Source organism: Campylobacter sp. CNRCH_2007_0968H, assembly GCF_025773245.1.
GTDB lineage: Bacteria > Campylobacterota > Campylobacteria > Campylobacterales > Campylobacteraceae > Campylobacter_D > Campylobacter_D lari_D.
In genome coordinates this window covers 57,672-113,805 of the sequence record NZ_JAKMTQ010000005.1, presented here as the reverse complement: position 1 = coordinate 113,805, position 56,134 = coordinate 57,672, and the positions used below count along the sequence as shown (strand labels likewise).

The following is a 56,134-nucleotide window of genomic DNA, read 5'->3' as shown; positions in this document are numbered from 1 at the left end:
ACTTGCATCATTATTGCCAATAGTCCAATTTGATAATACTAAATCATAGTGTCTAATACCTATAAAATACTCAGCGTCTTTAAAATTTTCTGAAGTATCACTTTGATAGCCAAACTCATTTAAGGTATTTGATAGAGTTTTATTAAGTGATGCTTCATCTTCTACAACTAAAATACGCATTTTATTCCTTTGAAGATAGTTTTAGTGCAAAAGTATAACACAAATTAAGCAAATGTTCAAAATTCTTTAAAAAAATTTTAATATTTTTTACTCAGACTAGCTCCAACGCATGCATTTTTGATAATATCAGGTTTGTAACAAGTGATATTTATAAATTTAAGCTTTTTATTATGTTTTTTAATATCCTTGCATATGTATTTTAAAGATTTTTCTATAGTTTTAAATTTTTTCTTTTTATAAATTTTTTCTATTCTAATACAAAGTTTTGCATAATCTAAAAATTTTTTACTTTTAGCTTCTAGTTCTATAATAACTTTTTGTTCTTGAATTCTTTCAAAATCCAAAAGCCCTATAATACATTTAAATTCTAAACTGACTTTTATATGACTTTGCATTCTTGTTTTCCAATAAGCCTTAAAATATTTGGTATATGTTTATAAATTACTATAAATGCAATAACAAAAATTGGTGCATGGGTGTTGATCATAGGCATGTTATAATGAAAAATAAATGAAGTAGCTATTAAAACAATTAAAGCTCCTAATGAAGCTAAGCTTGAAATTTTAAATACCTTTCCTATGATAAACCAAGCTAAAACCGCAGATATTATTTCAAAAGGTAAAAATACTGCTAAAACCCCAGCCCCTGTAGCCACTCCTTTACCACCTTCAAATTTTAAATAAGGAGAAAAGCAGTGCCCAAATACTGCTAAAACAGCCATAGTCCATAAGATATTTTCATCATAGCCCATAAATTTTGCCACTAATATAGGTATGATTCCTTTTAATGCGTCTAAAATAGCGGTTGCAATAGCAAGTATTTTAGCTAGTTTAGGATCGCTTTCTTTTACTACCCTTAAAACATTTGTAGCGCCTATACTTTTACTACCCATATTTTTAATGTTTGTTTTAGCAAAAATTTGAGCTAGTAAAAGCCCAAATGGTATAGCGCCTATAAGATAAGCTAAAAGATAGATTATTAAATTTTCCATTTACTTTTCCCTAAGATTTTTGTAAAACTCTGTAATAATAGCAAAAAACCCTGAAATAAATATTTAAGAGATATTTTATCCTATAATAATTTTTATTGTTAAATATAAATTTTTTATATTATTTAAAGAAAATTATAGATATATTTTCAATAAGTTTATTTTAAATAGGCTTTATTTTATCTTATTTAGGAGTAGATAATGAAAAAAATTTCATTATTAGTTGCATCATCATTATTAGTTGCATCAACTGCTTTTGCTAACGATAAAGCTTTGCTTGATGAAGCAAAAGCTGCAGGTTTGGCACCTTTACCAAAAGATCAGACAGGTGTTGAAAAACTATTAAAAGAAATGGGTATTAAAGCTAGTAAATTCTCTAAAGAGAAAGCTAACCTTGGTAAAAAGCTGTATTTTGAGCCAAGACTTTCTAAAAGTGGTTTGATTTCTTGTAATACCTGTCATAATTTAGGTATGGGTGGTACTGATGGTATAGCGGCTGCTGTAGGACACAAATGGACAGCTAATCCTCATCATTTAAATTCGCCAACAGTTTATAACTCAGTTTTAAATTCAACTCAATTTTGGGATGGTAGAGCAGGAACTTTAGCAGATCAAGCAAAAGGACCAATTGAAGCAGAACCTGAAATGGCAACCCCAGCAAAACTAGCTGTTGAAAAAATTTCTTCTATGCCAGAATATGTAAAAGAATTTAAAAAAGTTTATGGTAGCAGTGGAGTAACTTTTGATAATATTGCAGATGCTATTGCTACATTTGAAAGAACACTTTTAACTCCATCTAAATTTGATAAATTCTTAGAAGGTGATACAAAAGCATTAAGTAAAAAAGAAAAAGAAGGTTTGAAAACTTTCATCGATAAAGGCTGTACAGCTTGTCATACAGGAGTAAATTTAGGTGGTAGTATGCAGGCTTTCCAAGTAGCAGCTAAATATAAATTTGCAAATGTAGGAGATTTTAAAGGTGATGCAAATGGCTTAGTTAAAACTCCAACCTTAAGAAATATTGCTGAAACTGCTCCGTATTTTCACAATGGTGCTATTTGGTCTTTACAAGAAGCAATCAAAGAAATGGGCAGTGTGCAACTTGGTATAGAAATTTCTGATAAAGAAGCAGCTTCTATAGAAACTTTCTTACATGCCTTAACAGGTAAAAAACCAAGCATTACTTACCCTCAACTTCCAAAAGCAACTGAAAAAACTCCAAAACCAGAGCTTTAATTTAAATCTTAAGACGCTTTTTGCGTCTTAAGCTTACTTTATATAAAATCAAGATATAATTACTGCTTTTAGCCATTAAAGCTTTCTAAAATTATGTTTATGCATAATGCTTTATGGTGCTACCAAAATATTTTAAGAAAGGATAGCTGTATGTATGCTATTATAAAACACAGTGGAAAACAATACAGAGTAAGCCAAGGTGATGAGCTTAAACTAGATCGTTTTGAAGCTGAAGCAAAATCAAGCGTAGAAGTAAGTGAAGTTCTTGCTGTATGCGATAAAGAATTAAAGGTAGGTGCGCCGTTTGTTGCGGGTGCAAAAGTTGTTTTAGAAGTGATTGCTCATGGAAAAGACAAAAAAGTTGTGATTTATAAAAAAAGACGTAGAAAAGACTCAAAATTAAAACGCGGTTTTAGAAGACAATTTACTCGCGTTAGAGTAGTAGATATTAAAGCTTAAGGAGTAAAGAATGGCACACAAGAAAGGTCAAGGTTCAACTCAGAATAATCGTGATTCTATAGGTCGTCGTCTAGGTGTTAAAAAATTTGGTGGAGAATTTGTTCGCGCTGGTAACATCATCATTCGCCAAAGAGGAACAGCAACTCATGCAGGTAATAACGTAGGCATGGGAAAAGATCATACAATTTTTGCTTTAATTGATGGTTTTGTAAAATTTGAAAGAAAAGATAAAAATAGAAAAAAAGTTTCTGTTTATCCTGCATAATTTCAAGGCTACTTTGTAGCCTTTTTCTTCTTTTCAATCTTAATATATTAAAAAAAATATAATATCATTTTAAAAATTTATACTTTGGTGATTGTATGTTTATAGATAATGTAAAATTAGTTTTAAGTTCGGGTAATGGTGGTAAAGGTGCTGTGAGTTTTCGCCGTGAAAAACATGTTCCACTTGGGGGGCCTGATGGTGGTGATGGTGGAAATGGTGGCGATGTGTATTTTATATGTGATAATAACACCCATACCCTAGCGCACTTTAAAGGCAAAAAAGAACTTAAAGCACAAAATGGCCAACCGGGTTTGGGTCGTAATAAAAATGGCAAAAGAGGGGAGAGTTTAGAATTAATCGTTCCTCAAGGCACTCAAGTAATTGACGCACAAAGTGGGGAAGTTTTGCTTGATATGCTAGTAGAAGGTCAAAAAGAACTCTTTTTAAAAGGTGGTAAAGGCGGTCTTGGTAATACTCACTTTAAAAACTCTACTAATCAGCGCCCAGATTATGCTCAACCAGGTGTGACAGGAAAAACCTTATGTGTGCGCTTAGAGTTAAAACTCATAGCGGATGTTGGGCTTGTAGGCTTTCCAAATGTAGGAAAATCTACTCTTATAAGCGTAGTGTCTAATGCAAGACCTGAAATAGCTAATTATGAATTTACTACTTTAACTCCAAAACTTGGTATGGTTGAAGTAGATGATTATAATTCTTTTGTAATGGCAGATATCCCAGGTATTATAGAAGGTGCAAGCGATGGTAGGGGTTTGGGACTTGAGTTTTTAAGACATATAGAAAGAACTTCTTTTTTGCTTTTTGTGCTTGATCCATTAAGAGATATGAGTTTAAAAGAGCAATTTTGTATTTTAAGAAAAGAATTAGAAAAATTTTCAAGCAAACTTTATGCAAGAAATTTTGGCTTAATGCTTTCAAAAAGTGATAGTGTAAATTTAGGTGAGGAATTTGCACAAAAAATGGAAGATGATTATAATGAGTTAAAAGCTTATTTGCAAAGTCAAAATAATCCACAAAGCTTTTTTGTTAAAGTATCAAGTCTTGAAAAAACAGGTTTAAAAGAGCTTAAATTTATGCTTTTAGAAGAAGTTAAAAAAATTAGAAGTCAAAATAATCTTTGATGAGTGAAAATTTAACTATAGATTTTATCCAAGAATATATCAAGTCTAATTGTAAAGACTTGGTGTATAAATTTACCTATAAAGAGCATAGCTTTTTTTATAATCCCGATAGGGTTTTAAAAAACGGAGTTTATTTTTGCACTATTAAAGAAAATGATGGTATAAATGATAAAGCTTCGAATTTAAATAGAGAAGGTGTATTTCGTCTAAGTTGCTCTCTTTGTGATCAAGATTACCAAAATCTTTTTGGTAAAAAACCTAAAAAAGCTTTAAAGGGTGAGGTTGTTAATTTAAATTATGATTTTTCTATGCTTGATCTTATCATGTCTCATCCAATTTATGCTTATATGGGATATATTTGTATTAACAATCCTTCAAGAAAAAATTTTGAAATTTTTAAAGATTATCTTGAGCTTTCATATCAAAAAGCTATAAAAACTTATCAAAAAAGGATAGTGGCATTATGAAAAATATCATTTTTATGGGAACTCCCTCTTATGCAACATGTATTTTAAAAGAGCTTATTGATAAAGGGTTTAATGTCCAAGCTTTATTTACCCAGCCTGATAAACCTGTGGGAAGAAAACAAATTTTAACTTCAAGTGATACTAAAAAATTTGTTTTAGAAAATAATTTAAATATAGAAATTTTCACTCCAAAAAGCTTAAAAGATGAAAATATAATCAATGAAATAAAAAGCCTAAAACCTGATTTTATAGTTGTTGCTGCTTATGGGAAGATTTTACCAAAAGAAATTTTAGATATTGCTCCTTGTGTCAATTTGCACGCTTCCTTGCTTCCTAAATATCGTGGTGCTTCACCTATACAAAGCGCTATTTTAAATGGGGATAAAATAAGCGGGGTTTGTACCATGCTTATGGAAGAAGGGCTTGATAGCGGTGCTATTTTAGAAAACATAGAATGTGATATCGCAGGTAAAAATTCAGCTGAAGTTTTTATCATGCTTTCAAATTTAGCAGCCAAACTTACTATTTCTACACTTTTGAATTTTGAAAAAATTATCCCAAAAAAACAAGATGAAAATTTATCTACACATTGTAAAAAAATCAAAAAAGAAGATGGCTTGATTAATTTGGATAATGCAAGTGAAATTTATCAAAAATTTCTAGCTTTTACACCTTGGCCTGGAATTTTTTTAGAAAATGGTATGAAATTTTTAGACATAGAATTAATCGATAATGAAAAAACTCAAAAATCAGGTGTGATTTTACAAGTAGAAAAGGAAAGCTTTTTGCTTTCATGTAAAAAAGGCGTTTTAAGAATTAAAACTTTACAAGAAAGTGGAAAAAAAGCTTTAGATGCTAAGACTTATTTAAATGGAAAAAGGTTAAAACTTGGAGATAGTTTATTTTGATGAACTTGAATCAACTCAAGTTTATTTAAGTGATAAAATTCGCAGTGGAGAAATTATAGAAAATACAGCCATTTGTGCTTTTATCCAAAGTGCTGGTATAGGTAGTAGAGATAATACTTGGCAAAGCAAGCAAGGAAATTTACATGTATCTTTTTGCATAAAAACCCAAGAATTAGCGCAAGATCTTCCTTTGGCTTCTGCTAGTATATACTTTGCATTTTTAATGAAAGAAGTATTGCAAAGACAAAATTCAAAAGTATGGATTAAATGGCCTAATGATTTTTATATAGAAGATAAAAAAATAGGCGGATTGATGAGTTCTAAAATCAATGATTTTTTGGTTGTAGGAATAGGGATTAATCTTAAATATGCTCCATTTAATGCTGAAATTTTAGACATAGAAGTAGATATAGCAAAACTTTTAAATGAGTATTTTTCTTATGTAGATGAGAAAATTTTATGGAAGAATATTTTTAGCAAGTATATGCTAGAATTTGAAAAATCAAGAAATTTTTTTATACATAATGAAGGTAAGATTTTATCTTTAAAAGATGCTTTGTTGTATAAAGATGGTTCTATATTGTTAGATAATAAAAGGATATATAGTTTAAGATGAGTGAGATAATAACTATTGCAAATCAAAAAGGCGGAGTGGGTAAAACTACTACCGCTATTAATCTAGCGGCTTCTTTGGCGGTAGCTGAAAAAAAGGTTCTTTTGATAGATATTGATCCACAAGCTAATGCTACAACAGGACTTGGTTTTAATAGAAGTAATTATGAATATAATATTTATCATGTTTTTATAGGCAGGAAAAAACTTTCTGAAATCATTTTAAAAACTGAACTTCCACAATTATACTTAGCTCCATCAAATATTTCTTTGGTTGGAATTGAGCAAGAAGTAGTAAAAGAAAGCGGAGAATATAGAACGATTTTAAGAGAAAAAATCAAAGAAATTGCTAAAGATTATGATTTTATTATCATAGACTCACCTCCTGCACTTGGAAGCATTACGGTAAATGCTTTTGCAGCAAGCGATAGTGTTATTATCCCTATACAATGTGAATTTTATGCGCTTGAGGGTGTTGCGATGGTTTTAAACACCATAAAATTTGTGAAAAAAACTATCAACCCAAAGTTAAAAATAAAAGGTTTTTTACCAACTATGTATAGCTCACAAAATAATCTTTCAAAAGATACCGTGGAAGATTTAAAACAAAATTTCAAGCAAAAGCTATTTAGAACAGGTGATAATGAAGATGATTTTATCATCATACCAAGAAATGTAAAACTTGCTGAAAGTCCAAGTTATGGAAAACCTATTATACTTTATGATATAAAATCCCCAGGTTCAGTAGCATATCAAAATTTAGCACATTCTATATTAGGATAAAAAATGGCAAAAAAAAGTGCATTAGGAAGAGGTTTAAGTAGTATTTTGGCTGATATTGATGAGGTTTATGAAAAAGAATTAGGATCAAAAGAAGGCAAAATAGAAGAAATTGATATAGATTTAATTAGTCCAAATCCTTATCAGCCAAGAAAAAATTTTGATACACAAGCTTTAGAAGAGCTTGCGGGATCTATTAAAGAATATGGTTTAATTCAGCCTATTGTAGTTTTTAAAAAAGATGAATTTGATTATATTATAATAGCTGGCGAGAGAAGATTTAGAGCATGTAAGCTTTTAGAAAAAGAACAGATTAAAGCCGTAGTTTTAAATGTGGATGATATAAAATTACGCGAGCTTGCTTTGATTGAAAATATCCAAAGGGAAAATTTAAATCCTATAGAATTGGCACATTCTTATAAAGAATTATTGGAAATTCATGACATAACTCAAGAAAAATTAGCAGATCTTATTCACAAGTCAAGACCACAAATTGCTAATACCTTAAGACTCTTAAATTTAAATGAGCAAACGCAAAATTTCATTATAGAAGGTAAAATTTCACAAGGTCATGCAAAAGTTTTAGTAGGACTTGAAAAAGAAGAAGAAAAAATGATAGTTGATACTATCATAGGTCAAAAACTTAATGTAAGAGATACAGAAAAACTGATTAAAAATTTTAAAAATTCAAATAATTTAGAAAAAAATACAAATTTAAATAAGCAAAATCAATCTATATTAAATTTAAAAGAAAAAATAGAATCTTTTGGATTTAAGACAGTAGTGAAAGATTTAAAAATTATTGTTAATTTTTCTGACGAAAATGAGATTTTAAAATTTTTAAAAATACTAGATTAAATATGCTTTTAGGTATATTTTGGTATAATTGCGCGTTTTATTTAGATTTATTTAGGAGTATTAATGTTTAATGATGTACATTTTTCCATCATGATAGCTACTGGTGTCATTTTTTTGCTTATGATAGCAATTTTAAATTCTATACTCTATAAACCTTTGATTAAATTTATGGATTCTAGAGATTTGACTATTAAAAATGACGAAGAAAAAATGAAAAAAAATTCTGATGATGTTTCAAATGTAGAAAATGAGTTGGAAAAAATTCATATACAAACAAGAGATGAGATTAATCAAATCAAAGCAAAAGCAGTAGAAGAAGCTAAAATAAAACAAGAAAAAGAATTATCAATAAAGAAAAAAGAATTAGAAGAACAAATGCATGTTTTTCTAAAAAGTCTAAGAGAAAAAGAAAAAGAATTAAAAGAAGAGATGCGTTTAAAAATGCCAGAATTTAAGCAAAGCTTTAAAGATAGCTTGAGTAAAATTTAAGGAAGATAAATGTTGAAAAAAATTACATTATTATCGGTGCTTCCTTTTTATGCTTTTGCAGCAGGTAATGGAAGTGGTGAATACGATATCATTCCAAGAGCGGTTAATTTTGTTTTATTTGCTGCTATTTTATATTATTTTATTGCAACTCCTTTGAAAAATTTTTACAATGGTAGAATTGCAAAAATTGCCTCTAGGATGAATGAAATACAAGAAAAACTTATTGCAAGCAAAAATCATAAATTAGAAATGATGAAAAAATTAGATTTAGCTAAACAAGAAGCAATTAATGCAGTTGCTCTTGCAAAAAAAGAAGCAGAAATCATTACAGATAAAATAGAAGCTGAAACAAAAATGGAGATTAAGGCTTTAGAAAAAACTTATGAAGAGCATAAAGAATATGAAATAAGAAGAATGGAAAAAGAAGTTGTGCAAGCGGTTTTAGAAGAAATTTTTGAAGATCAAAGTTTACAGCTTCAGCAAAAAGAAATTTTAAATATCATGATGAAAAAGGTGTCTTGATGGAAAGTGTAATTACAAAAACCTATGCAAAAGCTATATTAGAAAGAAAAGATTTTGAAAATTTTTATTCAAATTTATTACAACTTAGTTCAGCTTTTGCTTCTGATAAATTTGTAAGTATTTTAAATGCTTATGAGCTTAAACAAGAAAAAAAATTAGATTTTATACTTTCTTTATTAGATAATCCAAGTGATGCTTTTAAAAATTTTATGAGCTTAGTTGTTGGCAACAATAGAGAGATGTTAATTCCAAGCATTACTAAAGAATTGAGTGAACAAAAAGCATTAAAAGAAAATGAATTTTTAGGGCAAGTTTATTCAAAAGAAAAATTAAGTGAAGAAGAAATTAAAAATTTAGAAGAAAAACTTAGTCTTAAATTCAATGCAAAGATTAGATTAGATAGTAAAATAAGTGATAATGACAGTGTAAAAATTAGCTTAGATGGACTTGGTTATGAAATTTCATTTTCAATGCAAAGCTTAAAAGCTAAAATGAATGAATATATATTAAAAGCAATTTAAGGAGACTTGATGAAATTTAAAGCAGATGAAATTAGTTCTATTATAAAAGAAAGAATTGAAAAATTTGATTTTAATCTTGAAATAGAAGAAACTGGTAAGATTATTTCAGTTGCTGATGGTGTTGCTAAGGTTTATGGTCTTAAAAATGCTATGGCCGGTGAGATGGTTGAATTTGAAAATGGCGAAAAGGGAATGGTACTTAACCTTGAAGAATCAAGTGTTGGTATTGTTATTTTAGGAAAGGGACTTGGCTTAAAAGAAGGAAGTTCTGTAAAAAGATTAAAAAAACTTCTAAAGGTTCCAGTTGGTGATGCGTTGATAGGCCGTGTTGTGAATGCTTTAGGTGAGCCAATTGATGCTAAGGGAGCGATTGAAACAAGTGAATATCGCTTTGTGGAAGAAAAAGCAAAAGGTATTATGGCTAGAAAAAGTGTCCATGAACCATTACATACGGGTATTAAAGCTATTGATGCTTTAGTTCCAATTGGTAGAGGACAAAGAGAGCTAATTATTGGTGATAGACAAACGGGCAAAACTACTGTTGCAATAGATACGATTATTAGTCAAAAAGGTAAAGATGTTATTTGTATTTATGTGGCAATTGGTCAAAAACAAAGCACAGTGGCTCAAGTAGTTAAAAAGCTTGAAGAATACGGCGCAATGGATTATAGTATAGTAGTAAATGCAGGTGCTTCAGATCCTGCTGCATTGCAATATCTTGCTCCATATACAGGTGTAACTATGGGTGAGTATTTTAGAGATAATTCAAGACATGCGTTGATTGTTTATGATGATTTGAGTAAGCATGCTGTTGCTTATCGTGAAATGTCTTTGATTTTGCGTCGTCCTCCGGGTCGTGAAGCTTATCCAGGGGATGTATTTTATTTACATTCAAGATTGCTTGAAAGAGCAAGTAAATTAAGTGATGAGCTTGGCGCAGGAAGCTTAACAGCATTACCTATTATTGAAACTCAAGCAGGGGATGTTTCAGCTTACATCCCAACCAATGTTATTTCAATTACCGATGGTCAAATTTTCTTAGAGACAGATTTGTTTAACTCAGGTATTCGTCCTGCGATTAATGTTGGTTTATCTGTATCTCGTGTTGGCGGTGCTGCACAAATTAAAGCAACAAAACAAGTTTCAGGTACCTTGAGACTTGACTTAGCTCAATATAGAGAATTGCAAGCTTTTGCGCAATTTGCAAGTGATTTAGATGAAGCAAGTAGAAAACAACTTGAGCGTGGACAAAGAATGGTTGAAGTTCTAAAGCAACCTCCATATTCTCCGCTTTCAGCTGAAAATCAAGTAGTGATGATTTATGCGGGAACTAAAGGATATTTAGATGATATAGCAGTTTCTAAAATTGGAGAATTTGAAGCAGCTTTATATCCATTTATTGAAGCTAAATATCCAGAAATTTTTGAGCAAATTAGAACCAAAAAGGCTTTAGATAAAGATTTAGAAGAAAAATTAGCTAAAGCATTGAGTGAGTTTAAAGCAAACCACATATAAGGTTTTTAAATGTCTAATTTAAAAGAAATTAAAAGAAAAATAAAAAGTGTTCATAATACACAAAAGACAACTAATGCTATGAAGCTTGTCTCTACTGCCAAATTAAGAAAGGCAGAAGAGGCAGCTAAAAAGTCAAAAGTTTTTGCTCAAAAAATTGATGAAGTTTTATCTGAAATTGCTTTCAAGATTAATCAATACGAAGGACTTGATGATAAACTTCCGTTTTTTAGAAAAAAAGACAATATTGAGAAAATGGATATTATTTTCATTACTGCTGATAAAGGTTTATGCGGTGGTTTTAACATTAAAACTATTAAAACAGTAAATGAAATGCTTGAAGATTGTAAAGCAAAAAAAATCAAAGTAAGATTAAGAGCTATTGGTAAAACAGGTATAGAGTATTTTAATTTTCAAAATATTGAAATTTTAGAAAAATATTTAGACACAAGCTCTAGCCCTGATTATGAAAAAGCTTGTGCTATTATTGAAAATGCAGTTGATGATTTTATAAATGAAGTTACAGATAAGGTTGTAATTGTACATAATGGCTATAAAAATATGATTTCACAAGAAATTCGTATTAATGAATTATTACCAGTGCAAGCTATTGCGAGCAAAGAAGAACAAGAGTCTCAATCTTTAATGGATTTAGAACCTGAAGATGAAGAAATTTTAAATGATTTATTAAAAACTTATTTTGAATATAATATGTATTTTTCTTTAGTTGATTCTTTGGCGGCTGAGCATAGTGCAAGAATGCAAGCTATGGATAATGCAACCAATAATGCAAAAGCTAGAGTTAAACAGCTCAATTTAGCTTATAATAAAGCAAGACAAGAATCTATTACCACCGAATTGATAGAAATTATCAGTGGTGTTGAGTCAATGAAATAAATTTAGGAGTGATGATGCAAGGTTTTATTTCTCAAGTTTTAGGACCAGTGGTTGATGTTGAATTTAAAGAGTATCTTCCACAAATTAACGAAGCTATAATCGTAAATTATGAATTAGAAGGAAAAGAATGCAAGCTAGTGCTTGAAGTAGCTGCGCATTTGGGTGATAATAAAGTAAGAACTATCGCTATGGATATGACTGATGGTCTTGTTAGGGGTTTAACGGCTGTTGCGACTGGAAACCCAATTAGCGTTCCAGTGGGCGAAAAAGTACTTGGAAGAATTTTTAATGTAACAGGTGATTTGATTGATGAGGGCGAAGAGATCAATTTTGATAAACATTGGTCAATCCATAGAGATCCACCTCCATTTGAAGAGCAAAGTACAAAAAGTGAAATTTTTGAAACAGGTATTAAGGTAGTTGATTTGTTAGCTCCTTATGCAAAAGGTGGTAAAGTAGGACTTTTTGGTGGTGCAGGTGTTGGTAAAACCGTTATTATTATGGAGTTAATCCACAATGTTGCATTTAAACATAGCGGTTATTCTGTTTTTGCAGGTGTTGGTGAAAGAACTCGTGAGGGTAATGATCTTTACAATGAAATGAAAGAAAGTAATGTTTTAGATAAAGTTGCATTATGTTATGGTCAAATGAATGAACCACCAGGAGCAAGAAATCGTATTGCTTTAACAGGTCTTACTATGGCTGAGTATTTTAGAGATGAAATGGGACTTGATGTATTGATGTTTATTGATAATATCTTTAGATTTTCACAATCAGGTTCTGAAATGTCGGCACTTTTAGGAAGAATTCCTTCAGCTGTTGGCTATCAACCAACTTTAGCTAGCGAAATGGGTAAATTTCAAGAAAGAATTACTTCAACTAAAAAAGGTTCTATTACTTCAGTTCAAGCAGTTTATGTGCCAGCAGATGATTTAACAGACCCTGCTCCTGCAACTGTTTTTGCGCATTTAGATGCAACTACGGTTTTAAATAGATCAATTGCTGAAAAAGGTATTTATCCAGCTGTTGATCCGCTTGATTCTACTTCAAGAATGCTTGATCCACAAATTATTGGTGAAGAGCATTATAAAGTAGCGCGTGGAGTACAATCAGTACTTCAAAAATACAAAGATTTGCAAGATATTATTGCTATTTTAGGTATGGATGAATTGAGTGAAGAAGATAAATTGATCGTTGAAAGAGCAAGAAAAATTGAAAAATTCCTATCTCAACCATTCTTCGTTGCTGAAGTATTTACAGGAAGTCCTGGTAAATATATTAGTTTAGAAGATACAATAGCAGGTTTTAAAGGTATTTTAGAAGGAAAATATGACCATTTACCTGAAAATGCTTTCTATATGGTAGGTGGAATTGATGAAGTTGTTGAAAAAGCAGAAAAACTTAAGGCTTAATAATGGATAATTTAATACATATAGAGGTGGTAACGCCTCTTGGTATGATTTACAATGATAATGTAAAATCTATTGTTCTTCCTGGAAGTGAAGGTGAATTTGGTGTTTTAAAAGGACATGCATCTTTAATTTCTTCTTTAAGGGCAGGGATTATAGATATAGAAAAATCAGATTCTACCCATGAGTTAGTTGCTATTGATTCAGGTCATGCAAAAGTTTCTGAAACGAAAGTAAGCGTTTTAGCAAAAGGTGCTGTGTGGGTTGGAGGAAATAGTGATAGTGAAATAGCAAAAAGATTAGCAGATGCAAAAGATTTAATCAAATCTATGAGTAGTGATAGTGTTGCTTTAGCTTCTACTTTTGCTAAGATGGATAATAATGTAAGGCAAAAATAGTGGATTTTCAATCAATTTTTCATTTTTTTGAAAATACAAGCTTAATTACTTATATTGTATTGGTTTGGCTTTCGGTGTATTTTATACTTAGTTTTAGTATTTTATTTTCAAGATTAATGCTTATTAATAAATGGATGCAAGATGAAAGTCAGGCTTTAGAAGCTTTGATGAGAGGAGAGAGAGATTTAAGCCAAAGTGCATCAATTTTAAAAAAATGTATTGAGATCGATGAAACTAAGATGAATATTTATAAAAATTCTGTTGAAAAAAAAGCTACAATTGGATTAACTTGGCTTAGTATTATTGCTTCAACCTCTCCTTTTATAGGTCTTTTTGGTACAGTTATTTCTATACTTGAAACTTTTGGTGGTTTAGAAATGCAAAATTCTTTGAGTATTATTGCGCCAAAAATTAGTGAAGCTTTGGTAGCTACAGGTTGTGGAATTTTAGTGGCAATTCCTGCATATAGTTTTCATTTGATTATCAAACGCAAAGCTTATGAACTAATTAATATTTTAGATAGTGAGATAAAAGTATTAGTAAGTTCAGCAAAGGTTTAATTGATGTTTTTAGAAGAAAAACCCGAACTAAATATTACACCTTTAGTGGATATTATGCTTGTATTGCTTGCTATTTTAATGGTAACAGCACCAAGTATTACATATGAAGAAAAAGTTCAACTTCCTCAAGGTTCACAAAAAACTTCAAGTGCTCCAAATATCAAAAGTTTAATTATAACAATTAATGCAAAAAAAGAAATTTTTATAGGAAAAGATAAATTTAATTTTTTAAGTTTTGCGGATAATATGAATGCATTAAAAGTGCAATATAATACTCAAGAAACAGTTTTCATTAGAGCGGATAAGAATTTAAAATATGATGATGTAATGAGTGTTTTAAGAACAATGAAGCATTTGGGTTTTCAAAAAGTTGCTTTGCAAACTGAGTAAAAAATGGAAGAAAATTCTACATATAATTTTAAAGCTTTTACTTATGCGATTTTAGTTTATTTTTTTGTTGTTTTTTTAGTATTTTTTAAGTTAGTCGAATATAAGCCAAAAGCTATTGAATATACCATTGATCCCAATAGTTTTATTAATATAGAACTTGGAGATAGTATAAATCAAAATCAAGTAAATATGATACAAGAGCTACAAAAGGAAAATTTGCAAAGTTTATTTGAAGAGAATCTTTTGCAAAAATACACTACAAATAAAAATGTTAATACTCAAAATGTAGAACAACAAGCTAGTGTTTTCAATGAGTTATTTGGCAAAATAGAAGACTATCAAGAAGAAAAAACTACAAAAGTACAATCTTCAATGCCATCGAAAAAACCTACTTTTACTCAAAGAGAAAAAATCAATGATTTTTCTAAGCAATTAAATGAAAATCTACAAATTAATCAAGAACTAGGACAATCTGTTATAGAACAAAAAATAGGAGTTTATGATCAATTTTTAGGTGCTGTTAGAAAACATCTTGAAGATAGATGGAGAATATACAATCCTAGTGGTAATTTAAGTATAGAAGTAGAATTTGTAATTGATAATAACGGATATTTTTATTTGTTAAGTACCACTAGTGCACATAGTGATAATTTTGATAAAAAGGCAAAAGAATTTTTACAAAATTTAGAAGGAAAATACATAACTTTACCTCCAAATGGTAAAATAAGAAAAATTAAAATGAAACTTAGTGATATAATTGAGTTTAAAACGGAGAAGTGATGAGAAAAATATTAGCGTTTTTATTTTTTTGTTCAGTATTATTTGGGCAAGATGCGACAATATCTGTTGTAAATAAAGGTATGCAATTACCTAAAATTTATATTAAAGATCAATCAAGATTGAATGATTTAGATCTTAAAAAAAGCTTTTATAATATGCTTGTTAATGATATAAAAGTGAGTTCAAATTTTGAATTAACTCAAGATGAAAAACAAGGTGATTATATTTTTTCTTATGTTTTAAATAAAAATGGTAAGCTTTTGGATATTGATGTTGAAATTTTAGCTGCAAATGAAACAAAAACGAGATTTTATGAGCAAATTCTTTCCATTGAAGAATATCCATTTTTAGCACATAGAAGTGTCGCTCAAATGAATAGAAAATTAGGTTTTGCACCGGTTGATTGGATGGATCATAAAATTTTAATAGCTAGGACTCAAGGTAATAAGCAAAGTGATATTTTGTTAGCAGATTATACTTTAACTTATCAAAAGATATTAATATCAAAAGGTTTAAATTTATTTCCCAAATGGGCAAATAAAGAACAAGATGCATTTTATTTCACTGCTTATGAAGATGAAATTCCAACACTTTATAAATATAATATGAAAAATAAAAACATCACAAAAATCATTGCTAGTAAGGGTATGATGGTTGCTTCTGATGTTAGCGATGACGGTAAAAAAATTTTACTTACTATGGCGCCAAAAGATCAGCCAGATGTGTATTTGTATGATACAGATACAAAAGATTTAAAACAGATTACAAATTATACGGGTATTGATGTAAATGGCAACTTTGTAGATGATGATAAAAAAATCGTATTTGTATCAGATCGTTTAGGTTATCCAAATATTTTTATGCAAAATTTAGATTCTAATTTAACAGAGCAAGTAGTTTTTCATGGTAAAAATAATTCTTCAGTTTCTACCTATAAACATTATATGGTTTATTCTAGCAGGGAGGTAAATCAAAGTGGGGTTTTTAATCTTTATTTAATGTCAACCCAGAGTGATTATATAAGACAACTCACTGCAAATGGTAAAAATCTTTTTCCAAGATTTTCAAGTGATGGAGAAAGTGTAGTATTTATTAAATATTTAGGTTCACAAAGTGCCTTAGGAGTTATTAGAATTAATGCAAATAAAGCCTTTCATTATGGTTTAAAAGTGGGTAAAATTCAATCAATTGATTGGTAAAATATCAAAATAGCATTTTTTTTGTTATAATTAAATTATGATTTTTAAATAAAAAAGGGGAAAAGCAATGAAAAAAATCATTTTTGCTTCAATTACTGCATTTGCTGTTATTGTAAGTGGTTGTGCTACAAAAAATACTAGTGTAAGCAGTTCAAGTAGTGTAGATGGATCAAAAGGTAGTGGTGGTTCTGATAGATTTGAAAATCTTGAATCTTTAAATTCTATTGCAAATGTGTATTTTGATTTTGATAAATTTAATGTTAGAAAAGATATGCAAAAAGTTGTTGCAGATAATGCTGAAATTTTCAACAAAGAAGCTGCGAATGCTGCAATTGTAGTTGAAGGAAACTGCGATGAATGGGGAACTGATGAATATAATCAAGCTCTAGGTTTAAAAAGAGCTAAAGCTGTTAAAGAATCTTTAGTAGCTCAAGGTGTTAGCGCAGATAGAATAAGCGTAAAAAGTTATGGAGAAACTAATCCTGTATGTACTGAAAGAACAAAAGCTTGTGATGCGCAAAATCGTCGTGCAGAATTTAAATTATCAAAATAAGTTTTAAATAAATGAAAATCAAATTATTATCAGTAGCTCTTTTAGGAGCTACTTTTTTATACGCTGAAATTTCAGCATTTGATGCAGGAAAAGTAGATACAAAAACACCTTATGGCTTAACTCAAAATGAAAAATTACAATACGAAAATCAAGAACGCTTAAAAGCTTTAAATGAATATTATACTAATTTGACTAGTAAGATAAATACTGCTGTAGAAAATATAGAAGGTTTACAAAGTGTAACCGAGGGTTTAAATGCTCAATATTCTAAAGCAAATACAAAATTACTTTCACTAGAAGAAAACTATCAAAATTTTGATGCAAATATCACAAAAGAAATTCAAAATTTAAGAGCTTATGTAGAAGAAAATAGACAAATTCAAGAAAAAAATCACCAAGAAATTCAAAAAGTATTGAGCGAAATAACAACTTTGATTAATAAAATTAATGATGATTATGTTTCTAAAGAAGATATGAACCAAACCATAACTTTTTTTCAATCGGAAATAGCTAGAGTGCAAAATCAAACAAATAATATCCAAGTTGTTCCTATTGCTAGCGAAAGCAATAAAACACAAGAAGTCATTAAAGAAACAAATACGACTTTGGAAAAAGAAATTGTTCAAGCGAAAGATGATAGTTGGAAAAAACTGCAATCTAGCGAAATTTTAAAAAAAGCTATTGATGAAACCAATAAAAATCAATTTGATGATGCAAAAGAAAAATTTGAGCATTTAATTAGTATCCATTATAAACCTGCTAGATCTACTTTTTGGCTTGGAGAGATAAGATATAAACAAAAAGATTATGCAGGCGCTTTGGGATTTTACAAAAAAAGTTCTGCTATAAGCACCAAGGGTGATTATGTGCCAAAATTACTTTATCATACGGCTATTAGCTTAGATAAAGTTGGAGATCCAAAAAGTGCTAATAAATTTTACAAAGCTTTAAAGACAGCTTATCCTGATAGTCCTGAAGCAAAAGTTTCGCCAGATAGAAAATAAAAAAGGAGATAAAATGGCTATAGAAAAAAATAGTGTAGTTTCAATGTTTTATGAGTTAAAAGATGCAAACACAAATGAAGTTTTAGAATCAAATATTTATGCTGAACCTATTTCTTTTATTTTAGGTAAGGGTCAAATTTTAGAAGGACTAGAAGAAGAAATTCAAAAACTTGATGCCCCATGTAATGCCGATATTGTGATAAAAAAAGAAAATGCTTTGGGTGAATATGATGCAAATGCATTGCAAACTTTACCAAAAGAACAATTTGCAGGGATTGATTTGCAAGTTGGTATGGAGCTTTTTGGCGAAGGCGAAGATGGTAATACAGTAAGAGTAATTGTTAGAGAAATTACTGAGAATGAAGTTACTATTGATTATAATCATGCTTACGCAGGAAAAGACTTGTTATTTTCAATTAATATTGTAGATGTTAGAGCTGCAAGTGAAGATGAAATTTTAACAGGAATTATTGCAGGTAGCAGAAGTTGTGGATGTGGTGGTGGAGGACATCATCATGATCATCATCACGGACATGGTGGTGGATGTTGTGGTGGCCACGGACATGGTGGTGGCGGTTGCTGCGGTGGACACTAATGAATAGTGCATTTATTTTCCCAGGTCAAGGCTCTCAAAGTGTTGGTATGGGGCTTAGTTTTTATGAGAATTCACTTAAAGCAAGAGAATTATTAGATTGTGCAAGTGATTATTGTAAAATTGATTTTAAAAATTTGCTTTTTAAGGAAAATGAAAATTTAAATAAAAGCGAATTTACACAAATGGCCATAGTGTTAAACTCACTAATGGCTTATGAAGCTTTAAAAGAGCAAGCTAGTATAGAAGCTAAGTATAGTTTAGGCCATTCACTAGGAGAATTTAGTGCTTTAGCGACTCAAGGTGCATTTGACTTTTTAGATGTTATAGCACTTGTTAACAAGCGTGGCCAATTTATGCAGGAGGATTGCTCTAAAATCGAAGCTGGTATGATGGTGGTTTTAGGACTTGAAGATAAAGTAGTAGAAGAACTTTGTCAAAAGGCATTAAGTGAGCAAAAAAGTATTTTTGCAGCTAATTATAATTGTGAAGGACAGATTGTAGTAGCGGGCTTAAAGCCTGATTTAGCTTCTTATGAGAGTGAGTTTAAGAATGCAGGAGCTAAAAGAGCTATGCTTTTGAATATGAGTGTTGCAAGCCATTGTCCATTATTAAAAAATGCGTCTTTAAAACTTACAAAAGAACTAGAGCTTGTGTTAAAAGATGATTTTAAAAGTGTAGTTTCAAATGTAAATGCAAAAATATATAGTGATAAAACTCAAGCTTTAACACTTTTAAGCGAGCAACTTATAAAGCCTGTTCTTTATAAGCAAAGCATTAAAACAATAGATAATGAAGTGGATTTTTATATAGAATTTGGTGCGAGCGTGCTAAAGGGCTTAAATAAAAAAATCACTCAAAAAGAAACTTATGCTTTAAGTAAAATAGAAGATATTGATGAAATTCTAAAGGTGATTAAATGAAAATAGCTATTTTAGGAGCTATGCCCGAAGAGGTTACTCCTTTACTCGAAACATTAAAAGAATATCAAACAATTGAATATGCAAATAATACTTATTATATTGCAAAATACAAAAATCATGAATTAATCATCGCTTATTCTAAGATAGGGAAAGTAAATTCCACTCTTAGTGCGACTATTATGATAGAAAAATTTAAAGCTGAACTTATGCTTTTTACAGGAGTGGCTGGTGCTTTTAATCCTAGTTTGGAAATAGGGGATTTAATCTATGCTACAAAATTAGCTCAATATGATTTAGATATTACAGCTTTTGGACATCCGCTCGGTTATGTTCCTGGTAATGAAATTTTTATAAAAACAGACGATAAGCTTAATAATCTTGCCATAGAGGTTGCTAAAGAACTTGGTGTTAAATTACAATCAGGTATTATCGCTACGGGTGATGAATTTATTTGTGATGAGAATAAAAAAGCAAAAATTAGAGAAATTTTTAATGCAGATGCTTGTGAAATGGAAGGAGCTAGTGTGGCTTTGGTATGTGATGCTTTAAAAATTCCATGTTTGGTTTTAAGATCAATGAGTGATAAGGCAGGTGAAAAAGCTGAATTTGACTTTGATGAGTTTGTAGAAAAATCCGCTAAAATTTCAGCTAATTTTGTTTTAAAAATTTGTGAGAAATTATGATAAATCTTAGCAAAAGACTAATCAGAGAAGTTGCAAAAGCAAATGCTAAGTTTTCCTTAATAGAAGATAATGATAAAGTTTTATTAGGACTTAGTGGCGGGAAAGACTCTCTAGCTCTAGCTCATCTTTTAAAGCGTATGCAAGCACATGCACCTTTTAAATTTGAACTTAAAGCAGTAACTTTAAGTTATGGCATGGGTGAAGATTACACCAAACTTCATAATCACTGCAAAGAACATAGTATTGACCATGAGGTTATTGATTCTAATATTTATGAAATTTCAGGTGATACCATTAGAAAAAATTCAAGCTTTTGTAGCTATTTTTCAAGAATGAGACGTGGAGCTTTATATACTTACGCCTTAGAAAATGGTTTTAATAAGTTAGCCATAGCTCATCATTTAGATGATGCAGTAGAGAGTTTTTTTATGAATTTCATTTATAATGGTGCTCTTAGAAGTTTAGCGCCAAAATATAAAAGTAAAAGAGGTATAGAAGTCATCCGTCCTTTGATTTTTGTAAGAGAAAGGCAATTAAGAGAAAATGCTATTAATAATGAATTAGAAGTAATTGGTAATGAATTTTGTCCTGGTATGAAATTAAGTGAAAAAAATGTAAAATTTCCTCATGCTAGAGAAGAAGCTAAACAGCTTTTAGCAAATTTAGAAAAAGAAAATCCAAAATTATTTACGAGCTTAAAAACTGCATTTGAAAATATCCACACGGATAGTTTTTTCATGGTTAAGGATAATGACTAAACTTTTAATTATAGTTGATTATCAAAATGATTTTATCGATGGTAGCTTAGGTTTTGAAAAAGCTACCAAGATAAAAGATAATATTCTTACTCTTTTAAAAAATCATCAAGGTGATGTTGTTTTTACTTTTGATACGCATGATGAGAGCTATTTAAAAACCCAAGAAGGAAAAAAACTGCCTATTTATCATTGTATTAAAGATACTTTTGGTTGGCAAATGCCAAGTGATTTTGATGTGTATTTAAAAAATGCAAAAAAAATCTTTTATAAGAATGCTTTTGGTAGTTTAGAATTGGCTAATTTTTTAAAACAAAATCATTATGAAAGTATAGAATTTTGTGGTTTGGTTTCGCATATTTGTGTATTTAGTAATATTATTTTAGCTCAAAGCGCCACGCCTAATTCTAAAATTATTTTACATAAAAATGCTACTGCAAGTTTTAATGAATCTTTAGAAAATAGTGCTTATGAAATTTTACAAGCTTATGGTATAGAGCTTTTATAGATGCAAGGCTTTATTTTGCACACTCAGAGCGTAAAAGATGAGGATTTGATTGTTTATCTTTTAAGCGCCAAAAAAGTTATTAAAAGTTATAGATTTTACGGAATGAGACATTCTAATATTCTAAATGGATATAAGATTGATTTTGAACTTGAGGAAAGTTCAAGATTTTTACCGCGCTTAAAAGATGTTTTACACATTGGATTTTCTTGGGTTTTAGATAGAGAAAAAATGTTTTTTTGGCAAGAATTTATCAGGCTTTTTTATTGGCATTTAAAAGATGTTGAGGAGATTGATAGTTTTTATTTTGAGCTTTTAGAAGATTGTGCTAAGCGTTTTGAAAAACAAGATTGCAAGCGTGTGATTGTGGATGCTTATTTAAAGATTCTAAGCTTTGAAGGACGCTTGCATAAGGATTTTATTTGCTTTTTGTGTGATGAGTGTATAAAAGAAGATGTTGTATTGGTAAGGGCTTTTTTGCCTGCGCATAAAAAATGTGCTTTTGGCTATGAGTTTAAAGCTAAAGATCTTGCAAAATTTTATGAAAATTTTAATTCATCGCATTTTAGCGATGAATATATTGATAATTTATATAAAATCATTAAAGAGGGTTTTTAAGAGTAATATCATACATCATAATAGCCTCTTGTCTTAATTTTGCGATGATATTTGCACTATCAATATGTGTATTTTTTATAATAGCTTCCTTGCTATTTTTAATATCTTCAAGCAAATTTCCAAGTTGTTTTTGGGAGCTTTGTAAGCAAGTGCTTATACATTTTGGTTGTGTTTGTTGTAAAACTTGCTCGAAATTTAAACTTTGATTGTTAAGCTTTGAAGCATGTGCTGCTAGATTATTTGCACTTGTTCTAATGCCACCTAATGCTTTGTAAATCCCTTTTGAATTGATATGAGCTGCCATGAACCTTCCTTGTTTTATGGTATCTCTTCATTCATATTGCTTAGAATTTTACAAGCAAAAATCATTCCTTATTGAAAAATTCTTGCATATATTTTCGCATAATTTCTGCATCATTAATGCGATTAACACAATCTCTAAAATTTGAAGCATCTTCATAGCCTTTAGAATATTCATGTAAGTGCTTTCTAAATATGCTTATACCTTGTTCTTTGTAATGTTTTAGCATTTCTTCAAAATGTGTAAAGATGATTTTGTTTTTTAAAATTTTATCGATTTTTTTGCCAGTTTTTACCTCGTGAAATATCCAAGGTTTTCCTATGCTTGCACGCCCTATCATCAATGCATCACAATTTGTTATTTTAAAAACTTCTTTAGCATTTTCTGTGCTAATATCGCCATTTGCAACTAAAGGAATTTTGATATTTTCTTTAGCTAAAGCTATAGCTTCATAATCAGAATTTCCACTATACATTTGTTTTCTAGTGCGACCATGCATACTGATAAAATCTACCCCAGCATTTTCACATGCTTTAGCAATGGTAATAGGATCTTTTTTTTCAAACCCTAATCTTACTTTGACACTAGTTAGCTTTTTATTACTTGTTTTTTTGATAAGTTCTAAAATTCTTTGCAATTTATCAAGATCTTGCAAAAGAGCACTACCTGCACATTGTTTTATAACTTTATTTACAGGACAGCCGCAATTAAAATCAATCCCATCTATAAAATCAAAACGATTTAATATTTCTACCGCTCTTTGAATCACACTTTCATCCGAGCCTGCAATTTGAACTATATAAGGATTCTCAAGTTCAGCTTTTTCCAACATTTTAAGAGTTTTTGAGCTTTCATACACTAAAGCATTAGAACTTATCATCTCACTAATTGTTACATCAGCCCCAAATTGTTTAACTAAATTTCTCAAAGGCAAGTCTGAAAAACCTGCCATAGGAGCTAAAAACAAAGGTTTTTTACTAAAATCTATCATTGTATAAATTTTTCGAGTTCTATTTTTTTATTATGTTCTCTTAAAAAGAGCAAGAGTCTAAAATCCTTATGTTCGTTTTGATCATTTCCTAATTCATTAAGCAATTCATCATACATACCAAATTCTGCTAAAGTATAAAGATAAGCTCTTAAAGCTTGAGAATGACTATCTTTTAACTTTTTAAATAAAGCAATTAATATTTGAGGCTCTATTTTTTTACAAAGTATTTTTGTGCATTGTAAATATGACTTATCATCTAAGGTATTCATGCTAAGCAAAACTTCGATTTCAGCATGATTTAATTCCAAATTTTCTTTTTCAAATCTATCCAAAAGTAATAAAATATCATCTTGATTTTTTTGTATTTTTAGTGTTTTAATTTGGCTATAAGGTGCATTATCTAATACCATTTTATAAGCAAAATTTTCTAATTCATTTGTCAGAGTTTCTTTATTTTTAATAAAAGAAAAAGCATAGTCGCTATCTTTTTGGAAATGATTTTTTTCATTTAAAATGAAAATTTCATTATGTGGATCGAGTTTGTATTTTTTTAATTCCACAAATTCCTTTTTGTCTAACTGCTCTAAAATATTTATAATATCATCTATTTTTGTATTTTGATTTTTTTCTTTAAAATAAAGAGCTTGAGTGTTTTTGGCTATATCTTGAAATTCTTGAGTTTTAAATTTAATTTTGCTTATTTTTTTCAAAAATACATCAATTAAAAAATTTTCATAATTTTTGCTATCTTTAATAAGATTTTTGTATTGTAAATGTTTTAAAAAGCCATAAAAACTCATATGCAATAAAGCTAAAACCATCAAAATAAATGCAGGTAAAATTACCCACAAGCTGATAGGTAAATTTAGCTCAAAAGTAGAAATTGTGAAAGTGTAATTTCCCAAATTTAGATTATAAACTAAGGCTGCTACGATTAAAAGATAAACTAAACTTGCAAAGAAAAATAATTTTACTTTCATAATTCTTTCCTTTTTTCTAAGTTTTCACGACAATTTATACAATATTTTGCGTGAGGTTTTACTTTGAGTCTTTCAGGATGTATATCTTCATCACAATACTCACAAATTCCATAAGTATTGTTATCTATTTTGCTTAATGAATGTTTAATTTCTTCTAATTCTGTTTTTAAATTTTCATTGATTTTTAAGTCAATATGTGAGCTGTTGTCAATTTGCTGTAAATCAACTTCATCTCTTGGTTCACTATCTTGCAGATCATGGATATTGTCTATATTACCTTGAAGTTCTTGTAAAATTTCTTTTTGTCTTTGAAGTAATATATTTTTAAATTCTTCAAGATTTAACTCTTGCATAAATGCTCCTATTTGTGGTATGGATGATTTGTATTAATGCAAAATGCACGATAAATTTGTTCTAAAAGCATGGTTTTAGCAAATTTATGCACTAAAGTCATTTTGCTAAGAGCTATGCTTGTATGCATTTGTGCGATGAATTCTTTTTCAAGGCCATAAGCGCCACCTATAAAAAAAGAAATTTCATTTTTATCTTGTAATAATTTAGCAAATTCTACACTTGTAAGCTCTCTACCCTTTTCATCTAAAGCTATGCAAAAACCTTTTTTATAAGGATTTAGCGCGTTTGTATAAGATTTTTTTGCTTCTATGGTATTGGTATTTTGTGCTAAATTAATTTTATTGTTAAAAATACAAATATCATTAAAATTGCAAAATTTTTTGATGAGCTTGGTGTAGTGCTCATCTATTTTACTAAATTCATTATTATTGTTTTTTTGAATGCTTAAAAGATTAATATGCATTTTTAATTTTTAGAAAAAAATCTTAAAAAATCTGCTATAAATTTTTTATGTTCACTTCTTTCTACAATAGCATCAATTAATCCATGTTCAAGTAAAAATTCGGCCTTTTGAAAGCCTTCTGGTAAATCAGCACCTATAGTTTGTTTGATAACTCTAGCTCCTGCAAAGCCTACTAGGGCACCAGGTTCAGCCATAATGATATCTCCAAGCCAAGCAAACGATGCGCTCACCCCACCCATAGTTGGATCAGTTAAGACAGAAATATAGGGAAGCTTTTCTTCTGCTAATAGCTTTAATGCTGCACTTGTTTTGCTCATTTGCATTAAAGAATAAGTGCTTTCTTGCATTCTAGCTCCACCACTTGCGCTCACTATAACAACAGGAGTTTTTTTCTCAATCGCTCTTTCAATAGCTCTAAGAATTTTTTCACCTTCTACTGAGCCCAAACTTCCACCCATGAAAGAAAAATCAAAAACAACTAATTGAGTTTTAATGCCATCTATATTGCACTCGCCGCTTATTATAGCGCTTTTTCTTCCTGTTTTTTCTTCATTTTCTGCTAATCTTTTTTTATATGATTTACTATCAACAAATTTAAGCGGATCAATCGCATGTAAATCTTTATCCATTTCTACAAAAGTATCTTCATCACTAAGTAGCTCGATACGTTTTAAAGGATTTAATCTCATATGAAAATTACATTTAGGACAAACATTATAACAAGTTTCTATTTCTTTATAATACATTAACGCATGACAAGAATTACATTTTACCCAGTGATTTGGAGCTTCGCTTGGAGCGGCTTGTTTGCGTCTTATACTAGAAAAAATATCTAAAAAATTCATTATCTCTACCTAAAATAAAATTTCAAAATTATAGCAAGATTTTAGTATTTTTAAAATCTTGCACCCAACATAAACTCGAATTTGCTTAAGTCGTCTTTTGAATTAGTGTTAAATGGTTTAGCAAAAACTAAATTTAAAGCACCTAGTGGGGTTAGCCACTCAAAGCCAACACCTGTGCTCCATCTTTGAATTTGACTTAAAGAACTTTCTCCTATGGCACCATAGTCAAAAAACACACTTCCTCTTAGTTTGATTCTATCAAAGATTGGAAAGCTAAGCTCTACAGAATTTGCAAAAGCCACTGTACCACCTGTTTCATCACCCCATTCGTTTTTAGGACTCACGCTTCTTCTATCAAAACCTCTAATAGTTCCTATGCCTCCAAGGTATAATTTTTCATTGATAGGTAAATAACCTTGATCCCATACCTTATAAAAACTTGCTTTATAGCGATAAATCAAATCCCAACCTATAAATTCTTCTAAGCCTTGATAATAATTAAATTTAGTAGTAGAGCTTATGAATTCTTGATCTCCACCTAAGCCTGCATATTCAAGTGAGGTTGAAGCGATAAAACCTGATCTTGGTAGATAATAATCATCTGTATTGTTAAATACTATTGAAGGAGTGATAGAACTTTTGTAAGTTTTACCAAGTTTATATCCTTGAGCGATTAAGCGATCACTCAAATGATAAATATCACTTTGTTCAAGATTGTAAGTTAAATCTATGCTTGTATATCTTCCCAAAGTTTTACCAACACTTATATCAAAACCATAGTTTCTCTCATCATAACTATCCCATTCTAAACGATCTGAATATAATGATCCTCCAAGAGAATAATCACTATCATTTACTCTAGGATTTCTTAAAGATATTCTACCTGAAAGTGTATCATCGCCTTTGTCTATACTTACACTTCCTTTCATGCCAGAGCCTAAGATATTTGCATCAGATAATGAAGCACTAAGTAAAATTCCATCACTAGTTCCATAACCAATACCACCTGAAATAGCTCCAGTTGAAGCTTCTTTGACTTCTACTATCAAATCAATATGCGTATCATCTACTCTTTGTTCTTTAATATCTACATTTTCAAAATATGCAGTTCTTCTTAGAGCATTTCTTGAGTCTATTAAATCAGTTCTATTGTAAAGATTGCCTTCGGTTAGATAAAGCTCTCTACGAATAACCCTATCAACTGTTTTAGTATTACCTGAAATTTCAACATTTCTAACATATACTTTTTCATTAGGTATGACTTTAAAAATAATCATAGCTTCATGGTTTTCTTTATCTTTTTGTATATCAGGTATAACCTGTACAAAAGCATAACCCAAATCAGCTGTTTTTGTTTCTATAGTTTTTATATCTTCTCTTAGTTTTTCTATATTAACTATTTTTCCAACACTTAATTTTAAATCATTTACTAAAGCTTCATTTTCTTCATCACTAAAAATAGGATTAAAAATTTTAATCCCTTTAACTTTATAAACCTCACCCTCGTTGATAAAATAAGTTAAATCAGCTTGATAAGTATCTGTATAAGTATTTAAAAAAGCAGGAGATACGCTCACATCAAGATAACCTTCTTTTAAATATACATCTGAAATTCTTGAGCTATCATTTGCAAGATCAAAGATTTTAAGCTTACCATCGTTAAAGCCCCACATCCAGCCTAGGGCTTCTCTTTGTTTATTTGCTACCGCAGGTTCAATATCTGAATAACTTAAATTTTTTGCACCACTTAAATGTACTTTTTCTATGATGATATTTTCCCCACGATTTACAACAAAAGTAAGTTTTAATGAGCTTGAATTACTTAATTTTTCATCTTTGATTTCTACAACAGTATCATAAAAACCTTTGGCTTGATAAAAAAGTTTGATTTTTTCAGCTGCGTCTTTAGCTGAATTTTCATCATATAAAATTCCAGGTTTTAAACCAACAAGGCTTTCTATTTGTTTTCTATCGTTACTTGCTATACCTTGAATATCTATTTTTCCAATGGAAGGTTTTTCTATTACTTTAAAAGTTAGCACCCCATTTTTTTCTTCTACTACTATATCTTTAAAATAATTTCTATCAAAAAGGTTTTTAATCGCTATGTCTATACTAGCAGGGTCGATTTTTTGTCCTATTTTTAATTTAGAAATCGCAATAGCACTTTCTTTAGAAAGTTGCGATAAGCCTTCAAATTTGATATCTTTAATCGTAGCTGCACATAAAGAACTTGAGAGTGCAAAGAAAACAAACCATTTTTTCATCATTTTACCTAAATTTTTATATACAAAATCGTTATAATACCAAAATATTTTTAACTAATGCTTTTTAAGGAAAATTTATGAAAGTAGGTATAATCGGACTTGGCTTAATAGGTGGATCTTTGGGCCTTAGCTTAAGAGAGAATAAATTAATAGATTTAGTTTGCGGATATGATATAAACAAAGAATTTGAACAAATCGCGCTAGAGCTAAAATTAATAGATAAAATTGTTTCATTTGAAGAGTTAAAAAAATGTGATGTAATTTTTTTAGCTATCCCTGTAAGAGCTATTGTAAAAATTTTAAAAGAATTTCAAAATATTTCTAAAGATTGCACTATCATTGAGCTTGGAAGTACAAAAGAAGAAATTATTAAAAATTTACCATCTGATTTACAAAGTCAATTTATCGCAGCTCATCCTATGGCAGGAACAGAAAATAGCGGTCCAAATGCAGCTATAAAAGACTTATATAAAAATGCAGTTTGTGTTTTATGTGATGTGCAAAATGCTGATCATATCCATCAAAAAAGAGCTATAGAAATTTTTTCAGATTTAGGAATGAAGCTTGTATTTATGGATAGTATTTCACATGATCATCATGCTTCTATCATTTCACACTTACCGCATGTGATTAGTTTTTCCTTGGCAAATTTTGTAATGAAAGAAGAAAATAAAAAAAATATAGCCCACCTAGGAGGTCCTTCTTTTAAAGATATGTGTAGAATTGCAAAATCAAACCCTCAAATGTGGAGTGGTATTTTTGAACAAAACAAACAAAATTTATTAAATTCTATTGATTTATTTCAAAAAGAATTACAAGAGTGTAAAAAAATGATAGAAAAATGTGATATAAATGAACTTGAAGCTTGGATTAAAAGCGCAAATAAGTTAAGAGAAATTTTGTAAAATTTTTTATAATTTACTCTTAATTTGCTAAAGCATAATATATTTTTACAAAAATTATACAATGAAAGTGGAGAATATGGTTTTTACGCGTAAAAGATCAAATAAAAAATGGATTTTTCTAGTTTTTTTAATACTTTTAGCCTTTGGGGTTTTTGTGTTAAATACAAAGCTGTTTGAAAAAAATCCTCCATTAATCCAAACAAAATCAGATATTATTTATAGCAATTTAACAGATCCTATATCTATAGAAATAAGCGATGAAAGCGTTTTAAAAGATGTTAAAGTCACACTATTTAAAGCAAATGAATTAAATGGTGAAATGCTTGTTAATGAACATGTTAAAGGTAATAAAAAAAGTGTCCATTTTGATTTAAAACTACCAAAACCAGCTTATAAAGAAAATGTTGATTCTTATAAGCTTGTAATAGAAGCAAGTGATAGTAGTTTTTGGAATTTCTTTTTAGGAAATCAAGCGCTTAAAGAAGTGAAAGTTATCATTGATACCAAAAAACCATTTGTAGAAATTTTAGACAATTCTTATCAAATCGAACAAGGTGGAGTAGGTAGTGTGGTATTTAAAGCAAGTGATGAGAATTTACAAGAAGTTTATGTCACAACTGATAAAGACAAAATTTTTAAAGCAACTCCTTATGTGAAAGAAGGATATTATGCTGCTTTGATTCCTTGGGAGGCAACCGATGAGCATTTTAGAGCTTATGTAGTAGCAGTAGATAAAGCAGGTAATGTAAACAAACAAAGAATTAGATATTATTTTACCAATAAAAAATACCGTGTATCAAATATAAAAGTAAGTGATAGATTTTTAGATGGAAAGATTGAATTTTTAGCACAAAAATATGCTCCAAAAGACAGAGAGTTAAGCAGGCTAGAAAAATTTAAATTTGTTAATGAGGACTTAAGAGCTTCTAATGAAGTTATCATTCATGATATTACGAGTAAAGTTCCTGATACTATGATTAATAATTTTAAAGTCAATCTTTTCAAGCCTTTAAAAAATGGCCAAAAAGTAGCTGATTATGCTGATCATAGGTTTTATTCTTATAATAATCAAGCATTTAGTAGCTCTTATCACATGGGGCTTGATTTAGCAAGTGTAAAAGAAGCGCCTATCATTAGCAATAATGATGGTGAAGTGGTATTTGTACAAGAAAATGGAATTTATGGACTAAATATTATTATTTATCATGGTTTTGGGATTTATACTCTTTATGGACATTGCACTAATGTGGATGTAAATGTGGGCGATAGAGTTAGAGCAGGTGATGTTATAGGCACTACAGGCACTACAGGCTTAGCGCTTGGAGATCATGTGCATTTTGGTGTTTTGGTGCAAGGTGTTGAAGTGCGTCCTGAGCAATGGCAAGATGCAAAATGGATAAAAGAAAATATCTATAATGTATTAGAATCAAGCAAAAAAAGAATTTTGAGTGAATAAAAATGAATCAAACAACAATAGCAAAAGAAGTTAAAGGTGTTGGTATAGGTTTGCACAAGGGTGAGCCTATTAGTATAAAATTAGAGCCATTAGAAGCTGGTAGTGGTATAGTGTTTTATAGAAGTGATTTGGGAATTTCTTATGAAGCAAAGCCTGAAAATGTCATCGATACACAAATGGCTACTGTAATAGGCGATCATAGGGGTTATGTTTCTACTATAGAACATTTAATGAGCGCAATTAATGCTTATGGTATTGATAATGTGCGTATAGTTTTAGACGCAAACGAAGCTCCTGTAATGGATGGTAGCAGTATAGGTTTTTGTATGATGCTTGAAGAAGCAGGTATAAAAGAGCTTGATGCGGCAAAAAAAATTTTAGTGATTAAAAAAAGTGTAGAAGTAAAAGAAGGCAATAAATTTGTGCGTTTAAGTCCTACGGATATGCCTATTATAAACTATACAATCGAATTTGATAATCCTATTATAGGCAAACAAAATTATTGTTTTGAATTTAGCAAACAAAACTACATAGAGCAAATAGCAAGAGCAAGAACTTTTGGATTTTTAAAAGATGTTCAAGCTTTAAGAGCTATGAATTTAGGTCTTGGTGGAAGCCTAGAAAATGCTGTTGTGATTGATGATAATCGTATTTTAAATCCTGAAGGTTTGCGCTTTAAGGATGAATTTGTGCGTCATAAAATTTTAGACGCTATTGGGGATTTAACCTTGCTTGGATGTAGAGTTTTTGGAGATTATACTTCTTATGCAGGTTCACACAAGCTTAATCATCTTTTAACTAAAGAACTTTTAAAAGATCCTAGTACCTATGAAGTGGTAAGCTTAGAAAAAAGCACACATAAGGTTTACGAAAAGGTTTTTGCATAAAAAAGGTTACTTTGCTTTTAAATGCCATAGCAAAACCTTTAATGCTTGGTATTTATGAAAATGATTTATTGTTAAATACCATTGAAAGTGATTTAAAAGTTAGCGAGGTTTTACCAAAAATATTGCAAGAATTACTTTCACAATATGAGTTTGAAAAGCTTATTTATGTACATGGGCCAGGTTCTTACATGGGTATAAAGATTTCTTATGTTTCTTTTGAGACATTAGCCATAGTCAAAAACATTCCTTTAAAAGCAATCGGTGCTTTTGAGTTAAATAACAACACTCCTGTACCTGCAAACAAACATTTATGTTTTGTAAAAAAAGACAATGGTGAAATTATTTTAGAGAAGACACAAGCAGGAAGTTTTTTTATGCCTCAAAGTTTAAAAGGTTTAAATTTAAGCAAAGAAAATACACCTTTTTATGTTTTAGATGCAATTAATTAAGGTAAAAAATGAAAATTTTAGTTCCTGCGACAAGTGCAAATTTAGGTCCTGGTTTTGATTGTTTGGGCTTGAGTTTAAAACATTTTAATCAAACTATAGTTGAAAAATCTAAATTTTTTAGTATTAACATACATGGAGAAGGTGAAAATAATATCTATCTTAAAAAAAATAATACTTTTGTTAATATTTTTTATGAAATTTATCAAAGACTTAGCGGTAAAAAAGATAATTTTCGTTTTGTTTTTCAAAATAATATCCCTTTAGCAAGAGGTATGGGAAGTTCTTCTGCTGTAATAATTGGAGCTATTGCTTGTGCTTATGAATTAAGCGGATTTAAAGCAGATAAAAATATCATTTTAAATGAAGCTTTAAAATATGAAAATCATCCAGATAACATAGCTCCAGCAGCTCTTGGAGGTTTTGTGTGTGCATTAAATCACAATCAAAAAGTCTTAGCTATAAAAAAAGAAGTAGATAAAGACTTACAAGCTGTTATAACTATACCAAATGTAGCGATGAATACTCAAAAATCAAGAACAGTTTTAGCTAAAAAAATTAATCTAGAAGATGCTGTTTTTAATCTTTGTCATGCTTCATTTTTAACTGCTTGCTTTTTAGAGAAAAAATATGATTTATTAAAATATGCAAGTTTAGATAAACTTCATCAAAATCAAAGAATGAAACTTTTACCTGAGCTTTTTGAAGTACAAAAATTAGCTTTAGATAATAATGCTCTCATGAGCACGCTTTCAGGCTCAGGTTCGAGTTTTTTCACTCTAGCTTATAAAGATGATGCTAAACAAATCAAAGAAAAAATCAAAAATAAATTTGCTAAATTTAGAGTTGAGCTTTTAGAATTTGACGATGAGGGCTTTAAAATTTGCTAAAAATTCCAAAAAAAAGATATAATTTTGAAAAACCATATACCCATTAGAATGTGCATTGTTTGCAAAGGTCGTTATGAAAAGCAAAGTTTGCATCAATTTCAAATAAAAAATTCTCAAATTATCACTAAAGTGGAATTTGGTAGGAGTTTATATATTTGTAATCCATGTTTTGAAAAAGATGAAAAAACATTGCAAAAGGCTTTTATGAGAGCTTGCAAAGGCAATTTTTATGGCAGTATAAATCAGCAGGATTTAAAGGAGATATTTTTTAATGACAGATGTAAAGATTAGCGAAATCGCTCAAGAGTTAGGATATACTAGTAAAGAAATTATAGAAAAAGCCAATGAAATAGGCTTAGAGGATATAAAATCCCCTAACAAAAAAGTATCTTCTGAAATCGCAGAAGCGATTTATCAATATGTGCAATCAGGTGAAATACTAGATGTGGTAAAAAAAGTGGCAAAGCCTAAAAAAGAAAGCGCGGCTAAAAAAACTACTACTAAAAAAGAAGAAAGCAAAAAAGAAGAGAAAAAAACTACTAAAAAAGAAACAAAAACTCCTGTTAAAACAACAAATGAAAAGAAAGAAGAAAGTAAAAAAGAAGAAAAGCAACCTGAAAATCCTATTAAAAATGAAGCATTAGAAGAAAAAAAAGAAGAAATTAAATTCGATGAAAAACTAGGCTCTAATTTAAATTTAGCTAAAAGAAGAGGTTTGGTTATCGTTAAAAAGAAAAAAGAAGAAAGCAAAGAAAACCAAACAAACAATGAAGAAAAATCTAATATACAAAATACTCAAGGCTTGAGCCTTAGTATGATTTTTTCAAATTCAGATGAGAATTTAAAAAGAAAGAAAAAAGAAAAGAAAAATCATCCTGCGACAAGTAAAAAAGAAAACACTACTAAAATGGATCTTTTAGGAGATAAAGACTTTGCTGATATTTCTTTAGAAGATGACGATATGGTAGTTTTACCTGATTTTAGTGTAAAAGAAAACAAACCAGCACAACCAGCAAACAAAAAACAACCAAATATTTTAAAGCAATCTTTAAATAACTCTATCAACCCATTTGGCGAGGGTGGTATACAAAGAAGAAGTCGTAAAAAACCACCTAAAAAGGTAGAGAAAAAAGAAAGTGAAGCTATAACAAGTGTAAGCATACCTAAAGAAATTCGTGTGTATGAATTTGCTGAAAAACTTGGTAAAAACACCGGAGAAGTTATCTCTAAACTTTTCATGCTTGGTATGATGACAACTAAAAATGACTTTTTAGATGAGGATGCTATAGAAATTCTTGCTGCTGAATTTGGAGTGGAGATTAATATCATTGATGAGGCTGATGAGTTTGATTATGTAAAAGATTATGATGAAAATCAAACAGAAGAAAATTTAAGCCAAAGAGCTCCGGTTATTACTATTATGGGGCATGTTGATCATGGTAAGACTTCTTTGCTTGATTATATAAGAAAATCACGCATTGCAAGTGGCGAAGCAGGTGGGATTACTCAGCATGTTGGCGCTTATATGGTGGAAAAAAATGGTAGAAAAATCACTTTTATCGATACTCCAGGCCATGAGGCATTTACTGCTATGCGTGCAAGGGGAGCTAGTATAACTGATATTGTTATTATCGTAGTAGCTGCAGATGATGGGGTAAAACCACAAACTAAAGAGGCGATCAATCATGCAAAAGCAGCTAATGTACCTATTATCATTGCTATTAATAAAATGGATAAAGAAAACGCAAATCCTGACATGGTAAAAACCCAACTAGCAGAAATGGACATCATGCCAGTAGAATGGGGCGGAAGCCATGAATTTGTGCCAGTTTCAGCTAAAAAAGGTGATGGTATAGAGGATTTACTTGAAATTGTATTATTACAAGCTGATATTTTAGAGCTTAAAGCAAATCCAAAAACCCATGCTAAAGCAAGTATTATAGAATCTTCAGTGCAAAAAGGTAGAGGTCCTGTGGCTACTATTATCGTGCAAAATGGTACTTTAAGAGTGGGAAATACTGTTGTAGCAGGGGAAGCTTATGGTAAAGTGCGTGCTATGAGTGATGATCAAGGCAAAGCTTTAAAAGAAATAGGCCCAGGTGAGTGCGGGGTGATCATAGGTCTTAGTGAAGTAGCCGATGCAGGAGAAACTCTAATAGCTGTAGATAGTGATAAGCAAGCAAGAGAATATGCTAATAAACGCCATGAATACAACCGCCAAAAAGAACTAAGCAAATCCACTAAAGTAAGCATAGATGAGCTTGGTGCAAAAATCAAAGAAGGCAATTTAAAAGCCCTTCCTGTGATTTTAAAAGCAGATGTGCAAGGTTCACTTGAAGCGATTAAGGCTAGTTTAGAAAAACTTAAAAACGATGAGATTAAGGTTAATATCATCCATAGTGGGGTAGGTGGGATTACTCAAAGTGATATAGAGCTTGCAAGTGCGAGTGAAAACTCTATCGTTTTAGGTTTTAATATACGCCCAACTGGTGAGATCAAAGAGCGTGCCAAAGATAAAGGTGTAGAGATAAAAACTTATAATGTTATTTATAACTTGCTTGATGATGTAAAAGCCTTGCTAGGTGGTATGATGAGCCCTATTATCTCTGAAGAACAACTTGGTCAAGCTGAAATTCGCCAAGTGATCAGTGTGCCAAAACTAGGACAAATCGCAGGTTGTATGGTGACAGAAGGCACAATCAATCGTGGTGCGAAAATCAGGCTCATTAGAGATGGGGTTGTGGTATTTGAAGGTAATGTAAGCTCGCTCAAACGCTTTAAAGATGATGTAAGAGAAGTTGCAAAAGGCTATGAATGCGGTGTAGGCATAGAAGGTTGTAATGATATGAGAGTGGGGGATTATATAGAAAGTTACAAAGAAGTTGAGGAACAAGTAAGCCTATGAACTCAGCCGAAATCAAAAAGCTACGCACAGAAAGCATTTTAAAAGAACTTATACCAGAAGCTTTAGCAAATTTAGACAACGAAGCTTTAAAAAATTTGTGCGTAGTGGATGTGGAGTGTAAAAAAGGCAGATATGATGCTTTTGTGTATTTAGATAAAATGTTTTTTAATATCCAAGAGCAAGAAATCATACTCAACCAACTCAAAAAAGCCGCCCGTGCTTTGCAAAATTACTGCATGAGTGAGCAAGGGTGGTATAGATGTCCGAATTTTCACTTTAAATTTGATGATAGATTAGAGTATCAAAATCATATGGATGCTTTATTTGAAAAAATCAAAAAGGAACAAAATGAATCTTGAAGCACTTTGTAAAGAAGCAGGGCTTAGCTTTTATGATGATGAGCTAGTAAGTGAAAATGGTAGAAAGATTTATAGAATTTATGTGCAAAAAGAAGGCGGGGTAAATCTTGATGATTGTGCTAAGCTTAGTGAGATTTTATCGCCTATTTTTGATGTAGAGCCACCTGTGGGTGGGGAGTATTTTTTAGAAGTATCAAGCTGTGGGCTTGAGAGAAAACTTAGCAAAATTGAGCATTTTGCAAAAAGCATTAACGAACTTGTAAAAATCACAACTAGTGAAAAAGAAAAAATCGAAGCAAAAATTATCGCCGTAGATGATGAAAATATCACTTTAGAAAATTTAGAAACTCAAGAAAAAACTACTTTAAATTTTAGCGACATAAGAAAAGCTAAAACTTTCATACAATGGTAAAAATTTAGAAATCTAAATTTTTACTTATCTTTTGTATAATTGAATTTAAACATAAGAATAAAAAAGGCGTATAATGCTTGAAAATAAATATGATTATAAAATCAGTAAAGCAGATAAAAATGGCAATGTGTATTATCATTTTCCAAAAGATGAAGATGAATTTAAAGAAGCAGTTGTAAAAAATGGTGGCATGAGTGTGTATGTTTATCAAGATGATAAATTAATAGATGAATTTCATACAAAAAGTCAAGGCTATAAATGGACTTCACCCGTTTTTACCTATTTAAGAACTATGAATAAAAATGGGGAAAGATTTTATAGATATTATAAAAATTGCAAGTTATTTGCGATTATAGATTAAAAGGCTGTATTATGATTGAATTTTCTAATGAAGAAAGAGAAAATTTTATAAAAGCAATAGATGAATTAATAAAGCAGGTAGATGATTGTATTGATAGAAATAAAAAAACTAAAAATGGAAAGATCAGCAGCAAAGGAACTACCTGTAAAATAATTGAAAGTAATTTGAAATTTCTTAAAGAAAAATACAATTATCTTTTTAAACAACAAATAGGAAATTCAGGTGGAACTTTAAGTAAAGATGCATGGATTATATTTGTTAGAAAAGAATTGCTAAATAAAAATTACATTAATAGTGAAAAATTTACTGCCAAAAAAGGTATTTATATATTTATAGGATATAGTGGATATTTTGATAATAAAAAACATTTGAAAATATATTTTGATTTTCCAGATAATAATATAAACAAATCTAGATGTTTAGCAGTAGATAAAATGGAGCATGAAGGATATCTGCAAAAGTTTAATTTTACCTATAATTTAAACGAAAAAGATAAATTAGTAAAAGATTTTTTAGAAATGATGAGTTATTTTAATTCTTTAAATGAAAGTGATTTTGAAATTAATGAAAGCAATAAAATACAAAATCAACAATTAAATTTTGAAAATCAAAATCCACCTTTAAATCAAATTCTTTATGGGCCTCCAGGGACAGGAAAAACTTATCATACTATAGATAAGGCTTTGGAAATCTTGGGTGAAAATTTAGCAAATAAAGATAGAGATGAGAAAAAAGAAAAATTTGATGAGTATGTAAAAAATGGGCAAATAGTTTTTACCACCTTTCATCAAAGCTACGGATATGAAGAATTTGTAGAAGGTATAAAACCTATAATAAACAACGATGAAAATTCTCAAGAATTAAAATATGAGATAAAAAATGGTGTTTTTAAAGAATTGTGTGATAAATCTTTGAAAAACTATATTTCATCAATACAAAATGAGAATGAAACTGACTTAGATAAATTAATTTTTGAATTTGCTAATTATATTAATCAAAATTTTCTAGACAAAGGAAATGAATTTCCTTTAGAAAATAAAGTTAATGTTAAAAAAATCCTTTTAAATTCCAAAGATGAATATCGTTCTTTTTTGTTGGGTGGCTCAATTAAAAGTCCTCAAAGATTGACTATTGATGTTATAAAAAGAGATTATTTAGATTTTATAAATGGAAGAATTTTATCTTTTAAAGATATTAAGCCAAAATATGACAGCCAAAGTGATTACCATGGTAATGCGACTTATTATTTTATGTTTTATAAAAAATTAAAAGAATTTGAAAGTTTGCAAAATGAAAAATTTAAAATAAAAAAAGATAACTTAAAACCTTATATAATAATCATAGATGAGATTAATCGTGGTAATGTAAGTAAGATTTTTGGTGAGCTTATCACTTTAATAGAACCTAGCAAAAGAATAGATGAAAGCGAGGGATTAAAAGTTACTTTGCCTTATAGCGGTGAAAAATTTGGAGTGCCTAAGAATGTTTATATCATAGGCACTATGAATACAGCTGATAGAAGTATAACTTCACTTGATACAGCTTTGCGAAGACGCTTTGAATTTATCGAGATGATACCTAAACCTAATGTTTTGTCAGATAATTGCGAAGGTGTTAATTTGCAAGAATTATTAAAAGCTATTAATACTCGCATAGAATACTTGCTAGATAGAGAAAAGACTATAGGACATGCATTTTTTATAGGCATTGAGAATTTAGAGAAATTAAAAAATGTTTTTCAAAATAAAATCATCCCGCTACTGCAAGAGTATTTTTATAATGATTATGCTTTGATTGACGTAGTTTTAAATAAAAATGGTATGTTGGAAAATGTTATTGTTGAAAATAAAGATTATTTAAAAAATATGACAGAATTTATAGAAAGTGATAAGGTTATTTATAAATTTAGTGATAGTCAAAAATGGGATGAAGCTACTTTTAAAAAAATATATGAATAATGAAAACAATTAACACTTTTTCTATCATCGAATATCAAGCTTTTTCTAAAGAAGATTTAAAAGAAATTTTCAAAGAAAAAGCTGAAATATTTTATAAAGAGCTAGAAGACTTCGCAAAAAACAATGAAAGTCTTCTAGGCTTTAAAAGTAAAAACGCCTTAAAAGCTAAAAATTATGTTGGTATTATACAGACTAAAAGCGGTGTTTTAGAAATTTTGCCAAAATGTACAAATTTGGATAGCTATAAAGAAAAAAAAGATAAATCTTTGAAAGTTTCAAAGAGCAAGTTAAATTATGCCTATACAATAAGCAATGGTAATAAATTATATACTAATTTTAGCTATTTTCAAGAATATAAAATTGTGAAAAACATTAAAGTAAAGAAATGGTATAGTATAAAAGAGATAAATTTCAACCCCAAAAATCTTTTAATTAACATGCTAACAACCTTAAAAAATTTCCCTTTTAAAAAATCTCAAATTTCATCTTTACAAATTGCTAAAATGCCTTTGTTTGAAGTATTTATCACGATGTTTTTAGATGAATTTGATAGTGTGTATAAAAAAGGTTTGATGAGATCTTATGTAAGTAGTGAGGAAAATAGAATTTTTTTAAAAGGAAAATTACTATTCAATGAGCATATAAAATCAAATTTAATACACAAAGAAAGATTTTTCACAAGTAGCGATGAGTTTGTTTTAGACATAGCTCCAAATCGCTTGATAAAATCAACGCTAAATTTTTTAAAATCAAAAACTTTTATAAATAAATTTAGAATTATAAAAGCCATACAAATGCTTGATGAGGTAGAATTTTCTACAAATTACGAAAAAGATTTTAGTTTTAAAATTTCAAGACATTTTGATTATTATGAAAATATACTTTCTTGGTGTAAGATATTTTTGCAAAATCAAAGCTTTGCTCCATATAAAGGTAAAAACGAAGCCTTTGCTTTGCTTTTTCCTATGGAAAAGCTTTTTGAAAACTATGTGGCTTATATGTTTAAACTTGCTAATCCTAGCAAAAATATAAAAACCAAAAGTAGTGGAAAGTATTTAATCTCAAAAAATGATGAAAAATGTTTTATGTTAAAGCCTGATTTATATATAGAAAATAAAATGATCCTAGATACCAAATGGAAAATTCCAGATGATAACGAAGATGAGAAAAAGCATGGCATATCGCAAAGCGATTTATATCAAATGTTTGCTTATGCAAATAAATACGAAATAAAGGAAATTTATCTCATTTATCCTCTATGCGAGAGAACTTTTGACTTAAGAGAGAAATTAAAAACTAAAGATATTAAGTTTTTAGCACAAGGTTTTTTAAAAGCTTACGATGAACATGTAAAGCTTAAGGTATTTTTTGCACCTTTACCTTTTTAGGAAGTAATATGAATCACGAATTTTATATGAATTTAGCTATAGATGAAGCTTGGAAATATCAGCTTTTAACCTACCCTAATCCAGCCGTAGGTTGTGTGATCTTAGACAAAAATGGCAAAATCTTAAGCATAGAAGCACACAAAGAAGCAGGCAAGGCTCATGCAGAACTTGAAGCAGTGAGTAAAGCCTTAAAAGCACTTAATCCAAATTTAGATTTACCACAAAATGCAAATGATTTGCATGAGTTTATTTGCAAAAATCATCAGGGGTTATTAAAAGGCGCTAGTGCTTATGTGAGTTTAGAACCTTGCAATCATCAGGGCAAAACCCCACCTTGTGCAAAGCTTTTTAGCATGCTTGGTTTTAGTGAAGTTTTTATCGCTACTAAGGATGAGCATAAGCTCGCAAGCGGTGGGGCAGAGTTTTTAAAAGATCAAGGCATAAAAGTTCATATGGGAATTTGCGAGCAAAGAGCCAAAGAGCTTTTAAAGCCTTTTTTAAAATGGCAAAAATCAAGTTTTAAATTTTTTAAACTAGCTCTTTCTTTAAATGGCTCTGCTTATGGCAAAATCGTAAGTTCTAAAGCAAGTAGAACTTACGCTCACGCATTACGCTCAAAGCTTGATTTGCTAGTAGTAGGTGGAGAAACTATAAGGCATGATAGGCCTATTTTAGATGCAAGGCTAGCTCAAGCTAAAGCACCAAATTTATGCATACTAAGCCGTCAAAATTTAGAAAGTTTTGATTTAAACATTCCTTTATTTAGCGTAGCTGAAAGAGAAATTTTTACAAGCATTCCTAGTGAAGCAAAGCTCATCATGTATGAGGGTGGGGAGAACTTTTTAAAAGCCTTTAAAGATGAGTTAGATATGCTTTTGATTTTTTCAAGCTCGAATTTAAATACCTTTGAAAATGTTAAGTTAGATTTAAAGCTAAAGCCTTTACACAAAGGCTTTTTAGAAAATGATACTTATGGGTTTTATGAGATTATTAAATCTTAGTAGATTTTTTGTGAGCTTACTTGTGTGAAAAATTGCGCTAAAGTGTTAGCAAAAAAGCTAGCACTTTGCTCTTCTAATCGTTTTAAAAACTTATCTATAGCATCTTCTTTTTGCCAGATAGGGTTTTGCACTTTGGCTAGTTTTTCTAACTCTTTTTTGGCTTGCTCGTAATTGCCTATTTTATCAATGAGTTTTAATTTTAAAGCCTCATTTGCTAAAAATACTTTCGCATCAGCCCATGAGCTTGTTTGGTTTAAGTCTAGCTTGCGATTTTTAGCGACAAATTGTGTGAAAAGTTCATAGCTTTGATTGGCTAAATTTTGCAAAAAGTTTTTTTCATCTTCACTCCATTTACGCATGAAAGTTCCTGCTTCTTTATAGCTTCCTGCTTTGATGGTTTGCTCATTTATACCAAGTTTTTGTGCAAGCTCACTTACTTCAAAACCTTGCATAATTACCCCAATAGATCCTACAAAGCTAGCAGGATTAGCGATGATCATATCAGCTCCCACCGCGCTTAGGTAGCTTCCGCTTGCTATAGTTCCACCTGCATAGACTACCACAGGTTTTTTAGCTTTAAGATCTTGTATAGCTAAAGCTATTTCCATGCTTGGTGCAAAAGCTCCACCAGGGCTATCTATAAAAAGCAAAACTCCTTTTATAGCTTTATCGTCTTTGGCTTTGTAAATTTGTTCTAAAAGATTGCTCGCATCACTAATTTCGCCTTTAAGATTAATTTGAGCTAGGTTTGCATTAGAAAGTTTGGCATTATCCCCGCTTGGAGTAAGGATTAAAAACACGATAAATAAAAACACAAAGGTTTTAAAATAAGTGTTGATATAAGAAATGGTTTTTCCAATTCCTTTAAAAAATGATTTTATAATCTGCATTCTTTTCCTTTTTAAGTTGTTTAATCAAAAATTAAATCCAAAATTTGACACCAAATTAACATTATATTGATTTTTATAAATTTCATTTAATAATTTTATATCAAAAAAGAATGTTTTATTTGGTTTGAAATTTAGTCCAAGGTTAATGTTGAGTAAGTTAGTATCTAAATCATAGTATTGTTTAAATTTTTGATTTTTAAAATCAATAAAATTTGCATTATTGCTTATCTTTTTTCCTGTTAATCTTTTTTCATACAATATAGAACCTGTTATAGTATTTTTATTTTCATCTAAATTTGGTAATACATAAGAAGAAGTAATCCCTAAAACTAAAGATGTGCTGTTGTGTTTTATGCTATCGTAAGATTTTGAAAAAATTCCACCGCTTTCACTAAATGCATTTTGTTGAAAATAATTGTAATTAAAATATACCAAAGGAGTTAAATTTAAATTTTTATTATAACTAAATTCTTTTGCTACACCTAATTGGGTAGAAGTTATCAATCCATTATATGTTCCTTTTAAAGTATCTGAATTTAGTATATATCTTTGCATGTTGCTTGAGTATAATCCTATGCCAATACCGCTTAAAATTTTAAAATTTTCTAAATTCAAAATATAATTGCTTGATAAATTTGCGTTTTTTGTTTTGATATTAGATGTTGAAAAATCAACATTAGAATATGAAGTACTTAAATGCGTTGCGAACATTGAAGAATTAATTTCTTTTCCTACGCTAAGATTGAGTCCATAGGAGCTTCCATGAAAATCATTACCATATATTTTTTTAAAACTAGGTCCCATTTGGAAGATATATGTTTGATTATCATAAAAATTAAAATTAGCTACATCACTTTGATATAATAAATTTGTCGGATAAGTATTACTAGCTAATCTAATATCCTCCATAGGTGTATTTATGAAAGTTGGATTAAGAGTCGAGAGCATGTTATTTTGTCCGAAATTACTGTAGGTGTTTAATAATTGGATTGAATTGGATAAATAATCATTTGATTCCAAGCTTTTTAGACTACTTTGAACGATTTTTTTATCTGCATTATCTAGTAAAATAAAATAATTTTTATAGTTTTCATTTAAGTTATCCATCATTCTAATGCTTCTTAATGCTTGTCCTATGGTGCTATTTTGAGTATTATATGCATTGTTTTTTATAATAGGCTTGACTATTATTTGAGAGTTATCATGTTCAGGTTTTTGTTCAGGTTTTTGTTCAGGTTTTTGTTCAGGTTTTTGTTCAGGTTTTTGTTCAGGTTTTTGTTCAGGTTTTTGTTCAGGTTTTTGTTCAGGTTTTGGTTCAGGTTTTGGTTCAGGTTTTGGTTCAGGTTTTGGTTCAGGTTTTGGTTCAGGTTTTGGTTCAGGTTTTGGTTCAGGTTTTGGTTCAGGTTTTGGTTCAGGTTTTGGTTCAGGCGCGGGCTTATTAATACTAACTTTATCTTCATCTAATACAGCAACAAAATCAATACTATTGTTTCCTGATATTTCAACTTTTTCAAAGTCATTTATATTATTTTTTAATCCAGCTAAATTTATAGTAATTATATTGCCACTAGTGTAAAACATAGGTAATGGTATGTATTGTAATTTACCACCTTCTATTTGATAAGAATTTGCTATAAGTTTAGAATTACCATTATTTCCAAAATCAAGCTGCAAAATAGCATTGTTTTTTTGGTTATATAGACCTTCTACAATTAAATCGCTTAAGTCTTGATTTCCAGGTCTCACAATTCCTTGATTGTATAAATTATTTTTTATTAAACCATTTCCACTAAATTTACCATTAGTTAAAACTTTAACCTCCCCACTTATAATTCCTTTATTATTTTGTGTTTTTATTAGGGAAAGCTCACCCTCTTTTACTATAGTTTTACCAAGATAAGTATTTTCTCCACTTAAAATTAACCTCCCTTGACCATCTTTGATAAATCCAATATTTAAATTTTGTATTTCATCTTTTGGAGAATTTAAAGCATCGAGTCTATGTAAACTATCATCCCATTTTTTTTGAGATATGTTATTGCTAAAAGTCGCGTTATATCCTTGAGTATTTATAGTATAGTAAGCTTCTTTTTCGCCATAAGTATCGGTAATATCTTGTGAATTTAATCTATTTGCATCTAAAATTCCTATACCATTTATGGCTTTTTTAATGTCCAGAATGCCTTGTCCTAAGATTTGTTCTTTTTTGAGAGTTTGTATTCCTTTGTAGTCTTCATTGGCATTTTGCATAAGTGGATATTTGTCGATTAGATTGTTTAATATCTTATCTGCTTCAAAACTCCAATATCCAGCATCTATCAAATCTTGTTTTATTTTATTTTTATCATCAGGGATAGGCGTATCTATATAAATAATAGTATAATAGGATTGTTTTCTTCCATTGGAAGTATTGAGAAGTTGAGTTTCTTTTACTGTTAGTTTTGGAGTTTTGTAATTTTTATTTGCTGTACTTAATAAAACATCAGCTATTTGTTTTCCATTTAAAAAAGGGAATTTTTCTGACACTAAAGCAGCAGCTCCACTTACCATAGGAGTTGCCATAGAAGTACCACTCATTTTAACATATAAATTTTTATCAGGTCTTCCAAAAATGGGTTGTATATTATAAGCAGCATTAACTGAATTAACAAAACTTCCAGGTGCTACTAATGAAAAATTTTCAACTCCTTTTAATCCATTGCTATACGATGCTATAGCTTTAGAGGATAATATAAGTTTTCCATTTTCATCTTTTGTAATTTTAGAAGAATCAATGGCTCCAATGCTAAGCCATGATCTTAAATTTTCATCATAATAAGGAAGAGTAGCATTAAATCCAGGTGATACTATACCCTCATTTCCAGCTGCAAATAGTATTAGAATGTTTTTTTCTTTTGCTAACTTTATAATCCCATCAAGCGGTTTATTGTTGTTTGCTAAATTTAAAAAATAATTAGAATTTTGCTTTTTAAGATCTGATACATACCATCCGAGCTGACTCATTCCTACTATTGGATATAATTGTGTATTCCAACTATTATTGATTATTTTTATTTCTTTATCTTTAAAATAATCATAAATATTATAAGGAATTATTTTTTGACTTCCATTGTTATAGCCAAAAATTTGAATTCCATACATTTTCGCATTGTAAGCAATCCCATATGGTTCTTTAATGTTTTTAAAATTACCAAGTATAATTCCTGCTACATGTGATCCGTGAGTGTCTACTGTTAGATCAGGAGTATAAGGTTTATTATTTACTGTTGAGTATTGTTGCTCTATGATTTGTCCTTGCAAACTAGGATGATTTGCATTAAAAGCAGAATCTATAATACCTACATTTATATTTTTTCCTGTGATATTAAGATCGTGTGCTTTATGAACATTAATAACTTCAAAATCATTTAAAGCTAAAATTTGAGTTATAAAAATAAATATTATTAAATATTTTTTCATATGACTTTCTTAAATTTTATTAAAGATTCTTATAATTTTTAAGTATAACAGAAATATTTTAATTTTGATTAGAAACTCTTGTTTAAGATATTTATATTATTTCTTTTCCTTCTATAAAAAGTTTTAACACTTCTTTGCTTTGTAAGATAAATTGCAAAGGAAGTTGTTTTAAATTTGCACTATTTGGTAAAGCAAAAAGACTAAAATCAGCTATTTTGCCTTTTTGAATTTGACCTAGGTTTAAATTTAAGGCTTTTGCGGCTTTATTTGTTGCCATTAAAAGTAACATTTTGGCAAAATTTTCTAACTCAAAATCATGTATAAGTAAATTTGCTCTCATTTCATCAAGTATGCTTAAAGAAGTATTTGAACTTAAGCCATCGGTTCCTAGATGGATATTAATACCATTTTTTAAAGCAGATTTTAATTTAAAAGTATTTTTACTCAAAAGCCTATTTGAAAAAGCACAATGCGTGATTGAGTGCAGATTTTTATCTAGCAAATTCCATTCTTTAAAATACACACAATGTGTAAATAAAGTCCTTTGATCTTTAAAAAGTTCTAAAAAGCTTTGCGGGGTGTAAAATGGCATAGGATTTTTGCTAAATTTAGCCAAGCTCTTTTTAAAACCACCTTTTTTAAACCTTAGCCAGTTGTTTTCATGATTGCTTTCAAGAAAATGTGTGCTTAGTAAATGATCATTTTCTCTAGCAAGTTTTATAGCAAATTTAGCAAGCTCTGGGTGGGTTGAGTAGGGCGCATGCACTGAAATAGCAGGGATAAATTTAGAAGTTTTAAAACGCATGCTTTTTTCATAACGAGTTAAAAATTCCTCTTTTTTTGCTTGGATAAAATTTTCACTTGAACCTAAAATTTCATTAAAAAATATCACTCTAGCTTGTGAATTTACACAAGGGTTTAAATCGCCCCCAAAGCTTGAAATTTCTCCTATAGTAGCAGTGCCACTTTTTAGCATTTTATGAATATTTTGTGAGATTAATTTTTCTTTGGCTTTTTCGTTTAATTGCTCGCGGTTATTAAAAACGCTATCAAGCCATTTTAAAAAGTCTCCAAAGACTAAATTTCCATTATTTGCACTAAATTCTAAATGCATGTGCGGGTTGATAAAAGCAGGTAAAAGCAAGGTATTTTTTGGAGTTGGTATAAGTTTGGCTTTCGGATAGGATTTTTGTAAATTTTCTAAGCTATCAATTTCTAAAATATTATCATCAAAAAGAATAGCTTTTTTTTCTAAAATACTAAATTTATCATCACAGGTTAGGATGATTTTGGGTGCTATTATAAACATTTTCCATCCTTTAAAAAGGTAAATTGTAGCTAAAATTTAGCTTTAAAGTGTTATAATATAGTAAATTTTACTAAATAAAGGTTAGATTATGAAAGTTATGGTGATACAAGGACCAAACATTAATATGCTTGGTGTAAGAGAAACTCACATTTATGGTAATATGAAAATGGAAGATATCCACGAGCAAATGAAACAAGCCGCAAAACAAGCTAATGTGGAGATTGAGTTTTTTCAAAGTAATTTTGAAGGTGAGTTAGTTGATAAAATTCAAGAATGCTTAGGCAGTGTAGATGGAGTGATTATTAATCCAGCTGCTTATGCACACACTTCTATAGCAATCCGCGATGCAATTGCAGCGATTAATATGCCTGTGATTGAAGTGCATATTAGCAATACTTACAGAAGAGAAGAATTCAGACAAAAAAGCATGATAGCGCCAGTTTGTGCAGGTAGCGTGGTAGGTTTTGGTCCTTTTGGTTATCATATGGCTCTAATGGGACTTTTCCAAATTTTTGATCAAATCAATGCATATAAAGCAGCTCAAGCAAAAGCACAACAAGCAAATCAATGAATTTTATCTTAAAAAACGAAAATGCACTTTTTTATGAGTGCGGCTATTCTTGCGATAATGCTTTATTTTTAAAACTTGAAGATAAAGCTTTTTTCATCACTGACGCAAGATATAGTTTTGAAGCTAGCGAAATGATAAAAAATGCTAAGGTAGTTTTAGCACAAGATCTTTTTGATAGCGCTAGAGAGCTTTTAGAAAAAGCAGGAATTGATAGGGTGTATTTTGACCCAAAAGACTTTAGCTATTTTGAATTTAAAGAACTTAGTAAAAGTGTTAATATCGTTTTTGAAGAAAAATTAGACTTGAGTAAAAACAAACGCATTATAAAAAATGCCAAGGAATTACAACTTTTGCAAAAGGCTGTAAATTTTGGTAAAGAATGCTTTGAAGAATTTGCTAAATTTATCAGCCAAGAAGGCCATGGAAAAAGCGAAAAAGAATTACATCTTAAAGCATGTGAAATTTTTCAAAAAAAAGGTGTTTTAGGACTTTCTTTTTCACCTATTGTAGCTATTAATGAAAATGCAGCTAAAGCACATGCTTTACCTAGTGATAAATGTTTAGAATATGGAGATTTGTTATTAGTTGATGCGGGTGTGGTTTATCAAAGGTATTGTTCTGATCGCACAAGAACGGCTTGTTTTGATGAGAATGGTATAGTTTTTGATAAAAATAAGCCAAATTTTAAAGATAAAGAAATTATGCAAATTTATGAAGTGGTTAAGCAAGCTCAACTTCAAGCTATAGAAAAAGCACGCGCTGGTATGATGGCAAGTGAGCTTGATTTTATCGCAAGAGAAGTGATTAAAAACGCAGGTTTTGAAAAAGAATTTATTCATAGCTTAGGGCATGGAGTGGGGCTTGATATACATGAGTTGCCAAATATTAGTCCAAGAAGTGATTATGAGCTAAAAGAAGGTATGGTATTTACCATTGAACCTGGAATTTATATCAAAGATAAACTTGGCATTAGGATAGAAGATATGGTTTATCTTGATAAAGAAAAGGCAGTGGTGTTATAACTTGCTGATTAAAGGGGCTAGAAGGTTAGAAAAAATTCGTTTTTTTCCTTTTTATTCAAAGGCTGATAAAAAAGGAAAATACATAGCCATTATAGGACTTGGAAGCAATATAGAAGATGAAAAAAAACGCTTTCGGAGTTTATTTAGGCTTTTAATGCAAGATAAACGCTTGCAAGTATTGCAAACATCGCCATTTTTGATTAATAAAGCTTTTGGCTTTGAAGAGCAAAAAGACTTTACTAATGCAGTGATGGTTGTAAGCACAAGTTTGCATGCAAGAGCACTTTTAAAAGTTTTGTTTTTTTATGAGTTTAAATTCAAAAGAAAAAGAACTTTTAAAAATGCTCCTAGAACGCTTGATTTGGATTTGTTGTATTTTTCAAAAAAAGCGCGTAAAGATGAGTATTGCATAGTGCCTCATGTGGGGGTAAATGATAGAATTAGCGTAACTTTGCCTTTGGGCTTGTTAAGATAAGGAAAAATATGGGACAATTGATTCATACTTTTACGGTTGAAAGCACAGATGAGATTATACCTAAGGTCAAGCAAGATTATGGCGATAAGGCTTTGATAGTAACTAATAAGCAAATTCGTCCAAAAACTATCAATCAAAAGCCTTTGTATGAGGTTATAGTGGCGATTGAAGAAGCTGATTATGAAGAGCATTTAAAACAAAATAATTTGCCTATGCCACCAAAGAAAAAACCAAACACAGCAAGTTTTCCTGAGGCTAAAATTCAAACTCCAAAACTTGAAGATGAAAAAAAAGAAGAAGATGTAGTGCTTGATTTTTCTTCAAAAGCTAAGCAAAAACCTATTAATCCTTATTTAAATACAAGCAAAAAAGATGATAATTTTTTAAATTTAAAAAACAAACTTTCTCAAGTTAGTTCAGAAATTAGCAAGGTTTCAAACTATCAAGATTTTTCTATGCCAAATCCAAATTATGATAAAAAAATAGAAGCTTTTGAAAAACAAATGAACAAGCTTAATGATAAAATGAATTTACTTGTGGATATGATGTGGGATGATAAGGCAGATTTACGCAAAGAATTAGCTATACCGCCTGAGTTTGCAAGTATTTATAAGCAAGCTAAAGCAAGTGGTATGCAAGAAGCGCATTTAGAAGCGATTATGAAAGCGACTATTGAAAATATGCCAAGCACTATGAAAGCAAATCAAGAAGCAGTGCAAAGGTATTTTTACTCACTTTTGCGTAATATGCTTCCATGTCGTTTAGAAAGTGAAATTAAAAAGCAAAAAATTATGATGTTAGTAGGCCCAACAGGAGTGGGTAAAACTACTACTTTAGCTAAACTTGCTTTTCGCTATGCTTATGGAGATAGACGCTATAAAACCGGTATTATAACTCTTGATACTTATAGAATAGGTGCAGTAGAGCAACTTTTTCAATATGCTAAGATGATGAAGCTTCCTATCATTGATAGTATAGAGCCAAATGATTTAGATGATGCGATTAGAAGTTTAAATACTTGTGAGGTTATTTTAGTAGATACAACCGGAAATTCACAGTATGATAAGGCAAAACTTGAAAAAACAAAAGAATTTTTATCGCATTCTAATGCGCAAATTGATGTGAATTTAGTGCTTTCAGCAAATACAAAATATGAAGATTTATTAGAAACTTATAATAATTTTTCATTTTTAAATATAGACACTTTAATCATTACAAAATTTGATGAAACAAAAGTATTTGGAAATGTGTTTTCTTTGCTTTATGAAACTAGCACTCCGATGAGCTTTTTTTCCATAGGTCAAGAAGTACCTGATGATATAGAAGTAGCAAATAGCGACTTTTTGGTGCGTTGTGTGTTAGAAGGTTTTAGAAGGGATGAAAATGAGTAATCAAGCAGAAAAATTAAAAGATCTAGTAAAAAATGAAAACTCAAATGTAAAACATACCCATTTTATCGCAGTTACTAGCGGTAAAGGTGGGGTTGGAAAAAGTACTTTTAGTGCAAATTTGGGCAACATCCTAGCTAAAAATGGATATAAAGTAGGGCTTTTTGATGCAGATATAGGGCTTGCAAATTTAGATGTGATTTTAAATGTGCGTGTAGAAAAAAACCTTTTACATGTTTTAAAAGGTGAATGCTCACTAGAAGATATTCTAATAGAAGTCAAGCCAAATTTATGGCTTATCCCAGGTGAGAGTGGCGATGAAATTTTAAAATACAATGATAAAAATATTTATGAGAGATTTTTAAATCAAACAAGTATTTTAGATGATTTAGACTTTTTAATCATTGATACAGGAGCAGGTATTGGTGGCAATATAGGGAATTTCTTAGAAATGTCTGATGAGGTTATTGTCATAACTGTACCTGATCCTGCCGCAATTACCGATGCTTATGCTACTATAAAAACTACTTCAAAGACTAAAGAGAATTTATTAATGGTATTTAATGTAGTTAGAAATGAAAATGAGGCTTTAAGAATTTTTGATAATATTAAAAAAGTAGCAGATATTAACATTAAGCATAATTTAAATTTAGAATTTTTAGGATTTTTAGGTCAAAGTAAAGATATTAGTTCTAGTATTAAAAAAAGAACTTTATTTAGCGATGATGATACTAATGCAAGTGATGAACTCAAAGCCATAGCTTCTAAGCTTTTGTATAGGTTGGAACAAAAAGTGCTTAATAATGTGGGAGATAAAAGCATTATGAGTTTTTTCAAAAAGCTTTTGGATCGTTTTTAGATTGAAGGAAAAAGATGAGACCAGAAAATTTTGTTGCTTTTTTTACTGTTTGTGGTTTTTTTATAGGATTAATGTTCACCATAGTTAATATAGAAGATGCAGTAGAGATAGTTGTATATACTTGTTTGATTACTTTTGTATTTTATGTGTTAATCCATATAGTAATTATGATTTTTGTAGATGCAAATAAAATTAGTGGTAGAAGCTTTAATAAAGAAAAATATGAAAATGAAAATAATAGCTTTATAGCAGAATTAGCTGCAAGAGAAAAGAAAATGGATTACTTGCTTGAAAAACTTCAAGAAGAGCGTGAAGACCTTAAAAAACTTGATAGCTCTTCAAAAAGAAAAGTAAAACATGCAGCCGCATAATGCTTATGCTTCTACGCTAAAAAAAGAACAAGATGACTTAGTCATCTCTTATATGCCCGCATTAAGAGCTATGGCTTTTAGACTTAAAGAGCGTTTGCCTGCAAGTATTGATGTAAATGATTTAATTAGTATTGGCGTAGAAGAGATGATTAAACTCTCGCGTCGCTATGATAAAGAACAAAATGACAATTTTTGGGGTTTTGCAAGAAAAAGAGTAAATGGAGCTATGCTTGATTATCTAAGAAGCCTTGATGTAATGAGTAGAAGCAATAGAAAAATCATCAAAGATATTGACGCTATTATAGATGAGTTTTACCAAGAAAATGAAAAAGAACCTGATGATGAGTATTTAGCACAAAGATTAAATTTAGAAGTAGAAAAGGTAAAAGAAGCAAGAGCAGCTCATGCTATATCGCTTGTTATGCCTTTAGATGAACAGCTAAATTGTTTTAATGATAGTAATATCATAGAACAAATAGAAAAAGAAGAATTAATAGAAAAAATCAACGCGGTTTTGGAAGAATTTAAAGAAAGAGAAAGGCTTGTGATACAGCTTTATTATTATGAAGAATTAAATTTAAAAGAAATTGCAGAGATTTTAGAGATTAGCGAGTCAAGAATTTCACAAATTCATAAGCGTTTGCTTAAGAAGATTAGAGAAAGGCTAGTTTAATGGCTGAAATACTTTCCCAAGAAGAAATTGATGCTCTTTTAGAAGTCGTTGATGATGATAGCGATGATAGTGCTGCTTCTTCAAAATTAGAAGAAATAGAAGATAAAAGAGATATTGTAGTATATGATTTTAAGCGTCCAAATAGGGTTTCAAAAGAACAACTTCGTTCTATTAAAGGAATTCATGATAAATTAGCTAGAAATCTTGCTTCGCAAATTTCATCTATGATGAGAAGTATAGTTGAGATTAAACTACACTCAGTTGATCAAATGACTTATGGTGAATTTTTGATGTCTTTACCTTCACCGACAAGCTTTAATGTTTTTTCTATTAAGCCTTTAGATGGAAATTGTGTTTTAGAGATTAATCCAAGTATTGCTTTCCCTATGATAGATAGGCTTTTGGGTGGTCAGGGTGAAAGTTTTGACACCTTAAGAGAGCTTACAGAAATAGAACTTAACTTGCTTGATTCTATTTTGCGTATTATTATGCAAAGGCTTAAAGAAAGTTGGATGAATGTTACGGAAATTTATCCAAGTGTTGAAGCAAAAGAATCAAGTCCAAATGTTGTGCAAATTGTTTCTCAAAATGAGATTGTTATCATGGTGGTAATGGAGATTATCATAGGAAATTCAAGTGGTATGGTAAATATATGCTATCCAGTTGTGCATTTGGAAAGTATTTTGAGTCGTTTAGCAAATCGTGATATTATGATGGGTGAAACTTCGGCTAAAAAGTCAAGAAACAAAGAACTTAAAACTTTGATCGGTCGTGCTGAAGTGATTTATGAAGCTATGCTTGGTAAAACTTTTATCAATGTAAATGAATTTTTAGATTTAAAACAAGGAGATATTTTAAAACTTGATAGAAGTGCAGATGATAAAGCTATAGTGGCCATAGATAAAAAAGAAGTATTTTTAGCTCAAGTAGGACTTCATAGATTTAGAAAGTCGATTAAAATCTTAGAACTTATTAAAACTGATAAAGATGAGATTAAAGAAATGCTTGAAAAATATGAAGATGAAAGAAGAGCAAAGGCAAATTCTTATGATGAAAATGAAGAGTTAGAAGAGGAAGAAGATGATCAATGATTTTTTAGGCATATTTGTCAACGAGTGCATAAGCACAATAGAAGGCTTAACAGGGAAAAGTGCTGAATTTAGCGAGTATTATGAGTATGATGTAAATTCTCAAGATTCTATGACTCCGCCACTAGTTAGTGCTACTTTTAGTGTCAATAATGAGATGAAAATCAAAATCTTAGCAAGTGCGGTTTTAATGAGTGCAATTGGTGAGTGGATGATGGGAGAAGAAGAAATCTCTAAAAATAGTGAGCTAAATGAAGATGAAATGGACGCGGCCAAAGAAGCTATACAAAATATCATTTCAGCATTTTCTACAACCTTAGGTGCACAAAAAGAAATTCCAAAAATGGAATTTAGTTTAGAAAATTGTGAATTTGTTGCAGATAGTCTAGAACTTGGCGGCTTTCATAAAATATATTTATATAATGTAAAAATAGCTGATTTAGAAGAGAAAATTTCCTTAGTATTTGATGAGAAAATTTATAAAGTTTTAACTAAAACTGATTTAGAAGAAATTGTTACAACTCATGAAGAGCATACTCAAGACCATAAAACCTTAGCAAGCGTTGAAGAGTTAAGAAATATCGGCTTGATTATGGATGTGCGTTTGCCTATAAGAGTGCGTATTGGTAGTAAAAAAATGCTTTTAAAGGATGTTTTAACTATGGACATAGGTTCAGTTATCGAGCTTGATCAATTAGCTAATGATCCTTTAGAAATTTTAATAGGTGATAAAAAGATTGCCTATGGGGAAGTAGTTATTGTAGATGGAAATTTTGGAGTACAAATTACTGAGATTGGCTCTAAAAAAGAAAGATTAGAGCAATTAAGATGAAAAATTAGTTCTCTAATCAAAAAACAATAAAAATCAATATAAGCTAAAAGGCTTAAAATCAAAATGCAAAGATTTTGGAGTATTTAGCTTGAAAGGTTTTAACTCTTTTTTAGGAGCAACAATTAAAGCATAACCGCCTTTATTATATCTATCCCAAATGCTAAAAAATTGACTTTTAGAGCTTATGTATTCTCCATGGCTTGGATCAAGCACTTGTAAATAATTCCCCTTGTGATTAATAATTACCACAAAATGTGGGAAGCGTGGGTCATCTTCAATTTTTACAAGCATTGGAATATTTACAAGCTTGTCTAAGCTTTCTCTATTGATTTGGTATGAATTGCTTTCATAACCTAGCTTTTTAACCGCATCGTTTAAATCTGCAAAGCTTACCATATCCGTATAAAGCTTTTGTCCGCTCATGGTTTGTAAAAGTTTAAGCTCATCAAACTTTTTATCATCAAGTATATTGATTAAAGTTGCCAAAGATGAAGCCCCGCAAGATTGCTCGTAAGTTTGTCTTATTATTCTTTCGTTTTTAATTTCTTGATAAGACTTGACTACCCATTCTGCTTTTGCATTCAAAGAAAGAATGGATAAAAATAATAAAATTTTTAAAATTTTCTCCATAAGCTTATCCCAAATATACTATCAGGCGAAGCAGAACTTCCCCCAAAACTAGCATTAACAGAAACTGCGGTATCTGATTAATGCTATAAGTAGAACCTAAACTTAAAGTTGGAATAGAACGCACTTCAGAATTTTGATAGCCATTGATTTTTTGCTCGGTTTGAAATCTTTGCTCTGCTCCTAAATCCAAAGTAATCTTAGGACTTAGTATGATAGATAAATCCCCACCCACATAAATACTATTTCCATACTCTATTTTAAGGGTTTTAAATTTTCTTGATTGATTATAACCAAAACCGGTATAAATGCTATATACAACAGGGTCGCTATATCCCCTTAAACTAGCTTGTAAGCTTTGTGATTTTAGATAAAAGTTTTTGGTTTGATTGATTGCTTTTTCTCTTTGAATGACTGCAGTTTGAAAGGTAATTTGTGGAATTAAATCTGCAATGCTATCGCCTGTATAAATAAACCTAGCCATAAACTATCAAAACCTATTCTGTTTTTACTAGAATACTCATTTGTAAAAAAGTTTGTATATTCAGCTCTTGCATAACTTCCGCCCCCCCCCTGACACAAGTATATCGAACTTGGGTGTTAGGGTATAAATGAAAGTTTGAGTTAAAAACACTTGCTTTGTATCATTCCAAATTGTAGGATCTCCACCTACAATGATGTTGGGATAAAGTGCATAAGAATTTGCATTTCCTGTACTAAGCAAAGAAAAGCTTGTGATACTTCTTAAGCCTATTTGCTTTTTAAATAAACTGTCTATACTTAGTTCATCACTAGCAAAAATACAACTAAGTAAAACCATAAATGTTAAGAAAATCTTTTTCATTGTTACCTTTCTAAATATTTTTAGATTTTTTCCATTAAAACAATAAATGTTTCAAATAACAAATTGATTTTAATATGTAATTTGTGATATTCTTTAAAAAAGAGTAAAAATAGCTAAAAAAGGAAGTTATGTTAAAGAAGTTAGCAAGTTCTTTAATTTTAGGTTCTTTGTTAGTAAGTTCTGCTTTTGCTGGGGATTTTTTAGCTAAAGTTAGTAATGGTGCTTTAAGTGATAATTCTCAAGGCGTAAAAGTTCTAAATGTAGATGAAATGAAACAAGTTAAGGGTGGGTATCAAACTAGCTTTAAGCTAGTTGGGAATAATGAGCTTTTAGCTTTTTCTAAGCCTAGTTGGAC

Annotated in this window: 65 protein-coding genes and 1 pseudogene (2 of these 66 only partly in view); 51 read left to right on the top strand and 15 right to left on the bottom strand. The window is 29.9% G+C overall.

The window, feature by feature from the left end; translation table 11 throughout:
- The 3 genes from hsrA to plsY all read right to left on the bottom strand — a co-directional run.
- On the bottom strand, window positions 1-180 hold the 5' portion of the coding sequence (gene hsrA, locus L8Y18_RS04310; RefSeq protein ID WP_133319681.1) for a homeostatic response regulator transcription factor HsrA. The gene continues 495 nt to the left of window position 1, outside the view; only the first 180 of its 675 coding nucleotides appear in the window; it begins with the start codon at window positions 178-180; its stop codon lies off the left edge, out of view.
- A 77-nt stretch (window positions 181-257) separates the two neighbouring features.
- Window positions 258-575, bottom strand: coding sequence for a dihydroneopterin aldolase (locus L8Y18_RS04305; protein WP_133319680.1), 318 nt, complete (start codon window positions 573-575; stop codon window positions 258-260).
- A complete protein-coding gene (plsY, locus tag L8Y18_RS04300; RefSeq protein ID WP_263676336.1) occupies window positions 560-1,171 on the bottom strand; it encodes a glycerol-3-phosphate 1-O-acyltransferase PlsY in 612 nt (203 codons plus the stop codon). The genes L8Y18_RS04305 and plsY overlap by 16 nt, the downstream gene beginning before the upstream one ends.
- Before the next feature lie 198 nt (window positions 1,172-1,369).
- Between plsY and L8Y18_RS04295 the strand changes: the two genes are divergently transcribed.
- The 28 genes from L8Y18_RS04295 to recO all read left to right on the top strand — a co-directional run bounded on the left by L8Y18_RS04295 (window position 1,370) and on the right by recO (window position 22,202).
- Window positions 1,370-2,404, top strand: a complete 1,035-nt coding sequence (locus L8Y18_RS04295; RefSeq protein WP_263676335.1) for a cytochrome-c peroxidase — start codon at window positions 1,370-1,372, stop codon at window positions 2,402-2,404.
- Between the two features lie 150 nt (window positions 2,405-2,554).
- On the top strand, window positions 2,555-2,863 hold the full coding sequence (gene rplU / locus L8Y18_RS04290; RefSeq protein WP_039617324.1) for a 50S ribosomal protein L21: 309 nt from the start codon (window positions 2,555-2,557) through the stop codon (window positions 2,861-2,863).
- 10 nt (window positions 2,864-2,873) lie between these two features.
- Complete coding sequence (rpmA, locus tag L8Y18_RS04285) at window positions 2,874-3,128, top strand: 50S ribosomal protein L27 (RefSeq protein WP_002862355.1); 255 nt, start codon at window positions 2,874-2,876, stop codon at window positions 3,126-3,128.
- Between the two features lie 95 nt (window positions 3,129-3,223).
- Complete coding sequence (gene obgE / locus L8Y18_RS04280; protein ID WP_263664994.1) at window positions 3,224-4,267, top strand: GTPase ObgE; 1,044 nt, start codon at window positions 3,224-3,226, stop codon at window positions 4,265-4,267.
- The gene (locus L8Y18_RS04275; protein ID WP_263676333.1) at window positions 4,267-4,734 is read left to right on the top strand and encodes a DUF6194 family protein; all 468 of its coding nucleotides are present in this window, start codon (window positions 4,267-4,269) and stop codon (window positions 4,732-4,734) included. Before obgE ends, L8Y18_RS04275 begins: the two co-directional genes overlap by 1 nt.
- A complete protein-coding gene (gene fmt, locus L8Y18_RS04270; protein WP_263664996.1) occupies window positions 4,731-5,642 on the top strand; it encodes a methionyl-tRNA formyltransferase in 912 nt (303 codons plus the stop codon). Before L8Y18_RS04275 ends, fmt begins: the two co-directional genes overlap by 4 nt.
- Window positions 5,623-6,258 (top strand): biotin--[acetyl-CoA-carboxylase] ligase, encoded by a 636-nt coding sequence (locus L8Y18_RS04265; RefSeq protein ID WP_263664997.1) that lies wholly within the window; start codon window positions 5,623-5,625, stop codon window positions 6,256-6,258. The genes fmt and L8Y18_RS04265 overlap by 20 nt, the downstream gene beginning before the upstream one ends.
- Window positions 6,255-7,037 (top strand): ParA family protein, encoded by a 783-nt coding sequence (locus L8Y18_RS04260; RefSeq protein WP_012660935.1) that lies wholly within the window; start codon window positions 6,255-6,257, stop codon window positions 7,035-7,037. Before L8Y18_RS04265 ends, L8Y18_RS04260 begins: the two co-directional genes overlap by 4 nt.
- 3 nt (window positions 7,038-7,040) lie before the next feature.
- Complete coding sequence (locus L8Y18_RS04255) at window positions 7,041-7,892, top strand: ParB/RepB/Spo0J family partition protein (RefSeq protein ID WP_263659714.1); 852 nt, start codon at window positions 7,041-7,043, stop codon at window positions 7,890-7,892.
- A 63-nt stretch (window positions 7,893-7,955) separates the two neighbouring features.
- Window positions 7,956-8,381, top strand: a complete 426-nt coding sequence (locus L8Y18_RS04250) for a FoF1 ATP synthase subunit B' (protein ID WP_133319671.1) — start codon at window positions 7,956-7,958, stop codon at window positions 8,379-8,381.
- A gap of 9 nt (window positions 8,382-8,390) precedes the next feature.
- The gene (locus L8Y18_RS04245; protein ID WP_263676332.1) at window positions 8,391-8,903 is read left to right on the top strand and encodes a F0F1 ATP synthase subunit B; all 513 of its coding nucleotides are present in this window, start codon (window positions 8,391-8,393) and stop codon (window positions 8,901-8,903) included.
- Window positions 8,903-9,424 carry a F0F1 ATP synthase subunit delta gene (locus L8Y18_RS04240; protein WP_263676331.1) on the top strand — a complete coding sequence of 174 codons (522 nt, stop codon included), beginning with the start codon at window positions 8,903-8,905 and terminating at the stop codon, window positions 9,422-9,424. Before L8Y18_RS04245 ends, L8Y18_RS04240 begins: the two co-directional genes overlap by 1 nt.
- A gap of 9 nt (window positions 9,425-9,433) precedes the next feature.
- A complete protein-coding gene (atpA, locus tag L8Y18_RS04235; protein WP_133319668.1) occupies window positions 9,434-10,939 on the top strand; it encodes a F0F1 ATP synthase subunit alpha in 1,506 nt (501 codons plus the stop codon).
- Between the two features lie 9 nt (window positions 10,940-10,948).
- On the top strand, window positions 10,949-11,833 hold the full coding sequence (gene atpG, locus L8Y18_RS04230) for an ATP synthase F1 subunit gamma (RefSeq protein WP_263659716.1): 885 nt from the start codon (window positions 10,949-10,951) through the stop codon (window positions 11,831-11,833).
- Window positions 11,834-11,847: 14 nt separating this feature from the next.
- Window positions 11,848-13,245: a F0F1 ATP synthase subunit beta gene (atpD, locus tag L8Y18_RS04225; RefSeq protein ID WP_263665000.1), complete on the top strand. Its 1,398-nt coding sequence runs from the start codon at window positions 11,848-11,850 to the stop codon at window positions 13,243-13,245.
- A gap of 2 nt (window positions 13,246-13,247) precedes the next feature.
- Complete coding sequence (atpC, locus tag L8Y18_RS04220; RefSeq protein WP_133319665.1) at window positions 13,248-13,640, top strand: ATP synthase F1 subunit epsilon; 393 nt, start codon at window positions 13,248-13,250, stop codon at window positions 13,638-13,640.
- Window positions 13,640-14,200, top strand: a complete 561-nt coding sequence (locus L8Y18_RS04215) for a MotA/TolQ/ExbB proton channel family protein (RefSeq protein ID WP_133319664.1) — start codon at window positions 13,640-13,642, stop codon at window positions 14,198-14,200. Before atpC ends, L8Y18_RS04215 begins: the two co-directional genes overlap by 1 nt.
- Window positions 14,201-14,590 (top strand): ExbD/TolR family protein, encoded by a 390-nt coding sequence (locus L8Y18_RS04210; RefSeq protein WP_133319663.1) that lies wholly within the window; start codon window positions 14,201-14,203, stop codon window positions 14,588-14,590.
- A 3-nt stretch (window positions 14,591-14,593) separates the two neighbouring features.
- Entirely contained in the window at window positions 14,594-15,370 is a 777-nt protein-coding gene (locus L8Y18_RS04205; protein ID WP_263665001.1) for a TonB C-terminal domain-containing protein, read from the top strand.
- Entirely contained in the window at window positions 15,370-16,569 is a 1,200-nt protein-coding gene (gene tolB / locus L8Y18_RS04200) for a Tol-Pal system protein TolB (RefSeq protein ID WP_263665817.1), read from the top strand. Before L8Y18_RS04205 ends, tolB begins: the two co-directional genes overlap by 1 nt.
- Before the next feature lie 67 nt (window positions 16,570-16,636).
- A complete protein-coding gene (gene pal, locus L8Y18_RS04195) occupies window positions 16,637-17,122 on the top strand; it encodes a peptidoglycan-associated lipoprotein Pal (RefSeq protein ID WP_133319660.1) in 486 nt (161 codons plus the stop codon).
- Window positions 17,123-17,133: 11 nt separating this feature from the next.
- On the top strand, window positions 17,134-18,126 hold the full coding sequence (locus tag L8Y18_RS04190) for a tetratricopeptide repeat protein (protein WP_263661934.1): 993 nt from the start codon (window positions 17,134-17,136) through the stop codon (window positions 18,124-18,126).
- Window positions 18,127-18,139: 13 nt separating this feature from the next.
- Window positions 18,140-18,721 carry an FKBP-type peptidyl-prolyl cis-trans isomerase gene (locus L8Y18_RS04185; protein ID WP_263659718.1) on the top strand — a complete coding sequence of 194 codons (582 nt, stop codon included), beginning with the start codon at window positions 18,140-18,142 and terminating at the stop codon, window positions 18,719-18,721.
- Window positions 18,721-19,641 (top strand): ACP S-malonyltransferase, encoded by a 921-nt coding sequence (gene fabD / locus L8Y18_RS04180; protein WP_263660727.1) that lies wholly within the window; start codon window positions 18,721-18,723, stop codon window positions 19,639-19,641. The genes L8Y18_RS04185 and fabD overlap by 1 nt, the downstream gene beginning before the upstream one ends.
- The gene (locus L8Y18_RS04175; RefSeq protein WP_133319656.1) at window positions 19,638-20,324 is read left to right on the top strand and encodes a 5'-methylthioadenosine/adenosylhomocysteine nucleosidase; all 687 of its coding nucleotides are present in this window, start codon (window positions 19,638-19,640) and stop codon (window positions 20,322-20,324) included. Before fabD ends, L8Y18_RS04175 begins: the two co-directional genes overlap by 4 nt.
- Window positions 20,321-21,082 (top strand): ATP-binding protein, encoded by a 762-nt coding sequence (locus L8Y18_RS04170; RefSeq protein ID WP_263676320.1) that lies wholly within the window; start codon window positions 20,321-20,323, stop codon window positions 21,080-21,082. The genes L8Y18_RS04175 and L8Y18_RS04170 overlap by 4 nt, the downstream gene beginning before the upstream one ends.
- On the top strand, window positions 21,075-21,587 hold the full coding sequence (locus tag L8Y18_RS04165) for a cysteine hydrolase family protein (protein WP_263676319.1): 513 nt from the start codon (window positions 21,075-21,077) through the stop codon (window positions 21,585-21,587). Before L8Y18_RS04170 ends, L8Y18_RS04165 begins: the two co-directional genes overlap by 8 nt.
- Window positions 21,588-22,202 (top strand): recombination protein RecO, encoded by a 615-nt coding sequence (gene recO / locus L8Y18_RS04160; RefSeq protein ID WP_263676318.1) that lies wholly within the window; start codon window positions 21,588-21,590, stop codon window positions 22,200-22,202.
- Here the strand turns inward: recO and L8Y18_RS04155 are convergent.
- The 7 genes from L8Y18_RS04155 to bamA form a co-directional block, all read right to left on the bottom strand.
- Complete coding sequence (locus tag L8Y18_RS04155) at window positions 22,186-22,506, bottom strand: hypothetical protein (RefSeq protein ID WP_039617382.1); 321 nt, start codon at window positions 22,504-22,506, stop codon at window positions 22,186-22,188. The two genes, recO and L8Y18_RS04155, sit on opposite strands and share 17 nt — an antisense overlap.
- Window positions 22,507-22,567: 61 nt before the next feature.
- Complete coding sequence (locus L8Y18_RS04150; RefSeq protein ID WP_220566496.1) at window positions 22,568-23,494, bottom strand: tRNA dihydrouridine synthase; 927 nt, start codon at window positions 23,492-23,494, stop codon at window positions 22,568-22,570.
- The gene (locus tag L8Y18_RS04145) at window positions 23,491-24,474 is read right to left on the bottom strand and encodes a hypothetical protein (RefSeq protein ID WP_220566495.1); all 984 of its coding nucleotides are present in this window, start codon (window positions 24,472-24,474) and stop codon (window positions 23,491-23,493) included. Before L8Y18_RS04145 ends, L8Y18_RS04150 begins: the two co-directional genes overlap by 4 nt.
- The gene (gene dksA / locus L8Y18_RS04140) at window positions 24,471-24,827 is read right to left on the bottom strand and encodes an RNA polymerase-binding protein DksA (protein WP_133319649.1); all 357 of its coding nucleotides are present in this window, start codon (window positions 24,825-24,827) and stop codon (window positions 24,471-24,473) included. The genes L8Y18_RS04145 and dksA overlap by 4 nt, the downstream gene beginning before the upstream one ends.
- 8 nt (window positions 24,828-24,835) lie before the next feature.
- Window positions 24,836-25,291 carry a 23S rRNA (pseudouridine(1915)-N(3))-methyltransferase RlmH gene (locus tag L8Y18_RS04135; protein ID WP_220566494.1) on the bottom strand — a complete coding sequence of 152 codons (456 nt, stop codon included), beginning with the start codon at window positions 25,289-25,291 and terminating at the stop codon, window positions 24,836-24,838.
- A 2-nt stretch (window positions 25,292-25,293) separates the two neighbouring features.
- A complete protein-coding gene (gene accD / locus L8Y18_RS04130; protein ID WP_263660733.1) occupies window positions 25,294-26,136 on the bottom strand; it encodes an acetyl-CoA carboxylase, carboxyltransferase subunit beta in 843 nt (280 codons plus the stop codon).
- Window positions 26,137-26,186: 50 nt separating this feature from the next.
- A complete protein-coding gene (bamA, locus tag L8Y18_RS04125) occupies window positions 26,187-28,403 on the bottom strand; it encodes an outer membrane protein assembly factor BamA (protein WP_263676315.1) in 2,217 nt (738 codons plus the stop codon).
- Window positions 28,404-28,480: 77 nt separating this feature from the next.
- On the opposite strand from bamA, the gene L8Y18_RS04120 reads away from it, so the two are divergent.
- From L8Y18_RS04120 to ribD, 13 genes are all read left to right on the top strand, one after another.
- Window positions 28,481-29,308 carry a prephenate dehydrogenase gene (locus tag L8Y18_RS04120; RefSeq protein WP_263676314.1) on the top strand — a complete coding sequence of 276 codons (828 nt, stop codon included), beginning with the start codon at window positions 28,481-28,483 and terminating at the stop codon, window positions 29,306-29,308.
- Window positions 29,309-29,384: 76 nt separating this feature from the next.
- The gene (locus tag L8Y18_RS04115; protein WP_263728886.1) at window positions 29,385-30,764 is read left to right on the top strand and encodes a M23 family metallopeptidase; all 1,380 of its coding nucleotides are present in this window, start codon (window positions 29,385-29,387) and stop codon (window positions 30,762-30,764) included.
- Window positions 30,765-30,766: 2 nt separating this feature from the next.
- A complete protein-coding gene (gene lpxC / locus L8Y18_RS04110; protein ID WP_263660735.1) occupies window positions 30,767-31,651 on the top strand; it encodes a UDP-3-O-acyl-N-acetylglucosamine deacetylase in 885 nt (294 codons plus the stop codon).
- Between the two features lie 41 nt (window positions 31,652-31,692).
- The gene (locus L8Y18_RS04105; protein WP_263676343.1) at window positions 31,693-32,100 is read left to right on the top strand and encodes a tRNA threonylcarbamoyladenosine biosynthesis protein TsaB; all 408 of its coding nucleotides are present in this window, start codon (window positions 31,693-31,695) and stop codon (window positions 32,098-32,100) included.
- A gap of 8 nt (window positions 32,101-32,108) precedes the next feature.
- Window positions 32,109-32,987, top strand: coding sequence for a homoserine kinase (gene thrB / locus L8Y18_RS04100; RefSeq protein ID WP_133319641.1), 879 nt, complete (start codon window positions 32,109-32,111; stop codon window positions 32,985-32,987).
- Between the two features lie 24 nt (window positions 32,988-33,011).
- The gene (locus tag L8Y18_RS04095) at window positions 33,012-33,278 is read left to right on the top strand and encodes a DUF448 domain-containing protein (RefSeq protein WP_133319640.1); all 267 of its coding nucleotides are present in this window, start codon (window positions 33,012-33,014) and stop codon (window positions 33,276-33,278) included.
- Window positions 33,259-35,892, top strand: a complete 2,634-nt coding sequence (gene infB / locus L8Y18_RS04090; protein ID WP_263676313.1) for a translation initiation factor IF-2 — start codon at window positions 33,259-33,261, stop codon at window positions 35,890-35,892. The genes L8Y18_RS04095 and infB overlap by 20 nt, the downstream gene beginning before the upstream one ends.
- Complete coding sequence (rbfA, locus tag L8Y18_RS04085) at window positions 35,889-36,251, top strand: 30S ribosome-binding factor RbfA (RefSeq protein WP_263676312.1); 363 nt, start codon at window positions 35,889-35,891, stop codon at window positions 36,249-36,251. Before infB ends, rbfA begins: the two co-directional genes overlap by 4 nt.
- The gene (rimP, locus tag L8Y18_RS04080) at window positions 36,241-36,663 is read left to right on the top strand and encodes a ribosome maturation factor RimP (RefSeq protein ID WP_133319638.1); all 423 of its coding nucleotides are present in this window, start codon (window positions 36,241-36,243) and stop codon (window positions 36,661-36,663) included. Before rbfA ends, rimP begins: the two co-directional genes overlap by 11 nt.
- 73 nt (window positions 36,664-36,736) lie before the next feature.
- Window positions 36,737-37,024, top strand: coding sequence for a hypothetical protein (locus tag L8Y18_RS04075; RefSeq protein WP_263659731.1), 288 nt, complete (start codon window positions 36,737-36,739; stop codon window positions 37,022-37,024).
- 11 nt (window positions 37,025-37,035) lie between these two features.
- Window positions 37,036-38,982: an McrB family protein gene (locus L8Y18_RS04070; RefSeq protein WP_318529912.1), complete on the top strand. Its 1,947-nt coding sequence runs from the start codon at window positions 37,036-37,038 to the stop codon at window positions 38,980-38,982.
- A gap of 8 nt (window positions 38,983-38,990) precedes the next feature.
- Window positions 38,991-40,370, top strand: a complete 1,380-nt coding sequence (locus tag L8Y18_RS04065; RefSeq protein WP_412175791.1) for an McrC family protein — start codon at window positions 38,991-38,993, stop codon at window positions 40,368-40,370.
- Between the two features lie 8 nt (window positions 40,371-40,378).
- Entirely contained in the window at window positions 40,379-41,371 is a 993-nt protein-coding gene (gene ribD / locus L8Y18_RS04060; protein WP_263676310.1) for a bifunctional diaminohydroxyphosphoribosylaminopyrimidine deaminase/5-amino-6-(5-phosphoribosylamino)uracil reductase RibD, read from the top strand.
- Here ribD and sppA read toward each other — a convergent pair.
- The 3 genes from sppA to L8Y18_RS04045 form a co-directional block, all read right to left on the bottom strand.
- Window positions 41,368-42,261 carry a signal peptide peptidase SppA gene (gene sppA, locus L8Y18_RS04055; protein ID WP_263669743.1) on the bottom strand — a complete coding sequence of 298 codons (894 nt, stop codon included), beginning with the start codon at window positions 42,259-42,261 and terminating at the stop codon, window positions 41,368-41,370. The genes ribD and sppA overlap by 4 nt on opposite strands.
- 24 nt (window positions 42,262-42,285) lie before the next feature.
- Window positions 42,286-45,720: a S8 family serine peptidase gene (locus tag L8Y18_RS04050; RefSeq protein ID WP_263676309.1), complete on the bottom strand. Its 3,435-nt coding sequence runs from the start codon at window positions 45,718-45,720 to the stop codon at window positions 42,286-42,288.
- A gap of 91 nt (window positions 45,721-45,811) precedes the next feature.
- Window positions 45,812-47,029, bottom strand: coding sequence for a metal-dependent hydrolase (locus L8Y18_RS04045; protein ID WP_263676308.1), 1,218 nt, complete (start codon window positions 47,027-47,029; stop codon window positions 45,812-45,814).
- A gap of 88 nt (window positions 47,030-47,117) precedes the next feature.
- Here L8Y18_RS04045 and aroQ point away from each other — a divergent pair, with 88 nt between their 5' ends.
- From aroQ to fliY, 9 genes are read left to right on the top strand one after another with little or no spacing between them, the layout of a single operon-like run.
- Window positions 47,118-47,600, top strand: a complete 483-nt coding sequence (gene aroQ / locus L8Y18_RS04040) for a type II 3-dehydroquinate dehydratase (protein WP_133319632.1) — start codon at window positions 47,118-47,120, stop codon at window positions 47,598-47,600.
- A complete protein-coding gene (locus tag L8Y18_RS04035) occupies window positions 47,597-48,622 on the top strand; it encodes a M24 family metallopeptidase (protein ID WP_263676307.1) in 1,026 nt (341 codons plus the stop codon). Before aroQ ends, L8Y18_RS04035 begins: the two co-directional genes overlap by 4 nt.
- Window position 48,623: 1 nt before the next feature.
- Entirely contained in the window at window positions 48,624-49,097 is a 474-nt protein-coding gene (gene folK / locus L8Y18_RS04030; RefSeq protein WP_263659453.1) for a 2-amino-4-hydroxy-6-hydroxymethyldihydropteridine diphosphokinase, read from the top strand.
- An 8-nt stretch (window positions 49,098-49,105) separates the two neighbouring features.
- Window positions 49,106-50,488 carry a flagellar biosynthesis protein FlhF gene (flhF, locus tag L8Y18_RS04025; protein WP_263661153.1) on the top strand — a complete coding sequence of 461 codons (1,383 nt, stop codon included), beginning with the start codon at window positions 49,106-49,108 and terminating at the stop codon, window positions 50,486-50,488.
- Window positions 50,481-51,344 carry a flagella biosynthesis ATPase FlhG gene (gene flhG, locus L8Y18_RS04020; protein WP_133319628.1) on the top strand — a complete coding sequence of 288 codons (864 nt, stop codon included), beginning with the start codon at window positions 50,481-50,483 and terminating at the stop codon, window positions 51,342-51,344. Before flhF ends, flhG begins: the two co-directional genes overlap by 8 nt.
- Before the next feature lie 14 nt (window positions 51,345-51,358).
- The gene (locus L8Y18_RS04015) at window positions 51,359-51,715 is read left to right on the top strand and encodes a hypothetical protein (RefSeq protein ID WP_133319627.1); all 357 of its coding nucleotides are present in this window, start codon (window positions 51,359-51,361) and stop codon (window positions 51,713-51,715) included.
- Window positions 51,702-52,388 (top strand): RNA polymerase sigma factor FliA, encoded by a 687-nt coding sequence (locus tag L8Y18_RS04010; protein ID WP_133319626.1) that lies wholly within the window; start codon window positions 51,702-51,704, stop codon window positions 52,386-52,388. The genes L8Y18_RS04015 and L8Y18_RS04010 overlap by 14 nt, the downstream gene beginning before the upstream one ends.
- Window positions 52,388-53,479, top strand: a complete 1,092-nt coding sequence (gene fliM / locus L8Y18_RS04005) for a flagellar motor switch protein FliM (protein ID WP_133319625.1) — start codon at window positions 52,388-52,390, stop codon at window positions 53,477-53,479. Before L8Y18_RS04010 ends, fliM begins: the two co-directional genes overlap by 1 nt.
- A complete protein-coding gene (gene fliY, locus L8Y18_RS04000) occupies window positions 53,469-54,308 on the top strand; it encodes a flagellar motor switch protein FliY (RefSeq protein WP_133319624.1) in 840 nt (279 codons plus the stop codon). Before fliM ends, fliY begins: the two co-directional genes overlap by 11 nt.
- Window positions 54,309-54,341: 33 nt before the next feature.
- Here fliY and L8Y18_RS03995 read toward each other — a convergent pair whose 3' ends face one another.
- Both L8Y18_RS03995 and L8Y18_RS03990 read right to left on the bottom strand, forming a co-directional pair.
- A complete protein-coding gene (locus L8Y18_RS03995) occupies window positions 54,342-54,938 on the bottom strand; it encodes a C39 family peptidase (protein ID WP_263664777.1) in 597 nt (198 codons plus the stop codon).
- Window positions 54,923-55,779 (bottom strand): annotated as a pseudogene (locus L8Y18_RS03990) (hypothetical protein). The gene L8Y18_RS03995 and the pseudogene L8Y18_RS03990 overlap by 16 nt, the downstream one beginning before the upstream one ends.
- Window positions 55,780-55,907: 128 nt before the next feature.
- Between L8Y18_RS03990 and L8Y18_RS03985 the strand changes: the two are divergent.
- Window positions 55,908-56,134, top strand: the 5' portion of a protein-coding gene (locus L8Y18_RS03985; protein WP_263676306.1) for a hypothetical protein. It continues 409 nt past the right edge of the window; 227 of the gene's 636 nt are visible here — the first part of the coding sequence; its start codon is at window positions 55,908-55,910; its stop codon lies off the right edge, out of view.

What these genes read in the sequence shown, in the direction of transcription:
- L8Y18_RS04305 (WP_133319680.1), bottom strand. Translation starts at nt 575, where the DNA reads ATGCAAAGTCATATAAAAGTCAGTTTAGAATTTAAATGTATTATAGGG.
- plsY (WP_263676336.1), bottom strand. Translation starts at nt 1,171, where the DNA reads ATGGAAAATTTAATAATCTATCTTTTAGCTTATCTTATAGGCGCTATA.
- L8Y18_RS04295 (WP_263676335.1), top strand. Translation starts at nt 1,370, where the DNA reads ATGAAAAAAATTTCATTATTAGTTGCATCATCATTATTAGTTGCATCA.
- rplU (WP_039617324.1), top strand. Translation starts at nt 2,555, where the DNA reads ATGTATGCTATTATAAAACACAGTGGAAAACAATACAGAGTAAGCCAA.
- rpmA (WP_002862355.1), top strand. Translation starts at nt 2,874, where the DNA reads ATGGCACACAAGAAAGGTCAAGGTTCAACTCAGAATAATCGTGATTCT.
- obgE (WP_263664994.1), top strand. Translation starts at nt 3,224, where the DNA reads ATGTTTATAGATAATGTAAAATTAGTTTTAAGTTCGGGTAATGGTGGT.
- L8Y18_RS04275 (WP_263676333.1), top strand. Translation starts at nt 4,267, where the DNA reads ATGAGTGAAAATTTAACTATAGATTTTATCCAAGAATATATCAAGTCT.
- fmt (WP_263664996.1), top strand. Translation starts at nt 4,731, where the DNA reads ATGAAAAATATCATTTTTATGGGAACTCCCTCTTATGCAACATGTATT.
- L8Y18_RS04260 (WP_012660935.1), top strand. Translation starts at nt 6,255, where the DNA reads ATGAGTGAGATAATAACTATTGCAAATCAAAAAGGCGGAGTGGGTAAA.
- L8Y18_RS04255 (WP_263659714.1), top strand. Translation starts at nt 7,041, where the DNA reads ATGGCAAAAAAAAGTGCATTAGGAAGAGGTTTAAGTAGTATTTTGGCT.
- L8Y18_RS04250 (WP_133319671.1), top strand. Translation starts at nt 7,956, where the DNA reads ATGTTTAATGATGTACATTTTTCCATCATGATAGCTACTGGTGTCATT.
- L8Y18_RS04245 (WP_263676332.1), top strand. Translation starts at nt 8,391, where the DNA reads ATGTTGAAAAAAATTACATTATTATCGGTGCTTCCTTTTTATGCTTTT.
- L8Y18_RS04240 (WP_263676331.1), top strand. Translation starts at nt 8,903, where the DNA reads ATGGAAAGTGTAATTACAAAAACCTATGCAAAAGCTATATTAGAAAGA.
- atpA (WP_133319668.1), top strand. Translation starts at nt 9,434, where the DNA reads ATGAAATTTAAAGCAGATGAAATTAGTTCTATTATAAAAGAAAGAATT.
- atpG (WP_263659716.1), top strand. Translation starts at nt 10,949, where the DNA reads ATGTCTAATTTAAAAGAAATTAAAAGAAAAATAAAAAGTGTTCATAAT.
- atpD (WP_263665000.1), top strand. Translation starts at nt 11,848, where the DNA reads ATGCAAGGTTTTATTTCTCAAGTTTTAGGACCAGTGGTTGATGTTGAA.
- atpC (WP_133319665.1), top strand. Translation starts at nt 13,248, where the DNA reads ATGGATAATTTAATACATATAGAGGTGGTAACGCCTCTTGGTATGATT.
- L8Y18_RS04205 (WP_263665001.1), top strand. Translation starts at nt 14,594, where the DNA reads ATGGAAGAAAATTCTACATATAATTTTAAAGCTTTTACTTATGCGATT.
- tolB (WP_263665817.1), top strand. Translation starts at nt 15,370, where the DNA reads ATGAGAAAAATATTAGCGTTTTTATTTTTTTGTTCAGTATTATTTGGG.
- pal (WP_133319660.1), top strand. Translation starts at nt 16,637, where the DNA reads ATGAAAAAAATCATTTTTGCTTCAATTACTGCATTTGCTGTTATTGTA.
- L8Y18_RS04190 (WP_263661934.1), top strand. Translation starts at nt 17,134, where the DNA reads ATGAAAATCAAATTATTATCAGTAGCTCTTTTAGGAGCTACTTTTTTA.
- L8Y18_RS04185 (WP_263659718.1), top strand. Translation starts at nt 18,140, where the DNA reads ATGGCTATAGAAAAAAATAGTGTAGTTTCAATGTTTTATGAGTTAAAA.
- fabD (WP_263660727.1), top strand. Translation starts at nt 18,721, where the DNA reads ATGAATAGTGCATTTATTTTCCCAGGTCAAGGCTCTCAAAGTGTTGGT.
- L8Y18_RS04175 (WP_133319656.1), top strand. Translation starts at nt 19,638, where the DNA reads ATGAAAATAGCTATTTTAGGAGCTATGCCCGAAGAGGTTACTCCTTTA.
- L8Y18_RS04170 (WP_263676320.1), top strand. Translation starts at nt 20,321, where the DNA reads ATGATAAATCTTAGCAAAAGACTAATCAGAGAAGTTGCAAAAGCAAAT.
- L8Y18_RS04165 (WP_263676319.1), top strand. Translation starts at nt 21,075, where the DNA reads ATGACTAAACTTTTAATTATAGTTGATTATCAAAATGATTTTATCGAT.
- recO (WP_263676318.1), top strand. Translation starts at nt 21,588, where the DNA reads ATGCAAGGCTTTATTTTGCACACTCAGAGCGTAAAAGATGAGGATTTG.
- L8Y18_RS04155 (WP_039617382.1), bottom strand. Translation starts at nt 22,506, where the DNA reads ATGGCAGCTCATATCAATTCAAAAGGGATTTACAAAGCATTAGGTGGC.
- L8Y18_RS04150 (WP_220566496.1), bottom strand. Translation starts at nt 23,494, where the DNA reads ATGATAGATTTTAGTAAAAAACCTTTGTTTTTAGCTCCTATGGCAGGT.
- L8Y18_RS04145 (WP_220566495.1), bottom strand. Translation starts at nt 24,474, where the DNA reads ATGAAAGTAAAATTATTTTTCTTTGCAAGTTTAGTTTATCTTTTAATC.
- dksA (WP_133319649.1), bottom strand. Translation starts at nt 24,827, where the DNA reads ATGCAAGAGTTAAATCTTGAAGAATTTAAAAATATATTACTTCAAAGA.
- L8Y18_RS04135 (WP_220566494.1), bottom strand. Translation starts at nt 25,291, where the DNA reads ATGCATATTAATCTTTTAAGCATTCAAAAAAACAATAATAATGAATTT.
- accD (WP_263660733.1), bottom strand. Translation starts at nt 26,136, where the DNA reads ATGAATTTTTTAGATATTTTTTCTAGTATAAGACGCAAACAAGCCGCT.
- bamA (WP_263676315.1), bottom strand. Translation starts at nt 28,403, where the DNA reads ATGAAAAAATGGTTTGTTTTCTTTGCACTCTCAAGTTCTTTATGTGCA.
- L8Y18_RS04120 (WP_263676314.1), top strand. Translation starts at nt 28,481, where the DNA reads ATGAAAGTAGGTATAATCGGACTTGGCTTAATAGGTGGATCTTTGGGC.
- L8Y18_RS04115 (WP_263728886.1), top strand. Translation starts at nt 29,385, where the DNA reads ATGGTTTTTACGCGTAAAAGATCAAATAAAAAATGGATTTTTCTAGTT.
- lpxC (WP_263660735.1), top strand. Translation starts at nt 30,767, where the DNA reads ATGAATCAAACAACAATAGCAAAAGAAGTTAAAGGTGTTGGTATAGGT.
- L8Y18_RS04105 (WP_263676343.1), top strand. Translation starts at nt 31,693, where the DNA reads ATGCTTGGTATTTATGAAAATGATTTATTGTTAAATACCATTGAAAGT.
- thrB (WP_133319641.1), top strand. Translation starts at nt 32,109, where the DNA reads ATGAAAATTTTAGTTCCTGCGACAAGTGCAAATTTAGGTCCTGGTTTT.
- infB (WP_263676313.1), top strand. Translation starts at nt 33,259, where the DNA reads ATGACAGATGTAAAGATTAGCGAAATCGCTCAAGAGTTAGGATATACT.
- rbfA (WP_263676312.1), top strand. Translation starts at nt 35,889, where the DNA reads ATGAACTCAGCCGAAATCAAAAAGCTACGCACAGAAAGCATTTTAAAA.
- rimP (WP_133319638.1), top strand. Translation starts at nt 36,241, where the DNA reads ATGAATCTTGAAGCACTTTGTAAAGAAGCAGGGCTTAGCTTTTATGAT.
- L8Y18_RS04075 (WP_263659731.1), top strand. Translation starts at nt 36,737, where the DNA reads ATGCTTGAAAATAAATATGATTATAAAATCAGTAAAGCAGATAAAAAT.
- L8Y18_RS04070 (WP_318529912.1), top strand. Translation starts at nt 37,036, where the DNA reads ATGATTGAATTTTCTAATGAAGAAAGAGAAAATTTTATAAAAGCAATA.
- ribD (WP_263676310.1), top strand. Translation starts at nt 40,379, where the DNA reads ATGAATCACGAATTTTATATGAATTTAGCTATAGATGAAGCTTGGAAA.
- sppA (WP_263669743.1), bottom strand. Translation starts at nt 42,261, where the DNA reads ATGCAGATTATAAAATCATTTTTTAAAGGAATTGGAAAAACCATTTCT.
- L8Y18_RS04050 (WP_263676309.1), bottom strand. Translation starts at nt 45,720, where the DNA reads ATGAAAAAATATTTAATAATATTTATTTTTATAACTCAAATTTTAGCT.
- L8Y18_RS04045 (WP_263676308.1), bottom strand. Translation starts at nt 47,029, where the DNA reads ATGTTTATAATAGCACCCAAAATCATCCTAACCTGTGATGATAAATTT.
- aroQ (WP_133319632.1), top strand. Translation starts at nt 47,118, where the DNA reads ATGAAAGTTATGGTGATACAAGGACCAAACATTAATATGCTTGGTGTA.
- L8Y18_RS04035 (WP_263676307.1), top strand. Translation starts at nt 47,597, where the DNA reads ATGAATTTTATCTTAAAAAACGAAAATGCACTTTTTTATGAGTGCGGC.
- flhF (WP_263661153.1), top strand. Translation starts at nt 49,106, where the DNA reads ATGGGACAATTGATTCATACTTTTACGGTTGAAAGCACAGATGAGATT.
- flhG (WP_133319628.1), top strand. Translation starts at nt 50,481, where the DNA reads ATGAGTAATCAAGCAGAAAAATTAAAAGATCTAGTAAAAAATGAAAAC.
- L8Y18_RS04015 (WP_133319627.1), top strand. Translation starts at nt 51,359, where the DNA reads ATGAGACCAGAAAATTTTGTTGCTTTTTTTACTGTTTGTGGTTTTTTT.
- L8Y18_RS04010 (WP_133319626.1), top strand. Translation starts at nt 51,702, where the DNA reads ATGCAGCCGCATAATGCTTATGCTTCTACGCTAAAAAAAGAACAAGAT.
- fliM (WP_133319625.1), top strand. Translation starts at nt 52,388, where the DNA reads ATGGCTGAAATACTTTCCCAAGAAGAAATTGATGCTCTTTTAGAAGTC.
- fliY (WP_133319624.1), top strand. Translation starts at nt 53,469, where the DNA reads ATGATCAATGATTTTTTAGGCATATTTGTCAACGAGTGCATAAGCACA.
- L8Y18_RS03995 (WP_263664777.1), bottom strand. Translation starts at nt 54,938, where the DNA reads ATGGAGAAAATTTTAAAAATTTTATTATTTTTATCCATTCTTTCTTTG.